Origin of the sequence: Allomesorhizobium camelthorni, from assembly GCF_011045125.1 — a bacterium.
Taxonomy (GTDB): Bacteria; Pseudomonadota; Alphaproteobacteria; order Rhizobiales; family Rhizobiaceae; genus Allomesorhizobium; species Allomesorhizobium camelthorni.
Window position 1 is genome coordinate 1 of sequence record NZ_JAAKZF010000037.1, and the last position, 57207, is coordinate 57207.

Below are 57207 nucleotides of genomic sequence, written 5' to 3' on the forward strand. Positions count from 1 at the left end.
TTGTGGTCGTCTGGCACCGAACGCCGGATGACGCAAGTCGATCGCATTACAGACATCAGGCAGCTTTCGTGCGACTGCTCGGCCATCTGATCTGCCCTGTTACGATAGCGACATCAAGAAAAGGTCAGAGCCAGCCCGACGGCCAGGTCGAAGCTCAATTCTTCAAAAACTGCTGTCGAAACGGAGCCGCGCCCACGATGGTGGCCGCCCGGTTGGCGATCGGGGCGCTCCTTCTCATGCCGACAATCTGGGGGCGTTTACCATCCAAGGCAAAGCGTGATGCCGAGAAGGACCGGGCGATCCTCGTCGCGCCCCAGTGTCGGCATCACGGCCTCCTTTGCCGCCCGCTGCGTCATGCGGTCAGCATCTTCGTGATCCGCATGACCGCGACTGCGTTCCCCTCGTTCCGGGCCCCCTCCTGCGTGCCCTCGGCACAGGTCCACACGTGGTTCTTTTTGGCCTGGAACTCCTTGCCGTCCTGCACAACCGTCACTTCGCCCTCGAGAATGTGACAGACCATCGCATTCGGCATGCTGCCACTCGGCAGGTTCGACTGCGGCTGAAAGACGAGATCGACCAGCGAGACGGTCTTGTAGCTGGGGATGATCGCGTCCCCCTTGCCGAGCTCCACAGCCCGGACGCCCGGGGCCAACTCCTGGCCCTCGTTGGGTCCGTACGTCTCAGCCCGCGCCGGTTTCGAGCCGCCGAGCAGCGCGGCCACTATGGCGCTAAAGGCGGCGGCGCCACCGTAAACGAAGTGCCGACGATGCACGGACATGTCTTTGCTGTCGATAAACATGATGCCAACCTCCCTGGCTTAGCCTTGACCGCTCCTCAGCGATAATGGCGGACATCCGCACGCGCGGCCTCCTCCGATTGGAGGACATCCGGCACGCCACCGACATCGACAATGGCGAGGAGCATCTGCACTTCGCTCGGCGTCAGACGATAGTGCCGTACAAGCGCTTCCAACGGCGGGGGTTTATCAAGCGCCGCCCGTAAGACGGACACCGCCGTAATCGCAGCTAGGATACTCCTACCTCCCGCCGCACTCCAGAGGTGAGCGGCAGAATGTTGACGACATGGTGCTCGCTGCCGGCGAAGATGTCCCGCAAAGCCTGATCGTTCCTGCACCGCACCCACGTACCGATTGGGCCTGCCTACCGCTCTCCGACATAGCTTTCGCATCCGGTTTTTGGAAGCGCGCGGCGTTTCGATGCCCCGTTTCGAGCGACCTACGGACGAGCACCGTCTTCTTTCAGAAGGTAAGCGGCGTCCGCTTGTAGCGCGCATGCGTCATTCATTCGCCCGCTGGGAATGACGCATTCCCACCCTGAGCTGCCAGTCGCATTTCCCTAAACCGTCACCACCATCTTGCCGGCGTTGGCGAGTGGCGTGGTGACACCCGACAGCATGGTGCGGATGTGCGCCACGCGCTGATAGCGGCCGTTGATCGAGATGCGCGGCAAAGCGTGGAGATGGTCCGCATGCTCGGCGCGCAGCACGCCATGGCGTGTGGTCACCGCCGACGCGTAGCCGGCCTCGCGCGCCAGCATCACTTCGCGTGCGCCGACCGCTCCCGCATAGCCATAGGGATAGGCCATATGGCGCGGCTTCTGCCCGATCTCGGATTCGAGGATCCGCGCTGCGTCGGTCATTTCGCGCCTCGCGGTTTCCTCGTCGAGCCGCATCAGATTGTAATGGTTCACCGTATGCGCCCCGATCGTCACCAGCGGGTGTGCGGCGATCCGGCGGATCTCGTCCCAGTCCATCAGCGTCTTGCGCCGCGGCGCGTCCGGGTCGACGCCGCTCGCGCGGGCGAGAACATGCAGCACCTGGCGCTGGTCCTGCTCGCGGATGTCGCTGGTCAGGTGCTCGTGCAGCCGCGCATTGGCCGCGAATCTTTTGGCCGATGTGGAGCAGGCGATGATTTCCCGGCCACGTTTCGTCTCCAGCGAGATCGGCTCGCCCTGGCTGACGATCTCGTCGACCACATCCCACCAGAGATCGGCGTCACCGCTGATCAGCGCCGGCGCCACATAGATCGTCAGCGGCGCGCGATGCGTCTCCAGCACCGGCAGCGCTTCGGTGAAATTGTCGCGGTAGGCGTCGTCTGCGGTGATGGTGGCGAACTGGCCGGTATTGCCGCCCTTGCGCAGGCGCTCGATCGCTTCGTCCAGCGTCACGAATTCGTAGCCGCGCGCCTTCATATCGGCCAGCACGGCGTCGAGGAAATCGGGCGCTATGTTCAAATGCCGGTTGACGCCGAGCGGTTTTTCCGGATTGGCGGTAACGCGGTGCAGCATCAGGATCGCGCCGACGCCGCCGACGAGCGACCTAGCCAGGGGCGCTAATCCCGTAAACCTGGCCACGTTGAGGGCCAGTTTGCGGATCGCTTCGCCCCCGTCGATCATTCCTTCACCTTTTGCGGCTACTCTCGTCCCATCAATGGAACGCTGTGACGCGAAGCCCCACGGCGCAATGCTTACGCCCGAAGGATTGAAGGATGGTTGACGCGGCCCGGTCAATTGGCGCCAAGAGGGTCACGGCCGAATCAAGCCGCGAAACGGCCGCCCCGGCCTTTTCCATCACGGTAGCCAGCGCCGCCCCGGAAATCCTTGGACAATACTCGGAGCTTTGCGGGACGGGCGTTTTCGCACCCGCGCAGAGCCCGGAATGGGTTGCAACCTGGACGGCGAAAGCCGAGACAGATCATGTCATTGCGGTGTTTTTTTCCAGCGGACGCCCGGTGTTTGCGCTGGCGCTCGAAATCGTTCGTGCGGGGCCGGTGCGGATCGCCCGCTTCATGGGCGGCTCGCACGCCAACGGCAATTTCGCCGCCGCCGACCCCTCCTGGCTGGCGACAGCCGGCGCAGCCGAGATGCAGGCGCTGACGGCCGAGATCGGCCGGGCACGGCCGGACATCGACATCGTCGCGCTGGAGCGCCTGCTTCCGGACTTCGAGGACCTACCCAATCCGCTGCTGGCGCTGCCTCACTACTCCAGCCCCAACCTGTCGCTCGCCGTCTGCCTCGATGGCGGCTTCGAGGCGCTGCTCGACCGGGCGAGCGGCAAGCGCAAACGAAAGAAGCACCGTTCTCAGACGCGCAAATTCGAGGCGGCGGGCGGCTTCACGCGCATCGAGGCGACCTCCCCTGCCGAGGTCACGCGCATGCTCGATGCCTTTTTCGTCATGAAGGAGGATCGCTTTCGCCGCGCCGGCATCGCCAATGTCTTCGGCGACGCCAAGGTGCAGGCGTTCTTCCGCGCGCTGTTCACCGACGCGCTCGCAGCCTCGCCGCCGCCCTTCGTGCTGCACGGGCTGGAGGTCGACGGCAAGCTGCGCGCGGTCACCGGCTCCAGCCGCTCCGGAAAGCGCCTGATCTGCGAATTCGGTGCGATCGCCGAGGACGAGTTGGCGCATGCCAGCCCCGGCGATTTCCTGTTCTTCGACAATATCCGCGAGGCCTGCGCTCAGGGTTTTTCGGTTTATGATTTCAGCGTCGGCGACGAGCCCTACAAGCGGCTCTGGTGCGATATCGAGACCCGCCACATGGACGCGGTCGTACCGCTGACCCTGAAAGGCCGCGCCTTCGCGGCCTCGATGCGGCTCAAGGCGCACCTGAAGGCCTTCGTCAAGACGAGCCCGCTGATCTGGAAGCTGACCAAGGCTCTGCGCAAGAAGGCCGCGGGACAGCCGGCAGCCTCCGCGGAAGACTAGGCGGCGCTGCGCCCCGGCAGCGGCGACATCGGGCTCTCGCTTCCCTCGGGCGTGACCAGCGTCGGGCTGCCGTAGCCGCCGGCCTCGAGATCGTCGCGGGCGGCCAGCACCTCATCGGTCGACGACAGGACGGAGACCAGTATCTCGGTGCCCTCCGCCACCAGCCGCCCGATGCTGGCGGCATCGGCGGGGCCGCATTCGACGATCACGACATCATAGGCGGAGGTCAGCGATTCCAGGATGATCGGCAGCCGGTCGGCAGCGCGCATGGCGTGCACCGGATCGGCGGTGCCGACGGGAATGACGTGGCAGTCCGAATAGTGGTCAGCGTGGATCACCTCGGTGAATTGCGCCTCGGAGGCAAGCAGATTGGTGATGCCGGGAAAGCGGCCGCTGTCGAGCATCGGCCGCGACGCAGCTCCCGACGCCGTCAGGTCGAGCAGCAGCACCCGCAGGCCGGCATCAGCGACTTCACGCGCCACCAGCACGGCGGTTGCCGCCGCCTCGTCGCCCTCCGGCGAAATGAACAGCGCCCGCGTCGCGCCGCCCGCGATCAGTTTTTCGGCCGCACCCGCTATGTCGATCTCGCCGAGGCCCGGCAGGATGGTTTGCGGCTGCGGCTCAGGTGCCGGCGCCAACTTCGGCTCAGGCTCCGGCTCGAAATCGCGGACGGTGGGCAGCGGCTCGATTGGCTCGGCAACGGCCACTGCCGGTTCGGTCACCACCGGCATCACCACCTGCTCGACCGGAGCGACGCGCGCGGTGGAAGCCGGGCGCATGGCGCGTCCGGAAAACAGCTCCTGCAGCAGAGTGATCACCGCCATGATCATCAGCGAGGCGACGAAGCTCGCGATCACGATCGGCAGAATCTTTGGAAAATACGGCTCCGACGGCACGATGGCGCGCGAAAACACCCGTGCGTCGGCCGGCAGGTAATTTCCGTCGCGGCGCGACGACGCCTCGCGATAGCGGGTCAAATAGGATTCCAGCAATTCGCGCTGCGCAGCGGCTTCCCGCTCCAGCGCCCTGAGTTCCACCTCTTCCTCGCCGGCGCGCGAGGATTCGGCCTTCAGCGTGTTCAGGTCGGCTATAAGCTGCTGCTCGCGCGCCTGCGCGGTTTTGGCCTCGGCCGAAAGCCCCTTCAGCACGTTTTCCGCCCCCTGGCGGATCTGCCGGTCGAGATCGGCAAGCTGCGACCGCAGCGCCCTGATGCGCGGATGATTGTCGAGCAGCGTGGTGGAGAGATCGGCGATATCCGCCTGCAGCTGCACCTGCCGTTCGCGCAGCCGCTGGATCAGGCTGGAGGACAGCACCTCCGGAAACGCGTCCAGCGAGCCGCCGCTGTCGAGCGCGGCCCTGACAGCCTGCTCCGTCGCTTCGGCCGCACCACGGCTGGCGCGCACACGCGACAGTTCGGTCGAAAGCTCGGAAAGCTGCTGCGTGGCGAGGACCGAATTGTTCTGGCCCACAAGGAGATCCGACTGTGAGCGGAATTCGGCGACGCGCGCTTCGGCCTCCTTAACGCGCCTGCTCAGATCGGCGATTTCAGGCTCGAGCCAATCGGTAGCGGCCGAATTGGACTGCAGCTTGGCGTCGCGGCTGACCGCCAGATAGGCGTCGGCGATGGCGTTTGGCACGGCGGCCGCAAGCTTCGGATCCTCGGACGAGAATTCGATGACGATGACTCGCGAATTCTCGACGCGGTAGACCACGAGCTTTTCGCGCATCGCCTTGAGCACGCGCTCCTCGGGCGGCACTTCGGCCGGGTCGCTCTTCAGCCCGGCAATGACCATGAGCCGGCCGACCAGCGACATCTTCAGGGCCGGGTCGAATTCCGGCAGGCTGGCAAGGTCGAGTTCCTTCGCCACCTGCTTCAATATGTCGTTGGATGTGATCACCTCGACCTGGCTGGTGACGCCCTCCTCGTCGAGAACCGGGCGCTCGTTTTCGCCGCTGCCTTGGGGCCGGGTGAACACGGATTCGCGCGTCTCGATCAGGATGCGCGTCTCGGCGTTGTAATGCGGCGTTGCCGTCCATGCGAGAACGAAGGCGAGCGCGGTGATAGCGAGCGCCGCGGTCAGTATGCGCAGCCAGTTCCGCGCCAGGCTGGAAAACAGCCGGCCCAGATCGACATCGACATCGCTGGCGGTGGATTGGACGCCTGACATGCATTCCTACTCCGGGACGTAACAGAAGGCACCGTAAACAACTATGGTAACTCAGGGGTTAAGATGCGGGGACGCGAGCGCCTTCGCCTGGAGGCTGGTCCGACCGATATTCGCGGAACCGAGAAAGTACGCCGCAATTCCCGCCTGCAATGCGCCCCGTACAGGCAGCCTTTACCGGCCATTAACCCTAACAGGATGATAACCGCTTCCAGCAAAGGTTACCGGCGTCCGTCTCCGGGGAAGATTCGTCAAAGGTACGTGTAAGGCCATGAAAAGACCCCTGCCCGTCTTCCACGCGCTTGCCGCTGCACTGCTGGTTGCCGGGTGTTCGAGCTATCGGCCGGCGCCTGCCGCATTTCACGAAGTGCTGGATCAGCCCTATATTCTGGGCGCGGGAGATCGCGTCCGCGTCACCGTTTTCGAGCAGGAAGGCCTGACCAACACCTACGCCGTCGACCAGTCCGGCTACATCGCCTTCCCACTGGTCGGGTCCGTGCCGGCGCGCGGCCATACCGCCCAGCAGGTCGAGGCCGCCCTTGCCGCCAAGCTGCGCGAAGGCTTTTTGCGCGATCCAGATGTCTCGGTGGAGGTCGACCGCTACCGTCCGATCTTCGTCATGGGCGAAGTGGGTGCGGCCGGACAGTATTCCTATGTTCCCGGCCTGACGGCCCATCAGGCAGTGGCAATCGCCGGCGGCTTCACCCCGCGCGCCAACCAGGCCAATGTCGATATTACCCGCACCATCAACGGCAAGGTGATGACCGGCCGGGTGCTCACGTCGGACCCACTTCTTCCCGGCGACACCGTCTTTGTCCGCGAGCGCCTCTTCTGATGCAGCCCGCGGACCGGCCGTGACTGAAAAATTGCGCATCGTCCATTGTTTCCGCTCGCCGGTCGGCGGCATCTTCAGGCATGTGCGCGATCTGGCGCAGGCGCAGGTGGCGGCGGGCCACGCGGTCGGCATCGTCTGCGATTCGACCACCGGCGGCGACTTCGAGGAGCGCCTGTTCGCCGAAATGAAGGAGATGCTGGCGCTCGGCATATCGCGCACGCCGATGCAGCGTCATGTCGGTCCGGGCGATATCGCTTCGGCCTGGCGCACCTACCAGATCATCAAGGAATTGAAGCCGGACGTGCTGCACGGCCACGGCGCCAAGGGCGGCGTCTATGCACGGATGTTCGGCTCACTGTTGCGGGTATCAAGGTCTCGCGTAGCCCGCCTTTATTCGCCGCATGGCGGCAGTTTGCACTATGACGAAGGCACGCTGACGGGAAAGCTGTTCTTCGGTCTGGAACGCCTGATGGAGCGCTTCAGCGACCATCTGCTGTTCGTCTCCGATTATGAGCGGCGCACCTTCATCCGAAAGATCGGGCCGCCGCACGTTGCCAACAGCCTGGTCTATAACGGCCTCACCGCACCGGAATTCGACCCGGTCGTGGCCGAGGCCGACGCCGCGGATCTCCTCTATATCGGCATGATGCGCGACCTGAAGGGTCCCGACCTGTTCCTCGCCGCACTGCCGGAAGTCGAAAAGCGGCTTGGCCGCGAAGTCGGCGCGGTGATGGTCGGCGATGGCGAGGATCTGTCCCGCTACAAGGCCGAGGTCGGCCGGCTGGGCTTCGCTAGCCGGGTGAAGTTCCTGGATCCGATGCCGGCGCGCCGCGCCTTCGCGCTCGGCAGGCTGATCGTCGTTCCCTCCCGCGCCGAGGCTATGCCTTATATCGTACTAGAAGCCCTGGCCGCCGGCTTGCCGATGGTGGCGACCGCCGTCGGCGGCATTCCGGAGATTTTCGGACAAGACTCGCCGGCGTTGATCTACCCCGACGCTGGAGAACTCGCTGAAAAAATGGCCGAGGCGCTGGCCGACCCTACATCCTATCGGACTCTGATGCCGGCCCCCGCCGAACTACGGGCGCGGTTCGGCGCGGACGTGATGGCGGCGGCAATCGAGAAGGCCTATTTCGCCACGCTAAGATCGTGAACTTACCATTCGGTCGGATTTTTTATTCGTCTTGCAAGGAATTCCCATGCCGCCAAACCTCTTTGTGGAATTCCGGGCCGCAAAATCGAAAGACGCCGGAATTATTCGTGACGTTGTGCGCTCTGCATACGCAAAATGGATTCCCATTATTGGTCGCGAACCTCGACCAATGAACGCCGACTACGAGCTCGCCGTTCAGGAACACCAGATCGACTTGATGTATATCGGTTCGAGAATGGTCGGGTTGATCGAGACGATCCTACACGATGATCATCTCTGGATCGAAAATATCGCCGTTGGGCCGAACAATCAAGGCAAGGGGCTGGGCCGGGAGCTGTTGGCGCATGCCGAGCGCAAAGCCATTGGGGCCGGACGCGCCGAGGTTCGCTTGCTGACAAATGCTGCTTTCGAGGCCAATGTCGCTCTCTATGAGAAGACTGGATATCTCATTGTCGAACGGGAGCCCTTCTTGGGTGGGACAACCGTCTATATGAGCAAAAAGCTCAACCGGTAACCCGCAGGAAACAAGCCGGCTTTTCATAACCCAAGTACCCTTACGACTCCGGAACCAAGAGTCAGCTCTTACCCACTGGGCTGCCGATTCCCCAAAACCGATCCAAAGCGACCACCGATCTAAAAGGTTTCTTAGCTGCTCTTTGTTAAGGCTGCAGCAACTACGGATCATGGCCCAATGAACGAGATCGACCCGGCAAATCGTTTTTCGCTGGATGCGGTGAGGAAGCTCGAGAGTGCGGGCGCAGAACCCGCCGGTCGGCTGAACAAGGTCGCGCTCCAGGTCGCCTCGCAGTATCGCCGCGACACCATGTCTCCGGTGATGGTCAGCGGCGTGCTGCGGCTCGTCGAGTTCGCGCTGCTGTTCGCCTCCGGCTTCGTGCTGTTCGCCTACCGCGTCGGCCTCAACACCCACCTGTTCTGGCAGTATGCTGCGATCATAGCAGCCGTGTCGCTGGCCGCCGTCATCCTGCTCGAACTGAGCGACTGCTACCAGGTCCAGGCGCTGATGCGGCCGGTGCGCAATCTAGGCCGCATATTGCTTGTCTGGTCAGGCGCTTTCGCGCTGCTGGCATTGGCTGGTTTCTTCATGAAGGTTTCGGAGGATTTTTCGCGCCTCCTGTTCGGCGGCTGGTTCGTCATCGGCTTTGCGCTGATCTTCGGGCTGCGGCTGGTGCTGTCGAACATGATCCGCCGCTGGGCGCGCAATGGCGCGATGGAGCGGCGCGCCGTTATCGTCGGCGGCGGCAAGAGCGCCGAAGCGCTGATCCGCTCGGTCGAGCAGCAGCCTTACAACGACATCCGCATCTGCGGCATCTTCGACGACCGCGACGACAAGCGCTCGCCGCCGATCGTCGCGGGATATCCGAAGCTCGGCAACATCGCCGAGCTTATCGAATTCGCCCGCATCGCGCGCATCGACATGCTGATCGTGGCGCTGCCGATCACTGCCGAGACGCGGGTTCTGGCGTTGCTCAAGAAGCTCTGGGTGCTGCCGGTCGACATCCGCCTGTCGGCGCATTCCAACCAGCTACAGTTCCGCCCCCGCTCCTATTCCTACATCGGCTCGGTACCGATGCTGGACATTTTCGACAAGCCGATCAACGACTGGGATTCGGTCGCCAAGCGCGCCTTCGACATCGTGCTCAGCCTGATCGGCATCGCCCTTTTCTCGCCGGTGATGCTGATCACGGCGATCGCGATAAAGCTCGACAGCGAGGGCCCGGTCATCTTCCGGCAGAAGCGGCACGGCTTCAACAATGAGGTCATCGAGGTCTACAAGTTCCGATCGATGTTTACCGAGTTGTCGGACCCGAGCGCCAGGCAGGCGGTCACCAAGAACGATCCGCGCGTCACCCGCGTCGGCCGCATCATCCGCAAAACCTCGATCGACGAGTTGCCGCAATTCTTCAACGCGCTGTTCGGGTCGCTGTCGCTCGTCGGCCCGCGTCCGCATGCGATTGCGGCACAGTCGCACAACCTCCTCTACAACGAAGTAGTCGACGGCTATTTCGCGCGCCACCGGGTGAAACCCGGCGTGACCGGCTGGGCGCAGATCAATGGCTGGCGCGGCGAGATGGATACCGACGAGAAGATCCGCAAGCGCACCGAATACGACCTCTATTACATCGAGAACTGGTCGCTCTGGCTCGATCTGAAGATCCTGCTCCTGACGCCGGTCCGGCTGCTGAACACGGAAAACGCCTATTGAGCGCGATCACGCATGAGCTGCCGCGCGAGGCGGTCAACGCCAAGCTTGTCGCGCTGATCTCGGCCGGCGCGATCTCGCTCGGCGTACTTCTCTCCGGCTTCGTCATCCGCGAGCCGGCTCCCTACGAACTCTACATGGCCGGGCTGATAGCGGTGTGGGCGCTGTTCGGCCTGAGGATTTCCCGCACCGTCGCGCCGCTTCTGGTGCTGCTCATCGCCTTCAACATAGGCGGCATGATCGCCATGACGCAGATGTCGGCACTGAAGGACGCACCGCTCTACATCGCCGTCTCGCTGTTCCTGGCGCTCACCGCGGTGTTCTTCGCCGCCGCCGTCGAACGGCAGCCCGGCCTCTACCGCGTGATCTTTCTCGCCTGGGTCACAGCCGCCATCTGCACCGCCGCACTCGGCATACTGGGTTATTTCCATGCCTTTCCGGGTGCCGAGATGTTCACTAAATTCGAGCGCGCCGCCGGCGCCTTCCAGGACCCGAACGTGTTCGGACCGTTCCTGACGCTGCCCGGCATTTACCTGCTCTACCGCCTTCTGACCGGCAGCCCCGCGCGGATGATCCTCTACGCCGTGCCACTGCTGATCATCGTCGGCGGCATCTTCCTGTCCTTCTCGCGCGGCGGATGGGGTCTGTTCGGCGCCTCGGCCGTGCTGCTGACGGCGATGCTGTTCCTGCAGAGTTCGAGCGGCTCGTTCCGGCTGCGCATCGTCGCCATGAGCATCGCCGCAGCCGTGCTGCTGGCCCTCGCCTTGCTGGTCGCGCTGCAGATCCCGGCCATCTCGGAATTGTTCACCGCCCGCGCCCAACTCGTCCAGGATTATGACAGCGCGCGCCTTGGCCGCTTTGCGCGCTTCGGCATCGGGTTCCTGATGGCGATGGAACACCCATTCGGCATCGGCCCGCTCGTATTCGGCCAGATGCTCGGCGAAGACACGCACAACATCTGGCTGAAGGCGCTGCTCGACTATGGCTGGCTGGGCTTTGCTTCCTACGCGATACTGATCGGCTGGACGCTTGCCGGCGGCTTCCGCATCCTGTTCCGCAACCGGCCGTGGCAACCCTATGTGCTCTGCGCCTATGTCGTGTTCGTCGGCCATATCGCGCTCGGCACGGTGATCGACACCGACCACTGGCGGCATTTCTACCTGCTTCTGGGCCTGATCTGGGGCGGCATGGGACTGGAATACCACCACCAGCGCGGCGCTGCACGGCAATCATAAATTTCATCGTCACGATGGCAAAGACCATGGGTTTCAGGCTGACGGCGTCGTATGGGTGCGAGGCAATCGAGTTCCAGCAGTTCCGATTTTCCTCGATCTGAGCCACTTTGGCCTTGCACTACAAACCTTGAGAATATAGGGGTTTTCGCGGTCCGGAGTGTAGCGCAGCCCGGTAGCGCACTTGACTGGGGGTCAAGGGGTCGTCGGTTCGAATCCGGCCACTCCGACCAAAATTTCCCCGACAATCCCCAGTTCCATCAATTCCAAAAACAGCTTGCAGCCCGATGGTAGGGAGCTGTTTTTCTGTCTATGGAAACGACTTCTTAACCATATCGCGCGCACCTTGCGGGTGCGCGGCTTGTTTCTCGTCGGCGCGTCTCAGGCAACACCCTGCACCCTAACCGGCCATCGTCGATGGCATGTCGCGGCGACGTGTAGGGCGGAGACGAAATCGGCACGACAGCGCGGGATCTTGGGTTATTCTCACATCCCGTGTGTCCACGTCGCGTCGCGACTCGGCCCAATTTCAGCGCTGCTTACTGCGGCCCGGACCTCAAAGCCCCAGCCGCTCCACCTCTTCGCGGCGCAAATGCAGGTCATAGTCGAGCAGAAACTCGTCGAGTTGCGGCGGCGCGACCGTCGTGCCGGAGAGCATCGCATGCACCTGCCCACGATGGTGAATTTCGTGCAGGAACAGATGCGCCAAAAGATCGTCGATGCGCTCCGGAATCATGCCGTTCTCACGCCGGTCGGTGACGACGCGGCGTTCGAGATCGTCTTGTGAAAGGCGGTCGCAGAAGGCGATCAGCCTCCAGTCGGCGGCGGCATGCGCCTCGGCGAGCTTTGCCGGGTCGTGATAGCCGGCGAAATCGTCGTAGGCGGCGGCGCCTACGCCACTTTCTTCCAGGAAACCCAGGTAAAGCAGGTCGACCGCCAGTATGTGGTTGAGCGTCTCCTTGATCGACGGAAAGAAGCTCGTCCGCGCAACTTCGAATTCGCCCGGCTGCAACGCGAGAACGGCGCGATAAATCCGGTCGTTGGACCAGCGATTGTTCCGCGCCATACGGCGATTGTGGGTAAGGATATCCATCCTACGGCCTGAGCAAACCAATCCAATCCGCCAACGAAACAGTAAAGCATAGAGCTGCGATGGCCAGGAATCGATTGATCATGCGCCACCGTAGCGCCTGCGTTTCAGGATCTTGCGCGACACTCCAGTTCATGGCGACATTGAGAAGCTTTGCCCTGCGCGCCACGCTGCTAAAGTTCCGAAGTTTTTCTGATCTATCCTCAACCTGCCGGCAAAGCCGAATCCCTGACATCAAAAGTCCAAACGTAGCGACGCTACAAAGGATCAACAAAAGATAGATCGCGCTTCCCGGCATCTGTTAGTCCCTGCAACTCATCAGCACCGATCGCCGAAAAAATCAGCGCTCCCCTTCGTATCTCTGCACCGTCTGCTCGATCGCGCCGAAGATCGAATGGCCGGCTTTATCCTTCATTTCGATGCGCACGGTGTCGCCGAAGCGCATGAAGGGCGTTGTCGCCGTCCCTCCGGCGATGATTTCCAGCGTGCGTAATTCTGCGATGCAGGAATAGCCGGCGCCGCCCTCCGAAACCGGTTTTCCGGGACCGCCTCCGAGCTTGTTGGAAACCGTGCCCGAGCCGATGATCGTGCCCGCGCCGAGCGCCCTGGTCTTGGCCGCATGCGCAGTGAGCTGCGGGAAATCGAATGTCATGTCGACGCCGGCATTGGCGCGGCCGAACGGCTTGCCGTTGAGATCGACGCAGAGCGGCAGGCTCACCTTGCCGCCGTCCCAGGCATCGCCCAGTTCGTCCGGCGTCACCGCGACCGGCGAGAAGGCCGAGGCCGGCTTGGACTGGTAGAAACCGAAACCTTTGGCCAGTTCGGCCGGGATCAGCCCGCGCAGCGACACGTCGTTGACCAGCATGACCAGCCGGATCGCCTCGCGCGCTTCGTCGACGCCCGCGCCCATCGCGACGTCGTCGACGATCACCGCGACCTCGCCTTCCATGTCGACGCCCCAGGCTTCGTCGGCCGCGACGATCGGATCGCGGGGGCTGAGAAACGCATCCGAGCCGCCCTGGTAGATCAACGGATCGGTCCAGAAACTTTCGGGCATTTCCGCGCCGCGCGCCTTGCGAACCAGTTCGACATGATTGACGTAAGCCGAGCCGTCGGCCCACTGATAGGCGCGCGGCAGCGGCGAATGGGCGTCATGCTCATGGAAGCGCGATGCGGGAACCGCGCCGGCCTCCAGCGATTCGGCCATGGCTGCCAGATGCGGCGAAATCCGTTTCCAGTCGTCGAGGGCAGCCTGCAGTGTTGGCGCGAGGAAGGACGCGTCGGTAAACCGCGTCAGGTCGCGCGAGACGACGACGAGTTTCCCGTCGCGGGTCCCGTCCTTCAGTGTCGCCAGCTTCATTCAGTCACCCTCACCTTTCCAGGAACACCTTGAACCCGCCATAGATCAGCCGCTTCATGTAGGGCGGCATGTTCTGCATGCCCGGCTGCAAACGCGGGTCGGCCATCACCTTCTTCATAACCTCATCACGGTGCTCGCGCGACTTGTAGGTAACGAAGGAGAACACGATTGTTTCGCCTTCTTCCTTCTCTACCGCAAGCGGAAACGACGTGACCTCGCCGTTCGGCACGTCATCGGCCTCTGCCTCGACGTAAGACAGAGCGCCGTGCTCCATCCACACCTTGGCGCCGAGTTCGGCCTGCTTCTTGTATTCCTCCCACTCGGCCTTCGGCACGGGCAGCACGAATCCATCGACGTAGCTCATGATTTGTCTCCTTCGAGGTTGCGACGATCAAAGGACGTATGAGACTTATTGGTTCCGACAACAGATCGCGGCAAATTTGCGATGGCTGCTCGCGTCAGTTCCAGTCACCCTCGATCGTCCCGTTGAAGCGTTTCTTCAGTCCGGCCCAGCAGTCGATATAGTCCTTCTGCAGCGTCTCCAGTTCGGCGGCGTAGCGGGTGATCATCTGCGGAAAGCGCGTCTCGAACATGAAGGCCATGGTGTTTTCGAGTTTCACCGGCTTCAGCTCTACCGTCGAAGCCTTCTGGAAGCCGCTTGCATCCGGCCCGTGCGCCAGCATCAGATTGTGTAGGCTGATGCCCCCGGGGACAAAACCTTCCTCCTTGGCGTCGTACTGGCCGTGGATCAGGCCCATGAACTCGCTCATGATGTTGCGGTGATACCAGGGCGGCCGGAAGGTGTTTTCGGCGACCAGCCAGCGCGGCGGAAAGATCACGAAGTCGATATTGGCCGTTCCCTCCTCGCCGCTCGGCGCGGTCAGCACGGTGAAGATCGACGGATCGGGATGATCGAACAGGATCGCGCCGACCGGCGAATAGGTAGCAAGATCATATTTGTATGGCGCATAGTTGCCATGCCACGCCACCACGTCTAGCGGCGAGTGATCGAGTTCCGTGACATGGAACTTGCCGCACCATTTGACGATCAGCCGGCACGGCGTCTCCTTCTCCTCGAACCACGCCGCCGGTGTCTTGAAGTCGCGCGGATTGGCGAGGCAGTTGGCGCCGATCGGGCCGCGGTCGGGCAGCGTGAACTTCGCGCCGTAGTTCTCGCAGATATAGCCGCGCACGGGCCCGTCGATCAGCTCGGCCTTGAACACCAGCCCACGCGGCAGCACGCAAATCTCACCCGGCCGGATTTCTATCACGCCCATCTCGGTGACGAAGCGGACGCCGCCAACCTGCGGCACGACCAGCAATTCGCCGTCGGCATTGAAGAAATGGTCGTCCACCATGTCGGTATTGGCGGTATAGACATGCGCCGCCATCCCGGCCTGGCCGAGCGCGTCGCCGGCCGTCGTCATCGTTCGGACGCCGGATATGAAATCCGTAGGGATAGTCGGCATCGCCACCGGCCCCCAGCGATACTGGCCGAGCGCCAGTTCATGGTCGGGGAGGTTCGGCGCGGCCTTCCAGCCGGAAAAATCCGTCCGCTTGAAGCGGCCGGTATGTTTTACGCTCGGCCGGATGCGGTAGAGCCACGACCTTTCATTTGTTCCGCGCGGCGCGGTGAATGGAGAGCCGGAAAGCTGCTCGGCATAGAGGCCGTAGGCGGGACGCTGCGGCGAATTGCGGCCCTGCGGCAGCGAACCGGGGAGCGTCTCGGTTTCGAAATCATTGCCGAAGCCCGGCATGTAGGAATAGCTCATGGCAAGCCTCCATCGATTGACAGCAGATCGTTACGTTTGTAACCATCCAGAATGTAACTATCAATCCTTTCGAGGCTCGCCGCGCTCGCACCTCAGGATGAAGCTTCGAGCCTCGATGCGCTCGTATCTCTGGGAAGAGGAGAGTCGCGCCAACATCCCTCATCTTGAGGCGCGAGCGCAGCGAGCCTCGAAGGACGCACGACAACCCGCCCGGCCGGAACAGCCATGGAACACGAAATCCTCGCTCTCGAATCCTTCCTGCCTTACCGGCTCAACCGGCTGGCCGACGCCGTCAGCCGGGAATTTTCAAGGATCTATCGCGATCGCTACGGCCTGACCCGGCCGGAATGGCGGCTGCTCGCCACGCTCGGCCAGTATGGCACGATGACCGCGACTGCGGTCGGCGCGCATTCCGCCATGCACAAGACGAAGGTCTCGCGCGCCGTGGCCGCGCTGGAAAAACGCAGATGGCTGACACGGTCGGCCGATGCGGCCGATCGGCGCATCGAACATCTCACACTGACCAAAGCCGGCGAGAAGATCTATCACGAGATGGTGCCGCTGGCGAAGACGTTCGAGCTACAGCTATCCAGGGCGATGAGCGCCGCGCGCTTCGCGGAGTTCGACTACGGTCTCGAGCAGCTGGAGAACCTCGTGCTCGGCGACCGTCGAAAGAAAACATGACAGGGCGCTCCGCGGCCCCTCACCAGTCCATCACCACCTTGCCCGAGCTGCCGCTCCGCATGGCGTCGAAGCCGGCCTGATAGTCGTCAATGCCGATGCGGTGCGTGATCAGCCCGGTGACATCGAGCGGACCCTGCACCAGAGCGATCATCTTGTACCAGGTCTCGAACATCTCGCGGCCATAGATGCCCTTCAGCGTCAGCATCTTGAAGATGACCTTGTTCCAGTCGATCTCGAAACCGGTCGGCGCGATGCCCAAAATGGCGATCTTGCCGCCATTGTTCATCGTGTCGATCATGTCGCGGAAGGCCGCCGCCGAGCCGGACATTTCGAGGCCGACGTCGAAACCCTCGGTCATGCCCTCCTCGCGCATAACGTCGCGCAGCTTTTCCTTGGAAGCGTCGACGACATGATGGACGCCGAGCTTCCTGGCCAGCTCCAGGCGCGCCGGGTTGATATCGGTGATCACCACCTTGCGCGCGCCGACGCATTGCGCCACCAGCGCCCCCATGATGCCGATCGGCCCGGCGCCGGTCACCAGCACATCCTCGCCGACCAGGTCGAAGGACAACGCGGTGTGGACGGCGTTGCCGAGCGGGTCGAAGATCGCCGCCACCTCGTCGGGAATGTCGTCGGGGATCGGCACGACATTGTGCTGCGGAATGGCAAGATATTCGGCGAATGCGCCCGGCCGGTTGACGCCGACCCCCAGCGTGTTGCGGCAGAGATGCCCCCTGCCCGCGCGGCAGTTGCGGCAATGGCCGCAGACGATATGCCCTTCGCCCGAGACGCGCTGGCCGATGCGGTATTCCGTCACCGCCTTGCCGAAATCGGCAACCTCGCCCACGAATTCGTGGCCGGTGACCATCGGCACCGGCACCGTCTTCTGCGCCCACTGGTCCCAATTGTAGATGTGGACATCGGTGCCGCAGATCGCCGTCTTCTTCACCTTGATCAGCACGTCGTTGGGGCCGATTTCCGGCACCGGCACCTGTTCCATCCAGATTCCGGGCTCGGCCTTGGCTTTGACGAGGGCGCGCATCATGTTCGACATCAGCGGGCTCCCGATCCGTCGCGCCGGGTTCGGCAACGACCCCCCTCTGGCCTGCCGGCCATCTCCCCCTCAAGGGGGGAGATTGGCAGCTTTAGGCTCAGCGCCTTTTCCGCGACGTTGACGATTGGTGAAAACGATGGCGACAGCCGATCTCCCCCCTTGAGGGGGAGATGGCCGGCAGGCCAGAGGGGGGTCGGTGCAGAAATAAGGTCCAACATCAAACTACTCCCAACTCCCGTCCCACCACTCCAAACGCCTCCACCGCGCGGTCGATATCTGCTTCCGAATGCGCCGCCGACATCTGCGTGCGGATGCGCGCCTGCCCCTTCGGCACCACGGGGAACGAGAAGCCTATTACATAAATGCCGTGGCCAAGCAGCCGCCCAGCCATCTCCTGCGCGAGAGCGGCATCGCCCAGCATCACCGGAATGATCGGGTGGTCGGCCCCGGCGAGTTGGAACCCGAGCTTCGTCATGCCCGACCGGAACCGCGCTGCGTTGGCGTAGAGCTTTTTCCTCAGCCCGTCGCCGGCCGCCACCATGTCGAACACCTTCAGCGACGCGCCGGCAATCGCCGGCATCAGCGTGTTGGAGAAAAGATAGGGCCGTGAGCGCTGGCGCAACCAGTCAACGACCTCGCGCTTGGCCGACGTATAGCCACCCGACGCGCCGCCCAGCGCCTTGCCGAGCGTGCCGGTGATGATGTCGATGCGGCCCTCCACGCCGCAATGCTCGGCCGAACCGCGGCCGTTCTTGCCGACGAAACCGACTGCATGGCTGTCGTCGACCATCACCATCGCATCGTATTTTTCAGCCAGGTCGCACACCCCCTGGAGATTGGCGATGATGCCGTCCATGGAAAAAACGCCGTCGGTGGCGATCAGCTTGAAGCGGCTGCCTTCGGCCTTTTTCAGCTCCTCCTCAAGCGCCGCCATGTCGTTGTTGGCATAGCGGAACCGCTTCGCCTTGGAGAGCCTGACGCCGTCGATGATCGAGGCATGGTTCAGCGCGTCGGAAATGACCGCGTCCTCTTCGGAAAGCACCGTCTCGAATAGACCGCCATTGGCGTCGAAACACGAGCCGTAGAGGATCGTGTCCTCCATGCCGAGAAAGCCGGAAATCTTCGCTTCCAGCTGCTTGTGCTCTTCCTGCGTGCCGCAGATGAAGCGCACCGAGGCCATGCCGTAGCCGTAGCGATCGAGGGCGGACTTCGCGGCCTCGCGCAGTTCCTCGCTGTCGGCGAGGCCGAGATAATTGTTGGCGCAGAAATTCAGGAGAGCCTTGCCGCCGACCTCGATCGCCGCCGATTGCGGCGAAGTGATCACCCGCTCGGATTTGTAGAGCCCGGCCGATTTCAGCCCTTCGAGTTCGGAAGACAGATGGGAAAGAAACGCATCGCTCATACGGAAGATCGCCTCGTTGGAAAGTTCGGCCGACGTTCGCGCCGCACACACCAAAAAGCTATCGGAAATACGACTGGCGGCAAATCCGTGTTCGGATGCCCAATCGCAGGCACGGTCGCTGGAGATCGGCCGCCTGGCGGACGCCGAGATCGTCTGCCTCGACCGATGCCTCGCGCCCTGCGAAACGCCGAAATACGCGCCTGTACGCTCCGGTCCCCATCTGATGAGCAAGTTCCAAGCGACGACGAAATAGCCGTCTTGTGGTCGCCAGAGCCTCCTTCTCCCCGTGAACGGGAGAAGGGAGGAAAAACCTCAGAAAAACGCCTGAAGCCCCGTCTGTGCGCGGCCGAGGATCAGCGCGTGCACGTCGTGCGTGCCCTCATAGGTGTTGACCGTTTCGAGGTTCTGCGCGTGGCGCATCACATGGTAGCCGATCTGGATGCCGTTGCCGCCATGCATGTCGCGGGCCTGGCGGGCAATGTCGAGCGCCTTGCCGCAATTGTTGCGTTTGACGATCGAGATCATCTCCGGGGCCATCTTGCCCTCGTCCATCAGGCGGCCGACGCGCAACGAACCCTGCAGGCCGAGCGCGATCTCGGTCTGCATATCGGCGAGCTTCTTCTGGTAAAGCTGCGTCTGGGCAAGCGGCCTGCCGAACTGTTTTCTGTCCAGCCCATACTGCCGCGCCCGGTGCCAGCAATCCTCGGCCGCGCCCATTGCGCCCCATGAGATGCCGTAGCGGGCACGGTTGAGACAGCCGAACGGCCCCTTCAGGCCCGATACGTTGGGCAAAAGCGCGTCTTCGCCGACCTCGACGTCTTCCATGACGACCTCGCCGGTGATCGACGCGCGCAAGCTCAGCTTCCCGCCGATCTTCGGCGCCGAAAGCCCCTTCATGCCCTTTTCAAGGACAAAGCCGCGGATCTGGTTGTCGTGCGCCGCGGATTTGGCCCAGACGACGAAAACGTCTGCGATCGGCGCATTGGAGATCCACATTTTCGAGCCGGAAATCCGGTAGCCGTTCGCCGTCTTCTCGGCCCGCGTCTTCATGCCGCCCGGATCGGAGCCCGCATCCGGCTCGGTCAGGCCGAAGCAGCCGATCCATTCGCCCGAGGCCAGCTTCGGCAGATATTTCTGGCGCTGCTCTTCCGAGCCGTAGGCATGGATCGGGTACATGACCAGCGACGACTGCACGCTCATCATGGAGCGGTAGCCGGAATCGACGCGCTCAACCTCGCGCGCGACCAGCCCATAAGTCACATAGCCGGCGCCGATGCCGCCATATTCCTCCGGAATGGTGATGCCGAGCAGACCGGCCTCGCCCATCTCGCGAAAGATCGACGGATCCGTCACTTCGTTGAGGTAGGCTTCCTCGATACGGGGCGCGAGCTTGTCAGCGGTGAAGCTTGCGGCCGCGTCGCGGATCATCCGCTCTTCTTCGCTCAGCTGATCCTCGAGAAGGAAGGGGTCGTTCCAGACGAAGGACGCGGCCTTGGCCGTCCTGCTTTCAAAATTCATGATCATTTCCGAAATTTTTCGTGGGGTTCGGCGGACAGTTTAAAGGGTAATGTCCGGCAGTGAAATGCCTATTATCGAGGCACGCCGCCGGCAAATCCCAAATCGTTCCTAATCCCGCAACGCATCGCTAACCAGAATACAGGTTTGCGGCGCACGCCGGGAATAGGTCGGTTTGACTTGCCGACATGTTAACCCTTTGCCCGACATGGTCCGATGACGTATCGAGCATTGGGTTCAGGGGCTATTTTCATATGTCGCAGCAGCCGGCAAACACCAGCGCTCGAAAGCTTATCCTGCTCTTCAAGGGCGCCTACTGGATCGCGCTTCTGATCATCGCGGCCATGGCGATGGCCTCCTTCATCCTCCTGCAGCAGATGATGGCCGCGCAGCAGCACGATCAGACGCTGCTGGCTCTCACCGGCACCCAAAAGGCGCTTTCGCAGCGCGTGGTGTTCCTGGCCAACGCCGCCGATACCGCGCCGCGCAATGAGCAGCCGGCGCTGGTCCGCCTCCTCAAGGAAGCGACCAACGAGTTCGAGAAGAATTACGACCTGCTGCTCGAGCGCACCAGCGCCGATCCGATGTCGCCCGCCCGCCACGACCCGCAGACAGTGGAAGGCGTGTTGTTCGCCAAGCCGCACCACCTCGATTTCTTCTCGAATGGTCTGGCCGCGAATGGCTGGCGCTTTATCGCCGCACTCGAATCTCAGCTCGGCATCGGCACTTCCGGCGTCAGCTACATGGCAGGCCGGGAGCGGGCGCAGCTCGATGAGACCGTCGCGCGCGCCACGCTCGACGGCTACGCAGCGCTTGGCGAGCGCATCGCCTCCCATGCCGACCAGCGCCTGGAAAGCATGCTCGACCTGCACCGCACGTTGTTTTACGCCACCATCGGCATCATCGTCCTGGTCGCGCTGTTCATCTTTAGGCCAATGTCGAACGTGGTGCTGCGGCGGACCCACGAACTGGTCGACGCGCGCAACTCCATGGCCTTCATCGCCATCCATGACGGCCTGACCGGCCTTTACAACCGCACATTCCTGACCGACCATTTCGACACGCTGATCACGGGCGCGCACCGGCGCCAGGAGCGCCTCGCCGTCGTCCAGATCGACCTAGACCGCTTCAAGCAGATCAACGACACGCTCGGCCACGCCGCCGGCGACTATGTGCTTGTGGTGACCGCCCAGCGCATGCGCGATTCCTGCCGCGCTTCCGACCTTTGCGTCCGGCTCGGTGGCGACGAATTCGTCATGATCCTCAACGGCGCCGGCGCCACCGAGGACATCAACATGGTCGCCAAGCGCATCCTGGAATGCATCAACGAGCCGATCAGCTTCCAGGGCGCGACGATCCACCCCGGCGCCAGCGCTGGCATCGCCGTCTATCCGGTCGACGCCGACAATGCAGCCGACCTCACCGTGCATGCCGACCTCGCGCTCTACTCGGCCAAGAAGCTCGGCGGCGGCGCGTTCTCCTTCTTCTCGGAGGAGCTGCGGCGCGAACTGGAGCACCGCAAGCAGCTGGAGGCCGACCTCAAGGCGGCGATCGCGCTGGAATCGTTCAGCATCTACTACCAGCCGCAGGTTTCCATCTCGAACGGCGCCATTACCGGCGTCGAGGCGCTGGTGCGCTGGAAGCATCCCGAACGTGGCATGGTATCGCCGGGCGAATTCATACCGGTCGCGGAAAAATCCGGCCTGATGGCCGAGATAGGCCGCATCATCGTGCGAAAGGCGATCAGCGAGGCCGCCGAATGGCATCGCGCAGGCATCGGCTTCGGCCGCATCGCGATCAACGTCTCGGGCTCGGAACTGCGCGAGAACGATTTCGACAGCTTCCTGTTCGAGACTCTGGAAAGAGCCGGTCTGCCGCCCGAAAAACTGTCGCTGGAAATCGTCGAGTCCGTCATCCTCGACGACGAAAAGACCGGCATCGCGGCCAAACTGCGCCACATCCGCTCGGCCGGCGTGCATCTGGAACTCGACGATTTCGGCACCGGCTATGCCTCGCTCAGCCACGTCAATCCCAACGAGATCGACCGCCTGAAGATCGACCGCCGCTTCGTCCAGAACATCAATTCGAACGGCGACAACACCAAGATCGTGCGCGCCATCACCGAGCTTGCCCGCGGCCTCGGCATTTCCATCATTGCCGAGGGCGCCGAAACCGAAGCCGAGCTCGATTCCCTCGTTTCGATCGGCTGCGACCAGGTCCAGGGCTACCACATCGCCTTCCCGATGCCCGACGAGAAGGCGCGCGAATGGCTGATGTCGCGCGCGCCCAAGAAGCCGGTGCTGACGGTGCTGCAGGGGAGCCGGGCGTAGGAGCGGACTCGGCAATTGGAGACAGCGCTCGATGGGAAAGATCGGACCTTAAGCAGACCCTTGATGTAAGCCGAATTCTCACCAACTAGGAGGGATTGTCGGAAATCTGCTAGGCAGGGTTGTGCCAGGGTTGAGACGACATATTCTGGTCCGAGGCAGCGCATGCAACTTCGCCATCTCAATACATTTGCTGCGGTTGCTGACACTCTCAACTTCACGCGCGCGGCTGAACGCGTCCATCTTTCCCAGTCAAGTGTAACCGAACAGATTCAGACGCTGGAGGCCGATCTCGGCATACGGCTCTTCGATCGTTCGCGCAGGAGGCTCTCGCTCACTCCAGCGGGGCAGCGCCTGCTTGGCTATGCCACAGAACTGCTCAAACTTGCCGACGAAGCGCATTCCGCGGTTGCTGAGGCTTCCGATACCATTTCCGGGAGCCTCGTCATCGGTGGCCTTGAAACGCTTTGCGCAACTCGGCTGCCGGAGTTGATTGCAGAATTCCACCGCCGATACTCTGCCGTGGAGTTGACCCTGAAGACCGCAGACAGCGGCGGTCTGCGCAGCGGGATAAGGAGTGGCGATCTGGACGTAGGCTTCTTCTTCGGTGAGGCGCCGGCAGCAACAGATGTTCAGAGCGTATCTGTGGCCGAGGAGCAGTTGTTGATCATCCTGCCGCCGGACCATCGATTGGCTGGACGCAAAGAGGTCGGGCCTGAAGATCTTGCCGACGATGCCTTTCTGGTCACGCAACCCGGTTGCGTCTATCGAAAGATGTTCGACGAGGCTTTTGCCGGAACTCCGCCAGAACGCCCGAAACCCGTAGGAGAGTTCGCAAGCATCGGTTCGATACGGGGACTTGTCGAGGCGGGCCTCGGCTGCGCGCTGGTTCCCCGATCAGCCCTCGCCGTGCACCCCGGCCATCTCGTCGCCATTCCATGGTCCGGCAGGAGCCGGACAACCCCTGTCACAATGATGTGGCGACGCCGGCGCGTGCATGCTCCGGCGATAGCGGCGTTCCTCGCAACCGCCAGAGAATGCCTTGGCGGTCAGACCAGGCGTTGACCGCCATCGACATGGACCACCGTGCCGGAGATGAAACCATTGCGCATGATCGATTCAATAGCCTGTGCGATGTCGCCTGCCTGACCGATTCTTCCGACCGGCAGCCGCTTTGCCATGGCTTCCAGTGCCGCGTTTTTCCCTTCCCCAGCGACCGAATCCCAGATCGGCGTGTCTACCCATCCCGGTGAGACGGCATTCACGCGTATTGGCGCGAGCTCGACGGCAAGCGCATAGACGAGAGACTCGATCGCTCCGTTGATTGCGGCCACGACCGACCCTTTCGGTGCCGGCCGATATGCTGCAATGCCCGACGTAAAGGTGATCGATCCACCAGGAGCCAGGCGGGGAGCGCCATGCTTGGCCAGCAGAAGCGGTGCAATCACTTTCGAGTCAACGACGCGACGCGCAGTCGAAATGTTCATGTCAGGCAGCGGCACGTAGACGCCACCCACGTCAGCGGCGGTCGAGACAATGTGATGCAGGTCGCCGACCGATCGAAACAGTCGCTCCACGTCATCTTCGCGGGTGGCATCCGCCCCGACCGTTTGCAGCCATGACACCTTGCCTAGCTTTTCACGGGCCTGTGAGAGTCGTTCCGATGATCGGCCGACAATCGTGACCGCAACCCCCGCTGTGAGCAATCTTTCGGCAAGCGCAAGTCCCATACCGGAACTGCCGCCGACAATAAGAACGTGCTCGCGAGTTTTTGCTTCTGCCAAAGCCAGTCTCCTTCAACCTGTTTGCGGGCGCTAGAAACTGCGCCCCGAATGGCTGGAGGTTTACTCGGCCAGGAGCCGCGAACGGAAACGGGAAGATACGATTGTGCAGATCGGAGAATCCGATGATCGACATCGCAGCGAGCGCAATATTCTGTGCGAGCGCCACGAACGCAACGACAGGCTAAGTGTCGCCATCCCATTGAGGCTGTGTGAAGACTCCGGCCGTTCTGTGGAAAGATCGCCGGCTGCGACCTAGTCGCTCCCGCAGCCCAACAGGTCAGCCCGGCATCGTCACATCCGCGTCCTCAATAGCGTAGCGGGCGTAGCGGAAGTCGCGGATGTTCAGGATCTCCTCGCCGGACCATTGCAGCAGGATAAAATAGCTCGGTGCGCCGGAAGGGTCGCTCTCGTCGAACACCAGCACGGCGGGACGCCTCTCGACGAAACCCGGAGCGAGACGCCAGCCGGCGACCCGCGCGTAATTGCCGAAATAGTTCGCCACCTCGCGCCGGCCGTTCATGCGGCTCCGGTTGACCAGTTCGAGCCGCACCTCGCCGGCCAAAAGGTCGCGCAGCGCATCGAAGTCGCGCGCGTTGAAGCGATCGACATAAAGCGCAAGACGCCTGCGCTCGTGCTCCTCCAGCACCGGCGGCGCTATATCTTCGGGCTCGCCGGCAAGTTCGCGCAGCCGCATGCGTCCGCGATGCAGGGAAGCCTTGACCGAAGGCATGGTCAGGCCGGTGACGCCGCCGATCTCCTGCAGCGAATAGCCGAGAACGTCCATCAGGATGACGGCGCTGCGCTGCGCCACCGGCAGGCGCATAAAGGTGCGCAGGCTTGCGGCGGCCGCTTGGCGAGCATCCACAGCGGATACGGGATCGGCGATCATTTCCGTTTCCTCGTCTGATTGGACGGCATTTTGCCGGGCGCGGCGGCGCAGGAAATCGAGCGCGGCATTGTGGGCGATGCGAAACAGCCAGCCCTCCGGCCGGGCGATAGGCCCTGCCCTGGGCAAGGCCTCCATGGCCCGTAGCAGCGCCTCCTGCAAAATGTCCTCGCCGTCGACGACGGAGCCGGTCATGCGGGCGCAGTAGCGATGCAGCTTAGGGCGCAACTCGCGAAACAGCCGGGCGAAGGCCTCGCTTGCGTCCGGCTGATCGGCATGCGGCGCGTTGGCCGGGCTGTCGTTCACGCGCCGAGCATCCGGTAGTCGCCCACTATGGTCGCCTCGTTCGCCTGCGGCTGCTCCATCACACGCTCTTTGAGATCGGCCTGGAATTTTCGGAAGGCATCCAGCTTGGGGATAGGACTATCGCCGCCGTCGTTCTCCACCAGGTGGACGAAAGAACCGTCGGCGAGCTTCAGGGCGATGTAACGGACGCCTTCCGGCGCTTGCGCGTGAAGCTCCTTGAACACATTCTGGATCAGGCGCTCGTTCTCCCCGGTGCTTTCGGGCTTAGTCCGGTATCGTATCAGAGTTCGTTTCATGGCAGCTACTCCATTGGTGTGTCCTGCCATAAGACGTCCGGGACATGCGAAAGGATTCGCCCGGGATCGAAAAATTTGAGCCAAGCGAGACGGCCATGCTACGCTGTCACTGGGCGACAGATTTGAAACGGCCATCACAGCCGAGATTCGCCGCCAAGCCGTGGACCCTCAACGATGTTGAGACTGCGCACCGTCAGATCGTCGACTTCCAGTGATCGAATTCGCGCCTTGCGAATTGACAGCCGGCCGATCGCGATTGCGGTGAAGGCGAGAGCGCCGACGGCGACCGCGCCTGCGGCCATTGCCTGGAGCGTCGCCGATCTCGATCGCGCAATCTGCGATGGACGGATGCGGGTAAGCATGTTCAAGGCTCCCGGTGGTTTCGGAATTTGGCCAACGCGCGCCGGGGCAGGATGTTCCTGACGGGAAGTTGCTGCTGCGGCTGCGTCGATCTTCGTCTTGCTAAATCCGCATGGCGAATCTGATCCCGTCATAGACCGCGGCATGAATGTTCCGCGCCGCGACCGCATCGCCGATGCGCAGCAGCGTGAAACCGGCATCCGGCCTCTTCTGTGGGAAAATGTCGCCGCCCCCGACCAGCCTCTCGTAATCCACCGCGCCGCCATTCCTCGAAAGCGGTTTTAGCGCCAGATAGAGATCGTCCAGAGGCAGCGTGCCGTGCTCGACCACCACCTGGTCGACGCGGCGCTCGCCACGCCAGCCTTTGGCGAAATCCGAAGAAAGCGTCGCAACCAGTTGATTTCCCTCGCGGCGAACGGAATGCAGGCGCGTGTTGATGGTGATCGTGACGCCCCTCTCGTGGAAGGCGCGCATATAAGGCACATGGTTCATGCCGCCCATTTCGGGTGCGAAAAACCGCTCCGGCGAGACCAGTTCGAGCTTCGCGCCGGCATTGGCGATCAGTTCAGCCGCCGTCATGCCCTGGTGGCCGCCATTGTCGTCGTAGAGGAGCACGTTTTCGGCCGGCTTCACGCTGCCGGCGATGATGTCCCAGCTCGACGTCACCAGATCGTCGCCTGCTTCCAGCGGCGGGTTCTGCGGCAGGCCGCCGGTGGCGACGATCACCACATCCGGCGCAAGCGCCAGCACATCATCCTTCTCGGCCCATGTGTCGTAGCGGATTTCAACGCCGAGCCTCTCGAGTTCTGAAAGCCGCCAGTCGACGATGCCGACCAGTTCCTTGCGGCGCGGGCTTTGCGCCGCGAGCCGGACCTGCCCGCCGGCCTGCCCCGACGCCTCCAGCACGGTCACCGAATGGCCGCGCTCGGCTGCCACTCTGGCCGCCTCAAGCCCCGCCGCCCCCGCGCCGACAACCACCACTTTCTTCAGCGGACCGTCCGCCCGGCGGATGACATGCGGGATCGTCGCCTCGCGCCCGGTCGCGGCGTTGTGGATGCACAGTGCCTCGCCGCCCTCATAGATGCGGTCGAGGCAGTAGGTCGCGCCAACGCACGGACGGATTTCGTGCTCGCGACCCTCCATGACCTTTCTGACGATGTGCGGGTCGGCCAGATGCGCGCGGGTCATGCCGACCATGTCCAGTTTTCCGCTCGCGATGGCGTGCCGCGCCGTCGCGATATCCGCAATGCGGGCAGCGTGAAATGTCGGAAACTTCGTCGCCGCCCTCACCTCGCCGGCAAAATCGAGATGTGGCGACGAGCGCATGCCGGTGATCGGAATGACGTTGGTCAGTGCCGCGTCCGTCTCGATCGAGCCGCGGATGATGTTCAGGAAATCGAACTTTCCCGATGCCGCAAGCCGCCGGGCGATCTCGACGCCCTCGTCCTTCGACAGGCCCTTTTCGAAATCTTCATCCGCCACCATGCGGATGCCAACGATGAACTTTTCGCCGACCGCCTCGCGCACCGCATCGATCACCCGCCAGGTGAAGCGCAGCCGGTTCTCCAGCGAGCCGCCATATTCGTCGTCGCGAAAATTCGTCGCCGGCGACCAGAACCCGTCCATCAGATGGCCGTAAGCCTCGAACTCCATGCCGTCGAGACCGGCCGCCTGCATCCGCTGCGCAGCGCTCGCATAGTCGGCGACGATGCGGTCCAGATCCCAATCCTCGGCAATCTTCGGAAACGAGCGGTGCGCCGGTTCGCGCACCGGCGAGGCCGAGAGCACCGGCAGCCAGTCGGCCCTGTTCCAGCCGGTGCGGCGGCCAAGATGCGTCAGCTGGATCATCACCTTGCAGTCGTGCTCGTGACAGGAATCGGCCAATTCGCTCAGCCACGGCACGATCTCGTCGCGATAGGCCTGGAGATTGCCGAAGGCGGCCGGACTGTCGCGCGAGACGATCGCCGAGCCCGCCGTCATGGTCAGCGCCATGCCGCCCTTCGCCTTTTCGGCATGATAGAGCCGGTAGCGCTCCTTGGGCATGCCGTCCTCGGAATAGGCCGGCTCGTGCGCGGTCGACATGACGCGGTTCTTCAGCGTCAGGTGTTTGAGCTGGTAAGGCTGAAGAAGCGGGTCGTTGCTCATCATGGTCTTTCGTTCCGACACAATATGTCTATAAGCGCCCGCTAAAGCATCGTCCCGCAGACTTTTCGGACAAGGTCATGCGGCCAATCAACACGCTCATTCCGATTTGCGTCGGAATGAGAGGAGCAGAAGATGACCGAAACCGACAACCTTACCCAACTCGGGGCGCGCGTGGAAACGCCCGCCTCGCCCGAAGCCGCCATACTGGAGACCGTGCCTTACACGCGCGGTGAAGGACCGCCCGCGATCGTGCGCTTCACCTGTCCGGAATTCACCTCGCTCTGCCCGGTGACCGGCCAGCCCGATTTCGCGCACATCGTCATCGACTATGCGCCCGACGCGGCGCTGGTGGAATCCAAATCGCTGAAGCTGTTCATGGTCTCGTTCCGCAATCATGGCGCGTTCCATGAGGATTGCACCGTCATGATCGGCCGCCGCGTCATCGAGGCGACGAAGCCGCTTTGGCTGCGCATCGCCGGCTACTGGTATCCGCGCGGCGGCATACCGATCGACGTGTTCTGGCAGACCGGCGCGCCGCCGGAAGGCGCGTGGCTGCCGGATACCGGCGTCGCGCCGTATCGCGGGCGGGGTTGAGCGAGCAGGCGCCCGCCCAACCGCGCCGCTCAGTTGCGGCTGCCATCATGCCGTCTGGAGCCAAACCTTCTGCAGATCCATCTGGAACGTCGGGTGGATGCCGTGGTCCTTCACCGCCTCGGACATGTGGCAATAAAGCGATTGCCAGTACGGCTGAATAATGACGCCGGAGTCCTGCAGTATCTGCTCGATGTCCTTCATGATCTCGCGGCGTTTTTCGGGGTCGACAATCGCCAGCGCCTCATTGAGCTTGGCGTCGAATTCGGGATTGGAATAGCCGCTCTCGTTCCAGGCCTCTCCGGTCCTGTAGCCGAGCGCCAGAACCTGCACCCCGAGCGGGCGCATGTACCAGATGGTCATTGAATAGGGATACTTCGTCCAGTCGTTCCAGAACGTAGAGCCCGGCAGAACCGTGCGCTTCACCTTGATTCCGGCTTCGCGCAGTTGCGCCGCGATGGCGTCGCCCGTGTTCTTCTGCCAGTCGTCCTCTACCGTTATCAGGTCGTGCTCGAAGTCGATCTGTCCGGCTTCCTCCAGAAGCTTTTTTGCACCTTCCAGGTCCCGCTGCTTCTTCGGCAGTTCGGCGTATTCGGGATGGATCGGGGCCACATGGTGGTTCTCGCCGACCGTGCCGCGATCGCCATAGCCGAGTTGCAGCACCACATTGTTGTCGACCGCCATCTGAAGGGCATTGCGCACCCGCTGGTCGTCATAGGGCTTGTTGGTGACATTGGTGCGCGCAACCAGCGTCGTCGCCGTCGCCACTTCCGATTTCACCAGGCCCATGCCGTCGAGTATGTCCACATAGTCGGCCGGCGTCTCGAAATTGGCCTGGATTTCTCCGGATTCGAAGGCATTGAGCATCGCCGCCGGATCGGTGCCGTAGTCGATGAACTCGACCCCGTCGAGCAGCGCCTCCCCGCCCCACCAGCTTCCGTTTTCCCGGCGTTTGACCACGGCTTTAGAGCCTACGTCGTAAGAAACGAGTTCGAACGCCCCCGTACCTATCGGCTTGGCGACCGGATCGGCGCCGTCCGCCTCGAAACTCCGGTGCACGACGAGCGCCGGATAGTCCGTCAGATTGGGAATGATGGAAATGTCCGGGTTGTTGAGCACCAGCTTCACCGTATGGTCGTCGACGCGTGTGATCGCGCCTTCCCGGGCGCGGCCGGTCGCCTCGTCGATCAGGGAGCCCACCCGTGCGGCCATGGAATTGCCCGTGGCCGCCTTGTCGCACCAGCGGTTGAGGTTGAAGATCACGTCATCAGCGTTGAACGCGTCGCCATTGTTCCAGGTCACGTCCTTCCTGACGTGCAGCACATATTCGGTGGCCTCGTCGTTCACATCCCAGCTTTCGAGCAGCACCGGTTCGAAGGTGAAACTGCGCGTATAGGCGACCAGCGGCTCCAGGAAGGTCCGGGTGATGTTCGCCATCTCCACCCAGTCATAGGTGCGCGGGTCCTTCTGCGCCTTCACGGCCATCGCCACCTTCAGCACGCCGCCCTTCTTGGCTTCCTGGGCCACCGCCTGCGTGGGAGCGGCCAGCCCGATCATGCCATAGGCGAATGCGGTCGATGCGCCCATCGCGCTCGCCATCGCCAGAAACTCGCGCCGGTCCATGCGGCCGGCCCGTGTCGCCTCGGCCATCCGCTCAACGACCGCGGGGACGCGGTCTTCATTGCTCCTGAAGAATGTCATTGGTTCCTCCCTGATGTTTCTTCTTGCTCGTTCGCCTCAGTACCAGGCGTCATCCATCTGGCCTTTTTTGCGGGCCATGAAATCCTTCAGCGCCTCGTCGATGCCCTCGTCCAGCGGCGGGGCTTCGTATTCGGCGAGCGCCTTCTTCCAACGCTTGTTGGCGCGGATGGCTGCGTCCTCGCTTCCCGCCGCTTCCCATTTCTCGTAAGGCTCGTTGTCGGCGATTTCCGAATCCCAGAAGGCCGTCTCGTAATTCTGCATCGTGTGGGCGCAGCCGAAGAAGTGGCTGCCTGGCCCCACCTCTTTGAAGGCGTCCAGCGCCAATTGGTTTTCGTCGATCCTGACACCGTCGAGATAAGTGTGCAGCGCGCCGCAGAAATCGGCGTCCATGACGAATTTCTCGTAGGACATGGAGAGCAGCCCATCGAGGAAGCCGGCGGAGTGGAGAATGAAATTCGCCCCGCAATGCACGGCCGCAAGCATCGACATGGTGGCCTCGTTCATCGCGTGCGCGTCGGGCAGCTTCGAGGTCGTGAAATTGCCGGAGCAGCGGAGCGGCAAGTTCAGCCGCCGAGCGAGTTGCCCGATGACCATCGAGCCGATTGCCGGTTCCGGCGTGCCGAAGGTCGGCGAGCCCGAGCGCAGCGACATGGACGACAAAAAATTGCCGAAGATCACCGGCGCGCCTGGGCGTTCTAGCTGCGTCAGCGCGCAGCCGGCCATGGTTTCGGCCAGCGACTGGGCGATCGCGCCGGCGTTGGTGACCGGCCCCATGGCGCCGCCGAGGATGAACGGCACGATCACCGCCGCCTGGCTGGCACGGGCGTATGCGCGCAGTACGGTTGTCATCGTCGCGTCCCAGACCAGTGGCGAATTGACGTTGACATTGCCGAGGATGACGCAGTTCTCGTCGGCGAATTTTTCGCCGAAGACGATGCGGGCCATCTCGATCGAATCTTCCGCTCTGGCTTCGGAAGTCACCGAACCCATGAAGCCGCGGTCGGAATATTTTACATGGGAGTAAACCATGTCGAGATGGCGCTTGTTCACCGGCACGTCGACCGGTTCGCAGATCGTGCCGCCCGAATGATGCAGCCAGGGCGACGACTGCGCCAGTTTCACGAAGTTGCGGAAATCCTCGATCGTGCCGTAGCGGCGGCCCTTTTCCAAATCCATGACGAAGGGCGAGCCATAGGCCGGCGAGAAGACGACATTCTTGCCGCCGATCTGCACGGAGTTCGCCGGATTGCGCGCATGCTGCGTGAACTCGGCCGGCGCGGTTTTCAGAATCTCGCGCAGCATGCCGGGCTCGAATTTCACCAACGCGCCGTCGATCCTGGCCCCTGCCCGCTTCCAGTGGTCGAGTGCGGCCGCATCGTCGCGGAACTCGATGCCGATCTCGGCCAGGATGCGGTCGGCCGTCGCCTCGATCCTGAGAAGATTTTCCTCGGAAAGAATGTCGTAGGTCGGGATGTTGCGGACGATATAGGGCCGGCCATGACCCTGGCTGCCATGCGAGCGCAATTCGCGCCGCGCGATCCTGCCGCCACCGCGCTCGCGGCGGGGCGGCGCCGGTTTCTCGATCATCTCGCCCGTCATTTCCGCCATTCCGCCTCCAGCAAATTCCGACCCTGTTTTCATGAAACTAGCCCCACGTTCCATGCTTGTGACGCTGGAAAATCCTGATGGCTTCTATAAGCTGGGTTTATGCAAAGCCTTCGCCATCTCCTCCCCTCCGCGGGCTCCCTCATCGTCTTCGAGGCCGCCGGCAGGCTCGGCAGCTTCACCGCCGCCGGGCGAGAGCTCGGCATGTCGCAGGCCGCGGTTTCCTACGCTGTGCGGGGATTGGAACGGCAGCTCGGCGTGGCCCTGTTCCTGCGCAAGCATCGCCAGGTGCGGCTGACGGAGGCCGGCGAGCGCTTCTTCGCCGACGTCACGCTCGGCCTCTCGCATATCCGCAAGTCGGCCGAGGAGTTGCGCGCCTTCGCAGGCGGAGGACATGTGACGCTCTCGGCCTCCACCGCCTTTGCCTCGTTCTGGATGATGCCGCGGCTGCAGCAGTTCCGCGACGACCTGCCCGGCATCGATCTCCGCATCCAAACCTCGGACCGGGACATCGACCTCATCGCCGAAGGCATCCCGCTCGGCATACGCGGCGGGGCGGCGGCGGATTTTCCGTTCTACGATTGCCTGCCGCTGGCGACGGAAGAGATCTATGCCGTGGCGGGCGCATCCTATGCCGGCCGCAACGGCGCGCCGAAATCGGTCGCCGAGCTGACGCGCCATCGCCTCATCCATCTCGAAGAGCCGTTCCGGGAGGCCGCGACATGGAACGAATGGTTCCAATCGGCCGGCATCAACGGCGCGGTGGCCAATCGCGGACTGCTCATCAATGACTATGTCCCCGTCATCCAGGCGGTGATGGGAGGCCAGGGCATCGCGCTCGGCTGGCGGCACTTGACGGACAGGCTGGTCGAGAGCGGTCTGCTGGTTCAGGTCACCGACCATGTGATGCGGACCGGCAAGGCTTTCCACGTCGTCTGGCCGAAGCACCGCGAGCTTTCGGCCAGCGCGAGAAAGGTGCGCGATTGGCTCGCCGCGCAGGAGTGAAGCAGAGTCGGGCGGAATAAAAACTCTCGACCGAATCTCAGACTGGTATGAAGACCATCGCCAGACAGCCTCCTTGATCGCTAACCCACGTGCGATCTGCATTGTCAGTTACGCTGTTCGAACTCTTTAGACTGCCAAGTTTTTTTCGGGCAGATCCACCCTCACCTTTTATAAAACGCGCGTCCTTCCCAGACTGAAGCACGATAAATGCATATGGTTCGTCTGGAACACCCCGAAAGGCAGGTTCGCTGATCGAAGTGTCGTGACAGAGCACTACTTTATGCAGATTCAATGTTGACGTCTCCATCGCAATTACGCGAGGTTTCCCGATGATCGCTCTGCGTTGACGAGCGATCTGGGTACGAACTGTGGCGGGGTTATGGCCAATTAGCTTCGACACTGCTTCGGCTGCGGAGACATCTTTATTTTCAATCAGAAGATTCCGTACGGCTTCGGTTGTACCTTTCACTGATTTCCTCCTGGCTCTCTCGACGACTGATGCTCCATACAGATACCCACATATTTTGCAAAATCAAGCGTAATTGCAAATAATTGTGCAATGTGCTTTCTCTCTCCCCTTGCAGTATGCTTTCTCTCCCTTTGACTCTCCGAATCCGGTTACACTCTGCGCCATGCCGATACGCCAGCTTTCAGAAACGATGATCAACCAGATCGCCGCCGGCGAGGTCATCGAGCGTCCGGCAAGCGTCGTCAAAGAACTGGTCGAGAACGCCATCGACGCGGACGCGGCGCGCGTCGAGATCGTCACTGCCGGCGGCGGGCTCAATCTGGTGCGCGTCAGCGATGACGGCGCCGGCATTCCGGAAGACGAGCTGGAACTGGCGGTGGCGCGCCACTGCACGTCGAAGCTCTCCACCGACATCCACGACATACGCTCGCTCGGCTTTCGCGGCGAAGCGCTGCCCTCGATCGGCTCGGTGGCGCGGCTGACGATCCGCTCGCGCACGGCTGATGGCGACGGCGGCGCCGAGATCGCCGTCGAAGGCGGCCACCTCGCTGCTGTGCGGCCGGCGGCGGCCAATCGCGGCACGACAGTCGAGGTCCGCGACCTGTTCTTCGCGACGCCGGCGCGGCTCAAATTCATGAAAGGCGAGCGCGCCGAATCCACCGCCACGGCCGACATCGTCAGGCGCATCGCCATCGCCTTTCCTGCGGTGCGCTTCACGCTTTCGGGGCCGGATCGCTCGACGCTGGAGTTTCCGGCGAGCGACGCCGGCGCCGGGGGCCGGCTCACCCGAATAGCGCAGGTGATGGGCGCGGAATTCCCCGACAATTCGATCGCCATCGACGCGGTGCGCGAAGGCGTGCGGCTTACGGGCCACGTCTCGATCCCATCCTACAACCGGGCCAACGCGCTGCAGCAATACGCCTATGTCAACGGCCGCCCGGTGCGCGACAAGCTCATCGCCTCGGCAATCCGCGGCGCTTTCGCCGACGTGCTGCCGCGCGACCGGCATGCGGTTACCGTGCTGTTCCTGACGCTGGATCCTGCGACCGTCGACGTCAACGTCCACCCCGCCAAGGCCGATGTGCGTTTTCGCGACCCCGGGCTGGTGCGCGGCTGATCGTCGGCGCGATCCGCGAAGCGCTCGCCAATGCCGGCATGCGCGCCGCGACTTCAGGGGCCGCGGCTATGATGGGCGCTTTCCGCCCGGGGCCTGCGACCTACGGCCATCCCGGCCCGGCCATTGGCCACCGCTCCTTCAATCCGGGCTTTCGCGCCTCGACCTCGGCCGCGTCCGGTTTCGACGCGCTGCGCTCGCCGCACCGCCCGCTCGACGGCTTCGCCGAGCCGGCGCAGGCGGCGTTCGAGGCCGGTCCGCTTGCCAGCGCGGATTCTCGCGGCGGCCACGGTGAAGTGGCGGAGGAGCTGCTTCAGGCGCAACTGGGCGCCGCGCGGGCGCAGGTGCATGAGAACTACATCGTCGCGCAGACGCATGATTCGCTGATCATCGTCGACCAGCATGCGGCGCATGAACGCCTGGTCTACGAGGCGCTAAAGCAGGCGCTGCATTCGCGGCCGGTTCCCGCGCAGATGCTTCTGTTGCCGGAGATCGTCGACCTGCCCGAGGACGACGCCTCGCGCATCGCCGCACATTCCGACATGCTGAAGAAATTCGGGCTCGGCGTCGAGCGCTTCGGACCGGGCGCGGTCGCAGTGCGCGAGACGCCGTCCATGCTTGGCGAAACCAATGTGCAGCAGCTTGTCCGAGATCTGGCCGACGAGATCGCCGACAACGACACCACCGACACGCTGAAGGACCGGATCGATCGCATCGCCGCGACCATGGCCTGCCACGGCTCGGTTCGTTCCGGCCGGCGGCTGAAGCCGGAGGAGATGAACGCGCTGTTGCGCCAGATGGAAGCGACGCCGGGTTCGGGCACCTGCAATCATGGCCGCCCGACCTATATCGAACTGAAGCTCGCCGACATCGAGCGGCTGTTCGGGCGGCGGTGAAACGTCCCGCCCCGCTCTGGCTGCAACGCGCCGGCGCGCTACATCCTCCCTCCTGTCATGAAGGAGGAAGCCATGATTTCGGGCGCGCATGTGATCATCTACAGCAATGACGCGGATGCCGACCGGGCATTCTTCCGGGATACTCTGCAGTTTCCCGGCGTCGATGCCGGCGGCGGCTGGCTGATATTCGCCTTGCCGCCGGCCGAAGTCGCGATCCATCCGGCGGCGGAGAGCGACAGCCACGAACTCTATTTGATGTGCGACGACATCGAAGTCACCGTCCGTGACCTGAATTCGAGCGATGTCGAATGCTCCCCGGTGACCGATGAAGGATGGGGTCTGCTGACGCACGTCTCGCTTCCCGGCGGCGGAAAGCTCGGGCTCTACGAGCCGAGGCACCCGGTGCCGGACAGGATCGGAGCGTCCTGATTACCGCTTCGCGCGCTGCCGGAATTCCGGAGACCACAAATGTCGACGGCGCGGGCGTCTCGCCTTGACCTCGTCCTGGATTTGTGGCGGAAGAAACGGGTGACAGCGCCAGAGTATATCCGATGATGAACCGCTTCGAAGGCCCCGGCGCCAGGGAAGCCCGCATTCGCTACCTCGACGGAGATTTCCAGGTCACCAGCCCTGGATCCTTCGTCCGCTGCGCTGTGACCGGCGAGCAGATCCCGCTCGACGAGCTCAAATACTGGAGCGTTGCGCGGCAGGAGCCCTATCTCAACGCCGCAGCCTCGCTGCAGCGCGAGATCGAGGCCGATCCAGGCTTGCGCAAACGCTAGCCCGACTGCTCAGCCGCCGTTGCGCCTCTCGCGCCATGCGGCCAGCGTCTCGTCGATGATTCGCGTTGGCGCATGGTCGAGGTCGAACACCGTTTCGATCTCCAGAACGTCCAGATGCTTCAGGAAATCCGCCGAAGCGCCGCCATTGCGCAGCCTTGCTGCGTCCTTTGCGGTCGTCACCAGCCGCAACTGCCCGGCGCGCGCGGTTGCGGCGAGTTCCTGCAGCTCGTCTTCGCTGTAGAAATGATGGTCGGGAAATGCGCGTGTCAGCGCGACGACGCCGCCCGCATCGGCCACCGTATCGAAGAACTTTTCGGGATGGCCGATGCCGGCGAAGGCGAGGAACCGCTTGCCGGAGAACCGGCCGCCATCCTTCGGCCTTGTCGCCGCCTCGAAAACCGGCTTTCCGGCGCGGGCGGCCTTGCGCACCGCCTCGTCGCCGCCGCTGCCCGTTCCCATTTTCAGGAGGGCGTCGGCAAAACGCAACTGGTCCAGCAGCGGCGCGCGCATCGGGCCGCCTGGAATGACATGGCCGTTGCCGAGGCCGTAGCGCGCGTCGACCACCAGCAGCGCGTAGTCGATGTGGATGCGCGCGCTCTGGAAGCCGTCATCCATGATCAGGAAATCGCAGCCCTCTTCGACGAGCAGCCTCGCGCCGGCCGCCCGGTTCGGCGTCACCGCCACCGGCGCGTGTTCGGCCAAAAGCAGCGGCTCGTCGCCGACATGCTTGGCGCTGTCATGCTTCGGGTCGACGATGTGCGGCTCGGCGAAGCTGCCGCCATGGCCGCGCGACAGGATGCCGGGCTTCAGCCGCATGCGCTTCGCCTGCCTGGCCAGCGCGATGGCGACCGGCGTCTTGCCGGTGCCGCCGACGGTGAAATTGCCGATGCAGAGCACCGGCAACCCGACCTTCTCCCGTCTCGCGGCCGCCATCCTGCGGCTCGCAACGAAGCCGTAGAGTGCCGAGACCGGCGACAGCGCATAAGCGCGCCAGTCCGGTTTCTGCCACCAGAAGGGAGGCGCTTCGCTCGCCATCCTACCGGGACCCTTCGAGCCGCGCCTTGACCACCAGCGGCTGAATGAACGGCTCGAGCGCCCGGAGCGTTATGGCGAGCGCGCCGCGCATCTGGTCGACGGTCGCCGCGCCCGCCGCCATCATCTCGTGGCGAGCTACCTCGTTGACGAGCAGGAAGTTGACTGCGCCGGCCAGCATGTCGCGGTCGCGCACCAGCTTCGCCCCGCCGCTGTCGATCAGGCGCTGATAGGCCTCGCGAAAATTCTGGACGTTGCGGCCGGCCAGCACGGCGGTGTCGAGCATCGCCGGCTCCAGCGGGTTCTGCCCGCCCTCCGATGTCAGCGAGCGGCCGACAAAGGCGATCTCGGTCAGGCGCAGATAGAGCCCCATCTCGCCGATCGTGTCGCCGAGCAGTATATCTGTATCCGCCGTGACTTTCGCGCCGGCGCTGCGCCGCGCCACGTTTAGGCCCCTCGCGGTGAACTGCGCGGCGATCGCGTCCGTGCGCTCGGGATGGCGCGGTACGATGATCGTGATGAGACCCCGATGGCGGCCGCGCAGCATAGCATGGACCTCGGCCGCCACCGCCTCCTCGCCGTCATGGGTGGAGACCGCGGCCCAAGTTGGGCGCCTGCCGATCTGCCTTTGCAGCGAGGCCAGCGCCTTCTCCTCGGCGGGTGGCGGCACCGTGTCGACCTTCAGATTGCCCGACACGGTGACCGGCCTTGCGCCGAGCGCCTGGAAGCGCTCACCGTCGGCCTCCGACTGGGCGACCACATGCGCCAGATTCTCGAACAGCGCCTCGGCCAAATAGGCGCGCTTCTTCCAGGATTTGAAGGAACGGTCGGAAAGCCGGCCGTTGACCAGCACCTGCGGCACCCGCCGCGAGCCGAGTTCCAGTATGGTCATCGGCCAGATTTCGGATTCGGCGATGATGGCGAGGTCGGGCTGCCAGTGATCGAGGAAACGGCTTACCGCCGGCTTCAGATCGAGCGGCACATATTGATGGATGACGCCCTTTCCCAGGCGCTCTTCCGCCACATGCGCGGAGGTCACCGTGCCGGTCGTCAGCACCACATTCACGCCATAGCCCACAATATGCTGCACCAGCGGGACGACGGCGATGGTCTCGCCGACGCTCGCGGCATGCACCCAGATCACCGGCCCGCTCGGCCGCTCCCTGCCCGCCAGGCCGTAGCGTTCGCGGCGGCGGGTGCGATCTTCCTTGCCCTTGGAGGCGCGCCAGGCGACATAGGTGCCGATCAACGGATAGACGGCGCCGCCCGCCAGGCGGTAGCTCGACAGCAATGCGCGCGCCCAGCGTTCGCTCATCTGGCGCCGTCCGCGATGCGGTAGGCGTCTTCCGTCGCGGCATTGAGCGAGGCGGTCACCTCCTGGCGCTTCAGTTCCATCTCGGCTTCATCCGCCTTGGCTGAAACGTGGACCAGCTCGCCGAGCGCCACGGCGCAGCGCCCGAACGGCATGTTGACGGTCGTTTTGTCCCAGCTCTTCTGCAGCACCTTTCGGCGGCTGGTGGTTATCGCCACCGGAACGATCGGCCGGCCTGTCAGCCGCGCCAGCGTCACGATGCCGAGCCCGGCCTGACGGGGCGTTCCATGCGGAATGTCTGCGATCATGCAGACATTCATGCCTGCATCGAGCGCCTTTTTCAGGGCGATGAGAGCGCGCGCGCCGCCCTTGTCGAGATGGCGCTTGTCGGTCCGGCCGCCCGAACCGCGCACTGCCTGCAGGCCGAATTTCTCGACCACAAGCGCGTTGAGCTCGGCGTCGGCGCTGCGCGAGACCATCGCCACCAGCCCTCGCCCGCGCGGATAGACCGCCGGCGCAAGCAGGTGCTGACCGTGCCACATCGCGACGATGGCCGGCGACATCTCGGCGTTCGCCTTCTCCAGGTCGGCGGAGCCCTTGGCCAGCGGATTGGTGAACCTGACGAGCCGCAGCCACTGTACCAGCAGGCTGGCGATGGCGCCCTTGACGAAGCGCGACTGCGCCAGCGGCTTGCGCGCCTTGCGCCAGAAGCGCTTCAGCGCGCCCACGTCGCGCTTTTTCTTGGCCTTGGCCCGGATGGCCGTCGGCGCGCCTGGTCCGGGGGTCATCAGCTTGAACCGGACGCCTTGGCCTCTGGCTGCAGCAGGCGGTGCAGATGGACCACGAAGTAGCGCATATGGGCGTTGTCGACGCTGGCCTGCGCCTTGGCTTTCCAGGCCGTCTTCGCCGACGCGTAGTCGGGATAGATGCCGACTATGTCGAGCGCGTCGAGATCGCGGAACTCGGTCGAGCCCAGCGACTTCAGTTCGCCTCCGAACACCAGATGCAAAAGCTGCTTTTTTCCGTCTTCCTCGGCCATCGTCTTTTCTGAATCCATGTTTGGCAAACCGCCATTTGTCTAAAGCAGTTCGGTTCGGTTTGAAACCATTTCCGGCTGCTTACGCTTCCTCGGCGATCACGCGGCCCATCACGTCCAGCAACCTGCCGCTGCCGGCAACGAGCTTGCCATGCGTGGTGACCGCGCCGCCATAGACCGGAGGCTTGCCGTTGTAGGTCAGCACCTTGCCGCCGGCCTCGCGCAATATCAGGTCGGCGGCGGCAAGATCCCAGTCCTGCGCATTCGGCTTGACGAAGGTCGCATCGAGCTTGCCGTCCGCGATCATCGCGATCCGATATGCCAGCGACGGTATGTAGGCGATCGGCCGGCATCGGTCGCGCCAGTTCTGCGGCATCGAATTGATCATCTGCTTGGGGCCGGCGATTTCAGGCGCGTCGCCGATCTCGCGCACCTTCACCGGCGCACCATTCTTCATAGCGCCGGCGCCGGACGCCGCCCAGAAGGTCTCCTCGCGCCCCGGGCATTCGAGCACGCCCGCGATCGGCGCGCCCTCCTCGACCACCGCGATGCTGACGCACCATTCGGTCCTGCCGTCGAGAAAGCCGCGCGTGCCGTCGATCGGATCGACCACGAAGAGACGCCGCGAGCCCAACCTTTCCGCCGAGTCGAGCGTCTCCTCCGACAGCCAGCCATAATCGGGCCGCGCCGCCAGCAACATCTCGCGCAAATAGCGGTCGACCGCGAAATCGGCCTCGCTGACCGGCGATTGGCCAGTCTTCATCCACACTTCCGGGCTTTGCCTGAAGTAGCGCAGCGCGATCTTGCCGGCCTCGCGCGCCGCCTCGCGCAGCAGCGGCAGATCGCTGGTCGCCTCGGCCGCATCCACTCGATCAGCTGCCTGCAAGGGTCATCCCTTCGATCAGCAGCGTCGGCGCGGCGGTGGCGAAGTTGCGGTCGAGATCGCTAGCCGGGACCATATTCAGGAACATGTCCTTGAGGTTCGAGGCGATGGTCACCTCCGAAATCGGATAGGCGAGTTCGCCATTCTCGATCCAGAAACCCGACGCGCCGCGGCTGTATTCGCCGGTGATCATGTTGACGCCCTGCCCGAACACTTCGGTGACGTAAAAGCCTGTCTTCAGCGAAGCGATCAGTTCCTCAGGCGTTCTTTCTCCGGGCTCGATCGACAGATTGGTCGACGAAGGCGACACCGACGAGCCGCTGCGCGAGCCGCGGCCATTGGTCTTCAGCCCCAGCTCCTTTGCCGCCGAGGTCGACAGGAACCAGTGCTTGAGCACGCCTCTTTCGACCATCGTCAGCTTCTGTCCCTCGACGCCTTCGCCGTCGAACGGCCGCGAGGCCTGGCCCCGCACGCGGAGCGGTTCGTCAATCACGGTGATGGCGGCCGCCGCTACCTGCTTACCCATCATGTCGCGCAGGAAGCTGGTCTTGCGCGCGACCGACGCGCCATTGATTGCGCCGGCGAGATGGCTGGCGATACCGCGCGCCACGCGCGGATCGAAGACCACGTTCACCGGCCCGGTCTTGGCCTTCCGGGCATTCAGCCTGCGCACCGCGCGTTCGGCCGCCTGCCGTCCGACCCATTGCGGCGAATCGAGGTCGACGAAATGCTGGCGCGAGGAAAACTCGTAGTCGCGCTCCATGCTCGTGCCCTCGCCAGCGATCACGCTGGCCGAGCGCGAGAAGCGCGAGCCGACATAGTGGCCGAGGAAGCCGTGTGACGTCGCCAGCACCAGGCCGCCAAGCCCGGCGCTCGCGCTGCTGCCGCTGGAATTGGTGACGCCGGGCACGGCCAGCGCGGCTTCCTCGGCGGCGAGCGCATCCTCCTTCAGCTTTTCAGCGGAGACGGCGGTCGGGTCGAAGAGATCGAGATCGCGGATTTTCGAAGCAAGCAGCGAAGCGTCGGCCAGGCCCTGATACGGATCTTCGGGCGAAACCTTGGCCATCGCCACGGCCCGTTCGGCGAGCGTCTTCGGATCGGAAGCGGCGGTCGCCGAAACGCTGGCGACCCGCTGGCCGACGAAGACCCGCAGCGAAACATCGTCGCTTTCGGATGCTTCGGTTCCCTCGACCTTGCCGAGACGCACCGACACGCTGGTCGAGCGGCCACGCACCGCGACTGCATCCGCAGCATCGGCGCCGGCCGCCTTGGCGGCCTCCACAAGGGCCGCGACCCGGTCGGTCAGTTTCGCGGCATCGGGCGCTTCATTCATTGGATCAGTCCTGTTCGGTTCGCATGGGCGGTGCATGCGCTGCCTGCACCATCTATTGCCCCGCCCCCGCTCGTGCAATGGCGCAAGAGGCCACAGGCCCGCCGCCGGCCATCCGGCCCCTTGGCCGGCACAGGCCCGAAGCGGCTACAATTGCTCGACCTTTTCGCGCACGGCGACCGCCTTCTCCACCGCGTGCTTCAGTTCGTCCTTGATTGCAGCGGTCTCGTGCATCACCGCGTCGATCTTCAGGAAATTGAGCGCGCGGAAACGCGAAACCGGCGGCCGCAGGAATATATCGGGCTGGCTTTGCAGCAGCTTGGCGGCGATGATCGACTGCATCATCAATTGCGACGCGCCGAACATCAGGTCGATCGAATTGGGTTTTTTGCGGCCGTTTTCGTCCGGCGCGCCGACGACATCGATGGCGATCACGATATCGGCTTCGCCGGTGACGAGGTCGAACGGGACGGGGTTATAAATTCCGCCATCAATCAGCAGCCGTCCGTTGCGGCGGACCGGGCGGAACACTGCCGGGATCGCCGCCGACGCGGCAAGCGCCGAATGCAGGTCGCCTTCGCTGAAAACCTCCAGGCTATGGCCGAAGAAGTCGGTGGCGGTGACCTTCAGCGGAATCTGCAGTTCGGCGAAGGTGTCGGGGATCGCGTCGGGCAGGAACGCCTTGATAATGCGTTCGATGTTGAACTGGCTGACGCGTATTCCGCTTTCCATGACCTCGGCGAAGCTGCCCGGCCGGGCGCGCCACATGCGGCTCGCCACCTCGGTGCGCCGGCAGAGCACCGAGCGGGAAAAGTCGTGGATTTCCTTGCCGGTCATCCCGGCGGCCATCCCCGCGCCCATGATCGCGCCGATCGACGAGCCGGATATGGCGACCGGCCTGATGCCGAGTTCGTCCAGCGCCTCGATGACATGAATGTGAGCGAGGCCGCGCGCCCCGCCGCCGCCGAAGGCTATCGCGAAGGTCGGCATCATCCCCTATTCCCGCCCGCCACTGCCGGCCCGACGATGAGCACGGCTGGTTCGGCCAGGAGCAGCTTCCGAGCAGCCGCCTTTGCGTCTTCCAGCGTAACCGAATTGATCAGGTCCGCGCGCCGATCGATATAGTCGATGCCGAGATCCTCTATCTGCAACTCCACCAGCGTAGCGGCGATTGCAGCTGATGAATCCAGATTGTTGATGGCATAGGAGCCGATCAGATACTTTTTCGCCGCTTCAAGTTCGGCCTCGGTAGGCCCCTCCTCGGCCATCTGGCGAACGATATCGCGAATGACGGCAAGCGTTTCGTCGGCCTTGTCGGCGCGGGTCGAGGTGCCGATCACCAGCGCTGTGGCGTGCTCGTGATTGACGATCGAAGAGCTGATTCCATAGGTGAGGCCGCGCCTCTCGCGCACCTCGTCGAACAAGCGCGACGAAAACGATCCGCCGCCGAGCACGTGGTTCATCAGCACGGCGCCGTAGAATTCCGGCTCCTCACGTTCGATGCCGGGATAGGCAAGCTGCAGCGAAGCCTGCGGCAGTGCATATTCGACACGGATCTCCTGGTCGAGCCTGGGCTCCACATAGTCGACAGCCCGCAGCGCCGGCTTTTCCGGCAGGCCGGAAAACAGCCTGTCCAGTTCGTTGGCGAGCGTCTTGGCGTCGATTGCGCCCACCACCGCCACATGCAGATTGCCGCGGGCGAAATTTGCCTTGTGGAAGGCCCGAAGATCCTCGGCACCGATCGCTGCCAGCGACGCCTCCGTGCCCTCGTCGCGCCGCGCATAGGGATGGTCGCCGTAGAGTGCGGCAGCCCATTGATACTGCGCCGCCGTTTCGGGATCGCGCTGGCTGGAAACAATGCCCGAAACGACCTGCCCGCGAATGCGGTCGATCGGCGCCGCATCGAAACGCGGCTTCTCGATCGCGAGTTGCAGGAGCGCAAACGCCTCGTCCTTGCGCTCAGCCAGCATTCGCATCGACCCGTAAACATGGTCGCGGCCCGCGTTGAATCGCATCTCGGCGCCGGCATTATCGAGCTGGATCTGGAAGGCCTCGCTGTCGAGATCGCCCGCACCCTCGTCGAAAAGCCCGGTCATCAGGTTTGCGAGCCCCTCCTTGCCCGGCGGGTCCTGCGTGCTGCCGCCTTCGAAGGCGAAGCGGATGGCAATGATCGGGACCGAATAGTCCTCGACCAGCCACGCGGTGACGCCGCTTTTCGACGTCACTTCCTGGATGCGGACCTCGGCCCTGGCCAACACAGCCGGAAGCACAAGGAACAACACGGACAAGAAGAAGGTCGCGGCAAGCGCGCTCGCCCGCAGCCGCAGATCCGCAATGAATGTCATGCCGTTCATATGGAACTCAATTCCGCGCTGTTTCTTCGGGAAGCAGATATCCGGTCACGGCCACATCCGGCTTCAGGTATTTCGCCGCGACCGCCTGGACCTGGTCGGCGGTCACGGCCCTTATCCGGTCTGGCCATTCCTGCACGTCCTCGACCGTTCCGCCCGTTGCGAGCGTCTGTCCGTATATGTTGGCCATGCTCGACTGGTTGTCTCGCGCAAAGACTATGCTGCGCACAAAACGGTCCTTGGCGGCGTCGAGTTCCGCATCGGTGACCCCGCTGGTGATGATACGGGCGATCTCCACCTCGATCGCGGCTTCGACCTTTTCCAGACCTTCCGCGCCATGCGGCGCACCGTAAACGGTAAAGCTCGATGAATCGAGCATCGTTCCGCTGAAATAGGCGCCAGTACCGGCGGCGATCCGGTTCTTCACCACCAGTTCCTGATAGAGCCGGCTGCGCGTGCCGCCGCCCAGTATCTCTGACAAAAGGTCCAGCGCCTCGGCTTCGCCGGGCTCGGCGCTGGTGTAGGACGGCGTCACCCAGTTTCTGGATACGCTCGGGATCGACACACGCTCGTCGGTCAGGGTCACGGTGCGCTTCGTGTTCTGCTCGGGTTCCTGGGGACGCACCCGCGGCGGCAGGTCGGGTCCGCGCGGCACCTCGCCGTATGTCTTTTCGGCCAGCGTGCGCACCGTCGCCGGCTCGACATCGCCGGCCACCACCAGGATCGCGTTGTTGGGCGCATAGTAGCGGTCGTAGAAGGCCACCGCATCGTCGCGGTTCAGCTTTTCCATTTCGTGCATCCAGCCGATGACCGGGATGCGGTAGGGGTGGTTCTGGTAGAGCGTCGCCTGGACTTCCTCGCTGAGCAGCGCTTCCGGATTGCCGTCGACGCGCGAGCGCCGCTCCTCAAGGATCACGTCCCGCTCGGGGCCGATCACCTGATCGGTCAGGATCAGGTTGCGCATGCGGTCGGCCTCGAACGACATCATAGTCTTGAGCGCTTCGGGCGAAACCTGCTGATAGTAGGCGGTATAGTCGTATGAGGTGAAGGCGTTCTCGCTGCCGCCGATCTCGGCGATCTTTCGCCCAAACTCGCCGGCCTTGTGCGTCGAGGTCCCCTTGAACATCAGATGCTCGAAGAAATGCGCGATGCCGGATTTTCCGGGCGGCTCGTCGGCGCTGCCGATCTTGTACCAGACCATATGGGTGACGATCGGCGCACGGTGGTCCGGGATCACCACCACTTCCATCCCGTTGCTGAGCAGGAAGTTCTCCACCTGCTGCTCTTGCTGCTGTTGGGGCTGGCTCGCCGTTTCGCCCCAGGCGGCTGCAGGCGCAAACGCCGCCGTCAGCAGCAACAGGCAGCCGGCGATAGCGCGCCGTCCGGATTGTGGCAGGGATTGAGCATGAAAGTTCATCGGCGGCTCCTGCGCATCAATAGCTGGGACGGGTATATGCAGTGCGGCAACCCCACGGAAAGTTAATTGTTGGTCATGTGGGTGCTGACAGGGCCGGATTCACGCGTATTCGATGAAGCGTATGGTGGTTTCGCCATAGTCGCGCTCGTCGATGATCGAAAAGCCCTCGCCTGGGTCGAATGAAGCGGCGGCCGCTTCCTCCACCACGCAAAGCGCGCCGGGCGAGAGCCAGCCGCCGGCCCGCGCGGAGCACAGCGCCCGCTCGCCGAGCGCCCTGCCATAGGGCGGATCGGCAAAGACCAGCCCGAAAGGCTGCACGGTCCCGGCCTCGCCGAGGCCTGTCGCGTCGCGCCGGAATATCTTTGTGCGCCCGGTGAGCCCGAACGCCTCGACATTGTCGCGGATCAGGCCGCGGCCTTCGGCCGAATCCTCGATGAACATGCAAAATGAAGCGCCGCGCGACATCGCTTCCAGCCCGAGCGCGCCGGTTCCGGCGAACAGGTCGAGGACGCGCGCGCCCTCCAGCCGGTCGAGGAAACGGTGCGCCAGAACGTTGAACACCGCCTCCCGCGTGCGGTCGGTGGTCGGGCGGATGGCATTGGTGCGCGGCGTGGCAAGCGGCCTGCCGCGAAACTCACCGCCGACGATCCGCATCGGGCTTTCCCTTGCGCGGCTCGGATGGCCGGTCGCCGCGTGGCGGCCTGTCGCTGCCGCCCTTGGCATCATCGCCGCGGGGCTTGCGGAAGCCGGGTTTGCCGCCGCCCGGCTTGCCGTAGCTTGCCTTGCTCGCCTTGCGGGCCTCGTGCTCGGCCTTTTCGGCCGCCGCCCGGCCCTTGCCGATCGGCCGCGCGCCTGGCGCCATCCAGACATTGGCCTTGCGGCCGCCCGGCGGTTCGATCGGACGCGCCTCGCGCTCGCCAGACTTCTTGCCGCGCGGCTTGTCGCCGAATCCCGGTTTCGGTCCGCGCTCCGGCCGCTCGCCGCGATCCGGCCTCGCGGGACGGTCCGGCTTCGTCTGCAGCCGCCCGAGCATGTCCTCGCGATGGCGTTCATTGTCGCGCCTGCGGTTCTTGATCAGCCCGCCCTCGCCGATCCGCTCCGGCCGCCGCGGCGACGGCCTGCGATCTGGAGCCGCCTCGACCGGTTTGGCATATTCCCGCCGTACCGGCTTGTTCGAGAACGGTTTTACGATGTCGGCGTCGAAATTCGCGCCCGACTCCTCGACCAGGCGTTCGCCGAGCTGGTCGCGCAGCATGCGTCCGCTGATCTCCTGGACGTGGCCTTCCGGCAGCTCGCCGAGCTGGAACGGCCCATAGGAGATGCGGATCAGCCGCGTCACGTCGAGGCCGAGCGCGCCGAGAATGTTCTTCACCTCGCGGTTCTTGCCCTCGCGCAAGCCTATGGTCAGCCACGCATTCGTTCCCTGCTCGCGGTCGAGCGCGGCTTCGATCGACCCGTAGAACACGCCGTCGACCGCCATGCCGTCCTTCAGGCCGGCAAGCTGCTTTTCGTCGACCTTGCCGTGCACCCGCGCGCGGTAGCGCCGTAGCCAGCCCGTCGCCGGCAGTTCCAGCACGCGCGACAGCCCGCCATCATTGGTCAGAAGCAGCAGACCCTCTGTGTTGATGTCGAGCCGGCCGATCGTCATCAGCCTCGGCAGATTGTCGGGCAGCAGGTCGAAAACGGTCTTGCGCCCTTCCGGGTCGCGATTGGTGGTCACCACGCCCGCCGGCTTGTGGAACAGGAAGAGCCGCGTGCGCTCGATCGGCGGGATGGCAGTTCCATCAAGCTCGATCGTGTCGTCCGGCATCACGTTGAAGGCCGGAGACGCCAGCACCTTGCCGTTGACCCTGACGCGGCCGGCGGCGATCAGTTCCTCGGCGTCGCGGCGCGAGGCGATGCCGACGCGAGCGAGCCGCTTGGCGATGCGCTCGCCCGGCGCTTCCTCGGCCGTTTCGCGGGGCCTTGCAAACGGCTTGCGGTCGCCGCTTGGCTTGAAGCCTTCGGGCCTCGGACGTCTGTCGGCGGCGCCATCGCGCGCATTTTGCGCGCGGTCGAAGCGGCGGGCGGGCCGCTCGCCGCCGGCTTCCTCGCCGCGCTCGGCGCGCCTGACAAACGGCTTGCCTTCCGGCCTTGGCCGAAATGTTCTCTCGCCGCCTTCCGTCCGCTCGCCGCCTTCGCGCGCGCCGCGCTCGAACCGGCCGGGCCGGGCTTCCGCGCCGCCCTCGCGCTTCTGATACGGCTTGCCTTCCGGACGCGGGCCCTTGCGGAACGGCGCGCCGCTGCGCTCCGGCCGCGCATCGCCAGCCGCGCGTGGGCGCTCGTCGCGCCTGAATTCGCGCTTCGGGCGCTCGTCGCCGGCCGCCTCGTCGCGACGCTTGGCGAACGGCTTCTTGGCCGCTCCGTCGCGCTTCTCGAACGGCTTGCCGCCTTCGAAACGCGGCTTGCCGGCAAAGCCGGGCTTGCCGCCCTTCTTCGGGCCGCCGCGGGGGCCGGCCGGTTTCGGGCCGCTCTTGCGGGTAAATTTCTTGTCGTCGTCGGCCATGTGGCGTTTGCCTTTCCGGGGCGGTAGATAACAGGAACGTCGTGGGGTTGCGAGGAGAATTCGGGATGGGCCAAGCGTGAAGCGTCCGGATTTCATGAGCCTGGCGCTGGCTGAAGCAGAGGCCGCGGCCGCGCGCGGCGAAGTGCCGGTCGGCGCGGTCATCGCCGGCAACGGCGAAGTCGTCGCCAGCGCCGGAAACCGCACCCGCGAACTCAGCGACCCGACCGCTCACGCCGAAATGCTGGTCATCCGCGAGGCTTCGAAAAAGCTCTCGGGCGAACGCCTCGGCGGCATGGACCTCTACGTGACGCTCGAGCCCTGCGCCATGTGCGCCGGCGCAATCTCGTTCGCCCGCATCAGGCGGCTCTATTTCGGCGCAGCCGACGAAAAAGGCGGCGCGGTGGTCAGCGGCGTGCGCTTTTTTTCTTCGCCCACCTGCCATCACGCGCCCGAAATCTATCCGGGCATTGCCGAGCGGGAAGCCTCGGCGATCCTACGCGATTTCTTCAGATTGCGGCGCGACGGCTAGTTCAGCGCGCCAGGCAGCAACTAGACCCCAGGGATCAGGTCGCGCCAGGACCAGTCGCCGCTCTTGCGAGCCGCGGCCTTGAGCCGGCGTTCCTTCTTGACCTCGTCCTCGCCGATATCGTCCACCGGCGCGGTAGCGGAAGGCTCGCGATAGACCAGCGGCGGTTCGCTCAGATATTTGCGCGACGTCTCGCTGCCCTGGCGCGTTTCGGCCAGCCGCTTGTTGAACGCCTCGCGCTGCTGCTCCTTGTTAACGGCCGACAATATGCCTGAATCCTCGGCCTTTGCCGAGCGGCCGGGCGGGGTCGACGATGCAGGCCCATCCGCCACGTCGTTGACGATCTCGGGCCTGAAGCCCGGCTTGTCGCGGTTCTCGGTCGCGTGGGCGATAATCCTCGCCCGCTTCTGCTCCGGCGATTCCGGCCAGTTCGGATTCTCGGCGGTGGCGGATTGCTGCGGGGCCGGCAGATTGGCGACAGCGTCGGGAGACGGCTTCACCAGTTCAGGACGCGGCTTGTATTGGATCTTCGGGCGCTCCTTGGGGCCGATCGAAAGAATACCGGTCACGTCGCCGACAAGCTGCTCGTTGGCGGTCTTGTCTGTACCGTAGGTCGGAGAGCTCATGCATCCCGAAAGCGCGAGCCCCGAGACGACGAGCGGCGCAAGCAGCGTCAGCCGATTTCTCTCGATCATGCCAGAAAACTTCACTGAACCCCCGCCTCGCGATTGTTGGCGACCCAAAAGCCGAGCCCTGCCGGCTTTGTCCATCCGACGAAAATCCGGCGACAATTTGTCGGCCTGAGTTTCGCGCTTGTACCTCAACCGTTTGTTAACGGCAACGCACGGGCGGCAATGCGCCGCCCGCCGTTGCGTTTTTGCACCGTTAAAGGCAGCCCAGCGCCTGCAATTCCCTGAGCACGGCCGCGTCGCGCGCCGATACGTCGGGAAATTCCGGGTCGCTGCCGACATCGTCGGTATAGCGCCAGGAGCGCGCGCACTTGGTGCCCGTCGCCCTCTCAAAGTCGGCCCAAATTGACCCCTCGCCGGCCCCAGTCATATCAATGGTAGCACTTCGGAGGTCATCATTGCGCGCCGGCGCGTTTTTCACCCCATACTCAATGGTTGCCCCAGAAGTAATGAATATCTCCGCCGGATCGAGTCCATCGAAAAGTCCATTGTAACGGGATTGAAGATACACATGCGGTGAAGCTTCGAGCGAGCTACCGATCAGCTTACGCTCACGTGATCTTTCGAGGACCGCCGTCACATGAGAGCGCACCTGCTTGATCTTGCGCCACTTTTCAGCCAGCGCCTCGTTCTTCCATTCGGCCGGCGTCTGGCGGAACTGTTCGAGATGCACCGATTCCGCACCCGGATAGCGCTCCAGCCATGCCTCTTCCATGGTGAAGGGTAGCATTGGAGCGAGCCATGTCGTCAGCCGCTCGAACAGATGGCGCACCACCTGCACCGCTGATTTGCGCTTCAGGCTCGACGGGGCATCGCAGTACAGCGCGTCCTTGCGGATGTCGAAATAGAAGGCCGACAGCTCGACCACCATGAAATCGATCAGCGCCCGCGTGATGCGCTTGAACTCGAACGCGTCGTAGCCGGCGCGCACGATCTCATCGATTTCCGCCAGCCGGTGCAGCATCAATTGTTCCAGTTCCGGCATCTCTTTCACTGGCATGACATCGCCCTCGTCATGGGCGAGCGTTCCCAGCATCCAGCGGATGGTGTTGCGGAGCTTGCGGTAGGCGTCGATGTTGGTCTGCAGCACGTTCTTGCCGAGCCGCTGATCTTCCCAATAATCGGTCGTCATCACCCACAGGCGCAGAATGTCGGCGCCCGACTGCTTCATCACATCCTGCGGCACCACCGTATTGCCGAGCGACTTCGACATCTTGCGTCCGTCCTCGTCCATGGTGAAGCCATGGGTAACGACGGTGTCGTAGGGCGCGCGGCCGCGCGTGCCGCAGCTTTCGAGCAGCGACGAGTGGAACCAGCCGCGATGCTGGTCGGAGCCTTCGAGATAGACGTCGGCCGGCCATTTCAGGTCGGGCCGATCCTCGAGGGTAAATGTGTGCGACGAGCCCGAATCGAACCAGACGTCGAGGATGTCCTTGACCATCGTCCAGGGCTCGTTGGCGCGGCTGCCAAGAAAGCGCTCTCGCGCGCCTTCCGCGAACCAGGCGTCGGCGCCCTCCTTCTCGAACGCCTCGACGATGCGGGCGTTGATCGCCTCGTCCTTCAGCACATTGCCGTCGGCATCGGCGAAGATCGCGATCGGCACGCCCCAGGCGCGCTGGCGCGAAAGCACCCAGTCCGGCCGCTCCTCAATCATGGCGCGCAGCCGCGTCTGCCCCGCGGCCGGCACGAAGCGCGTGGAGTCTATGGCTGCAAGGGCGCGGGAGCGGAGCGTGTCGGCAGCGCCGGAATCCCCCTCCCCCTTGAGGGGAGGGGTTAGGGGTGGGGGTACTGAAGCGCTGTGTACGTCGCCTTTACTACCCCCACCCGCTGCGCCTTCGCTTCGCTCGGCGTCGCGACCTCCCCTCAAGGGGGAGGTAGGGGCCGCATCCATCCCAAACCCGCCCAGCTCCTTGTCCATATGCACGAACCACTGCGGCGTATTGCGGAAGATGATCGGCTTCTTCGACCGCCACGAATGCGGATACTGGTGCTTCAGCCGTCCCCGCGCGAACAGCGCGTTGCGCTTGATCAATTCGTCGATCACCGCCTTGTTGGCGTCGCCCTTCTTGCCATTGTCGTCAATGACACGGGCGGCCCCGCCCTCGCGGTCCGGGCCGAAGCCAGGCGCGTCTTTCGTGTAGTAGCCGGCGTCGTCAACCGGGAACGGCAGCCGCGTGTCGATGCCGCGCTTTTCCAGCTCAGCGATGGCGTCCATCCAGGCGTCAAAATCTTCGCGGCCATGGCTCGGCGAGGTGTGCACGAAGCCGGTACCGGCATCGTCGGTGACATGGTCACCGGCGAGCATGGGAACGGGGAACTCATAGCCGCCGCCAAGGCCTTCAAAGGGATGGGAAAGCGTAAGATTTCCAAGCTCATCGGCCGAAACGCTGCGAAGGCGATTCAACTTGACCTTGGCCTTTGCTTCGGACTCTTCGGCCAGCGCATCGGCAAAGATCAGCTTCTCACCCGGCTGCGGGCCAAAGTCGTTCTCCGCTGCCGTGACTTCATAGAGCCCGTAGCTTACGCGCGGCGAAAAATTGACGGCGCGGTTGCCGGGGATTGTCCAGGGCGTCGTCGTCCAGATGACGACGAACGCGCCGTCGAGATCAGGTGCCACGTAGCGATCGGGCGTTGGAACACTCGTGATTGGACCAGTACGTTCTACCTTGTAGAATTCCATAGGCGGGCGAGCCACTGGAAACTTCACCCAAATCGTGTCGCTCTCGTAATCCTGGTACTCGACCTCGGCCTCGGCCAGCGCGGTCCTCTCCACCACACTCCACATCACCGGCTTGGACCCACGATAGAGCTGCCCGCTCATGGCGAATTTCAACAGCTCGCCGGCGATGCGCGCCTCGGCATGGTAGGCCATGGTCAGATACGGATTATCGAAATCGCCGACGACGCCGAGCCGCTGGAATTCCTCGCTCTGGACCTTGATCCACTTTTCCGCATAGGCGCGGCATTCCTTGCGGAACTCGATCATCGCCGCCGGCTCGGAAAGGTCAGGCTTCGCCTTGCCCTTGGAGCGATAGTTCTCCTCCTCGATCTTCCATTCGATCGGCAGGCCGTGGCAATCCCAGCCCGGCACGTAGTTGGAATCGTAGCCACGCATCTGGAACGAGCGGGTGATCACATCCTTCAGGATCTTGTTCAGCGCGTGGCCGATATGGATGTTGCCGTTGGCGTAGGGCGGGCCGTCATGCAGAACATATTTCTCGCGGCCGGCCGCATCTTCGCGCAGACGCTTGTACATGCCCATATCCTGCCAGCGCTTGACCAGCAGCGGCTCCTTTTCGGGCAGGCCGGCGCGCATCGGAAACTCCGTCTGCGGCAGATAGAGCGTTTTCGAGTAATCGATCTTTTCGGACGTATCGGTCATCATCTAGCCATGAGTTTGCCCGGCCGCTGAGGCCTTGGGCGTTCAACTATCACGATCTGGGAAAAGCGCGAGGGTGCGCCACCAAAAAACTCCCGGAGCCTCCGGCAGCCGAGCGAAGCTCAGGCTGCCCGGAAGACCGGGCCGGTAATTCGTATGGCGGCAGCTATGGAGCGCGCGAAAAATGTCATGGCGGCGCTTTTAGCGGAGACGCGGCTGGGAATAAAGGGCTTCCGCGCCCTTTTGCGTTCTGTGCCATTTGCGCCTATATTGATGGGCAATTGGCAAGGAGCACTTCAATGGCCAAGGCAAGTCAGGTTCGAAAGCCCAAGGGTGAATCTCCCACTTCCGGAGCATGGGAGCAGATCAGCACGCCGCATGGCGGGTTCCGGGAAGGCGAGGTCGCCCCGGGAAGATTTCAGCTTCCCCCCAACAGCATCGACAATTTGAAAGCGCTCGGTTTCACCAACGACGAAATCTACAGGATCGTTGCGCCGCGTCGGACGCTGGCGCGCCGGAAAGAACTCAATCAGCGTCTGACCACGTCTGAATCCGATCGCGTGCTGCGGCTTGAAAGAATTTCAGCGATGGCTGATCGTGTTTTTGCCGATCATGAAAAAGCCCAGCGTTGGTTGCGCAAGCGAAGCAGAGTACTCAACGAGGCCCCCATTGAGCTCCTACAATCCGAGACCGGAGCTACTCTCGTTGAAGAAGAGCTCCATCGTATCGACTACGGAATGTTCTCCTAGATGCGCCTATGGCGGATTTCCAGCTTCGCTGATCTATCGGGCCGAGGTGGTATAGTCAGTGCTGGCCGTTGGAACGTTAAAGACACGCCTGTCGTCTATTGTGCAGATCATCCCGCCACAGCGCTGCTGGAGATTCTCGTACACATTGATGCCGACGATCTGCCGCCGACTTACCAGCTTTTGGAAATCCAAGCGCCTGACACCGTGAGCATCAGCGTCCCTGACTTGCCATCGAACTGGCGGGACAATCTGGCCGCTACCAGACAGATCGGCACGAATTTCATCTCTGCCGGCAAGCAGGCGGTGATGGAAATTCCATGCGTCATAGTTCCGTTCACAAAGAACTATCTGCTCAATCCAGCATTGCTGGGCCGAGATGGGATCGGCATTGTCGGCACGACTGCCCATCCGATAGATGCACGGCTTCTTCGGTAGCGGATCGCAACCTGCTCACCCAAACGCCACCTTGGCGTCCAGGTCGCTGAGCGGCCTGACGCTGGCCAGCAGCGCCCTCGCCTCTTCCTCGTCGCGCTTCATCTGCGCTACCAGCGCACCCAGCCCGTCGAATTTTACTTCGCCGCGCAGATAACCGAACAGCGACACCTGGCAGGTCTCGCCGTAAAAATCGCCGGAATGGTCGAACACGAACGTCTCGAGCAGCGGCGCGCCGTCCTCGTCAACCGTCGGGCGGCGACCAAAGCTGGCGACGCCGTCATGCAGAGAGCCGTCGGCGCGGCGCAGCCGCACCGCATAGATGCCGTGCTTCAGTTCGGCCTCCGCTGGCAGGACCATGTTGGCGGTCGGGAAGCCTAGCGTGCGGCCGAGTTGTTTCCCCTGGGTCACTTCGGCTTCGACGGTAAAGCGGTAGCCGAGCAGGCCCGCCGCTTGCGCCACGTCGCCCTCGGCAAGCAGCTCGCGTATGCGGCTGGACGAAACAATCTCGGCGCCTTCGTCGCGAAACGCGTCGACCAGCGTCACCCCGAAACCGTGGCGCTCGCCCGCCGCCATCAGATAGGCCGGACCGCCCTGCCGGTTCTTGCCGAAATGGAAGTCGAACCCGGTCACAGAGTGGCTGATGCCGAGGTTTTCCTCGAGCACTTTCGTCACGAACGTCTCGGCGTCCTGACTGGCGAAATCGCGCGTGAACGCCTGCTCCACGACAGCGTCGAAGCCCAGATCCGCCAGTAGCCGCGCCTTCATCGGCGGCGGCGTCAGGATGAACAGCGGCACGTCGGGTCGGAACACTTTTCGCGGGTGCGGCTCGAAGGTCAGCACCAGAGCCGGCGCGCCACGACGGCGCGCTTCGTCGAGCGCGCGCTGCAGCACGGCCTGATGGCCGCGATGCACGCCGTCGAAATTGCCGATCGCCACCACGCCGCCGCGCAGGGAAGCTGGCAGCCTTTCATCGCCGGGAATGCGCCTGAAGCTCATCGCAGACGCCTAACGCAGCCGCGGAATGACGGCGACAGGCGTCGCGCCATGCTTTTCAAGGAAGACCGCAAGGCGCTCCTGGTCGGGCGCAAGCGGATGACCATAGTCGCTGGCGTGGATGCCGCCCGAAACGTAGAGCGCGCCGATGCCCTGGTCGGCCGCGCCCTTGATGTCGGTCAGCATGCCGTCTCCGATCGCCAGCACCTCGGAGCGCGCGATCTCGCGGCCGAGCACCTCGCCCGCCGCCTTCAGCGCCGCCTCGTAGATCGGCCGGTGCGGCTTGCCCGAAACCAGCGTGCGGCCGCCGAGCTGCGCATAGTCGCGCGCCAGCGCGCCGGCGCACCAGATCAGACGCTCGCCGCGCTCCACCACAATATCGGGATTGGCGCAGATGAAGGGCAGGTCGCGCGACCGGAAGCGCTGCAGCATTTCCGAATACTCCTCCGGCGTCTCCGTCTCGTCGTCGAAGAGGCCGGTGCAGACCACGGCCTGCGCCTCGAATTCCTCGACCAGCTCGACGTCGATGCCGTCATAGATAGCGAGTTCCCGCTCCGGCCCGAGATGGAACAGCTTTCGCGGCGCCTCGCGGATCAGGTCGCGCGTCACATCCCCGGAGGTGACCACGCGGTCCCAGGCGTCGTCCGGCACGCCGAGCGTTCTGAGCTGCGCCTCCACCCCTTCATGCGGGCGCGGCGAATTGGTGATCAGCACCACCGCGACGCCCTTGTCGCGCGCCCGCTTCAGTGCCGCGCTTGCGTCGGGAAACGCATCGACGCCATTGTGGACGACGCCCCAGACATCGCAGAGCAGCGCGGCATATCTGCCGGCTACTGCATCCAGCGATGCGATGTTTTCGGGCGAAGCCGCCATGATTTTCCTCGTCCGTTCGCTCATCGATTGCCGGCCGGACACCCGGCCGGGCCGATGCGCAATTAACCGAACCTCTTCACCCTGTCACGAGCTTTCGGCTGACAGCTGCCGCGCGCCATGCGAAATTAGGCGCGCATCGGGCTCGCCCGACGCCAGGGGTTTTGAGATGAAGCGCCAGGGCGCGCTTGCGGGGAAAGTTCCAGAGTATGCCGCGCGGACTGTCAGTCGTCGCCTCGGCCGCATTGCTGTGCGGCCTGTGCTATTATTTTCTTCAGGGGATGGTCGGCAGCGGCCGTGCGTTGGAAGAGATCGTGCTCGCCACTTGCGCAGCGGCCCTCACCCTTGCTGTAGTCGCGGCGGCCTTCAGCCTGATGGCGTTGGTGCGGGCCAATGCGTCGGACCAGGAGATCCGCCGCCTGGCGCTTTCGGTCGAGGTGGCGCTGCGCGATTTTTCGGCGCGCAGCGACGGCGACGCCGTCACCATTGGCGAGATCGACGCTTCCCTGTCGCGCCGGCTCGATGCGCTCTCGGCAAGCCTCGCCGCGCGCCATCCGAGGCCCCCGGCGCGAAGCGCAACGGTTGTGCCGCATCCCGCCGTTCGTCTCCAGCCGGTCGAGACCGGCCCCGAGGCCGCCGGCAACGCCGCCCTTCGCGCCGCCATCCAGCGAGCTCTGGCGGCCGATCGGATCGAACTCGACCTGCAGCCGATCGTCTCGATCTCGCAAGGCATGGCGGTCGGCCACGACGCGGTCGGGCTGGTGGAGCCGGCCGGCGGCGAACCGGTCAGGCTTGGCCGCGCCGATTTCGACCTGCCCGACATTTCGGCGGCTTCGTGCGAGCGGCTGATGGTGTTTGCGGCCGCCGCCGCCATCGAGCGCCGATCCGGCCATGCCGGCGAAGCGACGCCACTGCATGTCGCCATTTCCGGCGCCCTGCTCGACCATGGCTCCGAATTCGCCGCCGTGCTGACCCTGCTCGGCCAACACCCTGCTTTGTCGCGCTCCATCATTCTCTCAGTGCCGGCCGCCGCTATCGCCGACGGCCAGCATGGTCAGGCGCTGGCGCTGCTTGCCGAGACCGGCGCGCGCCTCGCCGCCGAAGGCTGGTCGGGTTCGCCGGAGGAACTGGAGGCGATGCATCGCCATGGCGTTTCCATGCTGAAGCTGCCGGCGGCGCAATTGCTCGATCC

Annotated in this window: 50 protein-coding genes, 1 tRNA gene and 1 pseudogene (1 of these 52 only partly in view); 19 read left to right on the plus strand and 33 right to left on the minus strand. The window is 63.8% G+C overall.

All coding sequences use genetic code 11. From position 1 onward, the window contains the following. Positions 1-352 precede the first annotated feature (352 nt). On the minus strand, positions 353-799 hold the full coding sequence (locus G6N73_RS21760; RefSeq protein WP_165031418.1) for a cupin domain-containing protein: 447 nt from the start codon (positions 797-799) through the stop codon (positions 353-355). Between the two features lie 556 nt (positions 800-1355). Beyond that, the gene (locus G6N73_RS21765; RefSeq protein ID WP_165031420.1) at positions 1356-2414 is read right to left on the minus strand and encodes a polysaccharide deacetylase family protein; all 1059 of its coding nucleotides are present in this window, start codon (positions 2412-2414) and stop codon (positions 1356-1358) included. A 92-nt stretch (positions 2415-2506) separates the two neighbouring features. Between G6N73_RS21765 and G6N73_RS21770 the strand changes: the two genes are divergently transcribed. After that, a complete protein-coding gene (locus tag G6N73_RS21770) occupies positions 2507-3721 on the plus strand; it encodes a GNAT family N-acetyltransferase (RefSeq protein WP_165031422.1) in 1215 nt (404 codons plus the stop codon). On the opposite strand, the gene G6N73_RS21775 is transcribed toward G6N73_RS21770, so the two are convergent. Then, a complete protein-coding gene (locus G6N73_RS21775) occupies positions 3718-5889 on the minus strand; it encodes a GumC family protein (RefSeq protein WP_165031424.1) in 2172 nt (723 codons plus the stop codon). The genes G6N73_RS21770 and G6N73_RS21775 overlap by 4 nt on opposite strands. A 268-nt stretch (positions 5890-6157) precedes the next feature. Here G6N73_RS21775 and G6N73_RS21780 point away from each other — a divergent pair, with 268 nt between their 5' ends. From G6N73_RS21780 to G6N73_RS21805, 6 genes are all read left to right on the plus strand, one after another. Further along, positions 6158-6721, plus strand: a complete 564-nt coding sequence (locus tag G6N73_RS21780) for a polysaccharide biosynthesis/export family protein (RefSeq protein WP_165031426.1) — start codon at positions 6158-6160, stop codon at positions 6719-6721. 19 nt (positions 6722-6740) lie between these two features. After that, entirely contained in the window at positions 6741-7871 is a 1131-nt protein-coding gene (locus tag G6N73_RS21785) for a glycosyltransferase (RefSeq protein ID WP_165031428.1), read from the plus strand. Between the two features lie 46 nt (positions 7872-7917). Beyond that, a complete protein-coding gene (locus G6N73_RS21790) occupies positions 7918-8385 on the plus strand; it encodes a GNAT family N-acetyltransferase (RefSeq protein WP_165031430.1) in 468 nt (155 codons plus the stop codon). Between the two features lie 177 nt (positions 8386-8562). After that, positions 8563-10095, plus strand: a complete 1533-nt coding sequence (locus G6N73_RS21795; RefSeq protein ID WP_165031432.1) for an undecaprenyl-phosphate glucose phosphotransferase — start codon at positions 8563-8565, stop codon at positions 10093-10095. Then, positions 10092-11327 (plus strand): O-antigen ligase family protein, encoded by a 1236-nt coding sequence (locus G6N73_RS21800; RefSeq protein WP_165031434.1) that lies wholly within the window; start codon positions 10092-10094, stop codon positions 11325-11327. Before G6N73_RS21795 ends, G6N73_RS21800 begins: the two co-directional genes overlap by 4 nt. A 153-nt stretch (positions 11328-11480) precedes the next feature. After that, a tRNA-Pro gene (locus tag G6N73_RS21805) sits at positions 11481-11557 on the plus strand. A gap of 323 nt (positions 11558-11880) precedes the next feature. Here G6N73_RS21805 and G6N73_RS21810 read toward each other — a convergent pair. From G6N73_RS21810 to hmgA, 4 genes are all read right to left on the minus strand, one after another. Beyond that, a complete protein-coding gene (locus G6N73_RS21810) occupies positions 11881-12417 on the minus strand; it encodes a DinB family protein (protein ID WP_165031436.1) in 537 nt (178 codons plus the stop codon). Between the two features lie 337 nt (positions 12418-12754). Further along, entirely contained in the window at positions 12755-13774 is a 1020-nt protein-coding gene (locus tag G6N73_RS21815) for a fumarylacetoacetate hydrolase family protein (RefSeq protein ID WP_165031438.1), read from the minus strand. Positions 13775-13784: 10 nt separating this feature from the next. After that, on the minus strand, positions 13785-14138 hold the full coding sequence (locus G6N73_RS21820) for a DUF1428 domain-containing protein (protein WP_165031440.1): 354 nt from the start codon (positions 14136-14138) through the stop codon (positions 13785-13787). A gap of 94 nt (positions 14139-14232) precedes the next feature. Beyond that, the gene (gene hmgA / locus G6N73_RS21825) at positions 14233-15546 is read right to left on the minus strand and encodes a homogentisate 1,2-dioxygenase (protein ID WP_165031442.1); all 1314 of its coding nucleotides are present in this window, start codon (positions 15544-15546) and stop codon (positions 14233-14235) included. A gap of 225 nt (positions 15547-15771) precedes the next feature. Between hmgA and G6N73_RS21830 the strand changes: the two genes are divergently transcribed. Then, positions 15772-16230: a MarR family winged helix-turn-helix transcriptional regulator gene (locus G6N73_RS21830; protein ID WP_246252397.1), complete on the plus strand. Its 459-nt coding sequence runs from the start codon at positions 15772-15774 to the stop codon at positions 16228-16230. A 19-nt stretch (positions 16231-16249) separates the two neighbouring features. Here the strand turns inward: G6N73_RS21830 and tdh are convergent, their stop codons facing one another. The 3 genes from tdh to G6N73_RS21845 form a co-directional block, all read right to left on the minus strand. Beyond that, positions 16250-17284, minus strand: coding sequence for an L-threonine 3-dehydrogenase (gene tdh, locus G6N73_RS21835; protein ID WP_165031444.1), 1035 nt, complete (start codon positions 17282-17284; stop codon positions 16250-16252). A gap of 217 nt (positions 17285-17501) precedes the next feature. After that, a complete protein-coding gene (locus G6N73_RS21840; RefSeq protein WP_165031446.1) occupies positions 17502-18686 on the minus strand; it encodes a glycine C-acetyltransferase in 1185 nt (394 codons plus the stop codon). A 312-nt stretch (positions 18687-18998) separates the two neighbouring features. Continuing rightward, a complete protein-coding gene (locus G6N73_RS21845; protein ID WP_165031448.1) occupies positions 18999-20204 on the minus strand; it encodes an acyl-CoA dehydrogenase in 1206 nt (401 codons plus the stop codon). A 251-nt stretch (positions 20205-20455) separates the two neighbouring features. Between G6N73_RS21845 and G6N73_RS21850 the strand changes: the two genes are divergently transcribed. Both G6N73_RS21850 and G6N73_RS21855 read left to right on the plus strand, forming a co-directional pair. After that, entirely contained in the window at positions 20456-22531 is a 2076-nt protein-coding gene (locus tag G6N73_RS21850; RefSeq protein ID WP_165031450.1) for a putative bifunctional diguanylate cyclase/phosphodiesterase, read from the plus strand. Positions 22532-22693: 162 nt separating this feature from the next. After that, positions 22694-23593 (plus strand): LysR family transcriptional regulator, encoded by a 900-nt coding sequence (locus G6N73_RS21855; protein WP_165031452.1) that lies wholly within the window; start codon positions 22694-22696, stop codon positions 23591-23593. Here the strand turns inward: G6N73_RS21855 and G6N73_RS21860 are convergent. From G6N73_RS21860 to G6N73_RS21880, 5 genes are all read right to left on the minus strand, one after another. Continuing rightward, entirely contained in the window at positions 23578-24312 is a 735-nt protein-coding gene (locus G6N73_RS21860; protein ID WP_165031454.1) for an SDR family oxidoreductase, read from the minus strand. The genes G6N73_RS21855 and G6N73_RS21860 overlap by 16 nt on opposite strands. Before the next feature lie 277 nt (positions 24313-24589). Next, entirely contained in the window at positions 24590-25504 is a 915-nt protein-coding gene (locus G6N73_RS21865) for a sigma-70 family RNA polymerase sigma factor (protein WP_165031456.1), read from the minus strand. After that, on the minus strand, positions 25501-25800 hold the full coding sequence (locus tag G6N73_RS21870; RefSeq protein ID WP_165031458.1) for a hypothetical protein: 300 nt from the start codon (positions 25798-25800) through the stop codon (positions 25501-25503). Before G6N73_RS21870 ends, G6N73_RS21865 begins: the two co-directional genes overlap by 4 nt. Positions 25801-25934: 134 nt before the next feature. After that, the gene (locus G6N73_RS21875; RefSeq protein WP_165031460.1) at positions 25935-26162 is read right to left on the minus strand and encodes a hypothetical protein; all 228 of its coding nucleotides are present in this window, start codon (positions 26160-26162) and stop codon (positions 25935-25937) included. A 100-nt stretch (positions 26163-26262) separates the two neighbouring features. Next, complete coding sequence (locus G6N73_RS21880; protein ID WP_165031461.1) at positions 26263-28308, minus strand: FAD-dependent oxidoreductase; 2046 nt, start codon at positions 28306-28308, stop codon at positions 26263-26265. Positions 28309-28437: 129 nt separating this feature from the next. Between G6N73_RS21880 and queF the strand changes: the two genes are divergently transcribed. Continuing rightward, entirely contained in the window at positions 28438-28899 is a 462-nt protein-coding gene (gene queF, locus G6N73_RS21885; protein ID WP_165031464.1) for a preQ(1) synthase, read from the plus strand. A gap of 45 nt (positions 28900-28944) precedes the next feature. Here the strand turns inward: queF and G6N73_RS21890 are convergent, their stop codons facing one another. Further along, on the minus strand, positions 28945-30597 hold the full coding sequence (locus G6N73_RS21890) for an ABC transporter substrate-binding protein (protein ID WP_165031466.1): 1653 nt from the start codon (positions 30595-30597) through the stop codon (positions 28945-28947). A 36-nt stretch (positions 30598-30633) separates the two neighbouring features. After that, positions 30634-32205: a trimethylamine methyltransferase family protein gene (locus G6N73_RS21895; RefSeq protein WP_425484124.1), complete on the minus strand. Its 1572-nt coding sequence runs from the start codon at positions 32203-32205 to the stop codon at positions 30634-30636. A gap of 99 nt (positions 32206-32304) precedes the next feature. On the opposite strand from G6N73_RS21895, the gene G6N73_RS21900 reads away from it, so the two are divergent. Then, the gene (locus G6N73_RS21900; protein ID WP_165031468.1) at positions 32305-33207 is read left to right on the plus strand and encodes a LysR substrate-binding domain-containing protein; all 903 of its coding nucleotides are present in this window, start codon (positions 32305-32307) and stop codon (positions 33205-33207) included. 37 nt (positions 33208-33244) lie between these two features. Here G6N73_RS21900 and G6N73_RS21905 read toward each other — a convergent pair whose 3' ends face one another. Beyond that, positions 33245-33676, minus strand: a complete 432-nt coding sequence (locus G6N73_RS21905; protein ID WP_165031470.1) for a hypothetical protein — start codon at positions 33674-33676, stop codon at positions 33245-33247. A gap of 163 nt (positions 33677-33839) precedes the next feature. On the opposite strand from G6N73_RS21905, the pseudogene mutL reads away from it, so the two are divergent. The 3 genes and pseudogenes from mutL to G6N73_RS21920 all read left to right on the plus strand — a co-directional run bounded on the left by mutL (position 33840) and on the right by G6N73_RS21920 (position 36468). Beyond that, positions 33840-35686: pseudogene (gene mutL / locus G6N73_RS21910) on the plus strand (DNA mismatch repair endonuclease MutL). A gap of 72 nt (positions 35687-35758) precedes the next feature. Beyond that, positions 35759-36115 carry a VOC family protein gene (locus tag G6N73_RS21915; protein WP_165031472.1) on the plus strand — a complete coding sequence of 119 codons (357 nt, stop codon included), beginning with the start codon at positions 35759-35761 and terminating at the stop codon, positions 36113-36115. A gap of 122 nt (positions 36116-36237) precedes the next feature. Continuing rightward, the gene (locus G6N73_RS21920) at positions 36238-36468 is read left to right on the plus strand and encodes a DUF2093 domain-containing protein (protein ID WP_040586873.1); all 231 of its coding nucleotides are present in this window, start codon (positions 36238-36240) and stop codon (positions 36466-36468) included. A gap of 9 nt (positions 36469-36477) precedes the next feature. Here G6N73_RS21920 and lpxK read toward each other — a convergent pair whose 3' ends face one another. From lpxK to G6N73_RS21975, 11 genes are all read right to left on the minus strand, one after another. After that, on the minus strand, positions 36478-37503 hold the full coding sequence (gene lpxK, locus G6N73_RS21925; RefSeq protein WP_165031474.1) for a tetraacyldisaccharide 4'-kinase: 1026 nt from the start codon (positions 37501-37503) through the stop codon (positions 36478-36480). A 1-nt stretch (position 37504) separates the two neighbouring features. Next, on the minus strand, positions 37505-38815 hold the full coding sequence (gene waaA, locus G6N73_RS21930; protein WP_165031476.1) for a lipid IV(A) 3-deoxy-D-manno-octulosonic acid transferase: 1311 nt from the start codon (positions 38813-38815) through the stop codon (positions 37505-37507). Further along, positions 38812-39600: a lysophospholipid acyltransferase family protein gene (locus G6N73_RS21935; RefSeq protein ID WP_165031478.1), complete on the minus strand. Its 789-nt coding sequence runs from the start codon at positions 39598-39600 to the stop codon at positions 38812-38814. Before G6N73_RS21935 ends, waaA begins: the two co-directional genes overlap by 4 nt. Next, a complete protein-coding gene (locus G6N73_RS21940) occupies positions 39600-39851 on the minus strand; it encodes a DUF4170 domain-containing protein (protein WP_165031517.1) in 252 nt (83 codons plus the stop codon). Before G6N73_RS21940 ends, G6N73_RS21935 begins: the two co-directional genes overlap by 1 nt. A 79-nt stretch (positions 39852-39930) precedes the next feature. Next, a complete protein-coding gene (locus G6N73_RS21945) occupies positions 39931-40734 on the minus strand; it encodes a 3'(2'),5'-bisphosphate nucleotidase CysQ (RefSeq protein ID WP_165031480.1) in 804 nt (267 codons plus the stop codon). Continuing rightward, positions 40721-42064 carry a TldD/PmbA family protein gene (locus G6N73_RS21950; RefSeq protein WP_165031482.1) on the minus strand — a complete coding sequence of 448 codons (1344 nt, stop codon included), beginning with the start codon at positions 42062-42064 and terminating at the stop codon, positions 40721-40723. The genes G6N73_RS21945 and G6N73_RS21950 overlap by 14 nt, the downstream gene beginning before the upstream one ends. 144 nt (positions 42065-42208) lie before the next feature. Then, positions 42209-43054 (minus strand): patatin-like phospholipase family protein, encoded by an 846-nt coding sequence (locus G6N73_RS21955; protein WP_165031484.1) that lies wholly within the window; start codon positions 43052-43054, stop codon positions 42209-42211. After that, positions 43051-44415 (minus strand): M16 family metallopeptidase, encoded by a 1365-nt coding sequence (locus tag G6N73_RS21960; protein ID WP_165031486.1) that lies wholly within the window; start codon positions 44413-44415, stop codon positions 43051-43053. The genes G6N73_RS21955 and G6N73_RS21960 overlap by 4 nt, the downstream gene beginning before the upstream one ends. Before the next feature lie 7 nt (positions 44416-44422). After that, positions 44423-45829 carry a M16 family metallopeptidase gene (locus G6N73_RS21965; RefSeq protein ID WP_165031488.1) on the minus strand — a complete coding sequence of 469 codons (1407 nt, stop codon included), beginning with the start codon at positions 45827-45829 and terminating at the stop codon, positions 44423-44425. Positions 45830-45928: 99 nt separating this feature from the next. Continuing rightward, entirely contained in the window at positions 45929-46483 is a 555-nt protein-coding gene (gene rsmD / locus G6N73_RS21970) for a 16S rRNA (guanine(966)-N(2))-methyltransferase RsmD (protein ID WP_165031490.1), read from the minus strand. Further along, the gene (locus tag G6N73_RS21975; protein WP_165031492.1) at positions 46464-48374 is read right to left on the minus strand and encodes a pseudouridine synthase; all 1911 of its coding nucleotides are present in this window, start codon (positions 48372-48374) and stop codon (positions 46464-46466) included. Before G6N73_RS21975 ends, rsmD begins: the two co-directional genes overlap by 20 nt. A 76-nt stretch (positions 48375-48450) precedes the next feature. Between G6N73_RS21975 and G6N73_RS21980 the strand changes: the two genes are divergently transcribed. Next, on the plus strand, positions 48451-48903 hold the full coding sequence (locus G6N73_RS21980) for a deaminase (RefSeq protein WP_165031494.1): 453 nt from the start codon (positions 48451-48453) through the stop codon (positions 48901-48903). Positions 48904-48923: 20 nt separating this feature from the next. Here the strand turns inward: G6N73_RS21980 and G6N73_RS21985 are convergent, their stop codons facing one another. Both G6N73_RS21985 and ileS read right to left on the minus strand, forming a co-directional pair. Further along, entirely contained in the window at positions 48924-49595 is a 672-nt protein-coding gene (locus G6N73_RS21985) for a hypothetical protein (protein WP_165031496.1), read from the minus strand. A gap of 190 nt (positions 49596-49785) precedes the next feature. After that, positions 49786-52971: an isoleucine--tRNA ligase gene (gene ileS, locus G6N73_RS21990; protein ID WP_165031498.1), complete on the minus strand. Its 3186-nt coding sequence runs from the start codon at positions 52969-52971 to the stop codon at positions 49786-49788. Between the two features lie 296 nt (positions 52972-53267). Between ileS and parS the strand changes: the two genes are divergently transcribed. Further along, positions 53268-53717 carry a type II RES/Xre toxin-antitoxin system antitoxin gene (gene parS, locus G6N73_RS21995; protein WP_165031500.1) on the plus strand — a complete coding sequence of 150 codons (450 nt, stop codon included), beginning with the start codon at positions 53268-53270 and terminating at the stop codon, positions 53715-53717. Further along, positions 53718-54152, plus strand: coding sequence for an RES family NAD+ phosphorylase (locus G6N73_RS22000; RefSeq protein ID WP_165031502.1), 435 nt, complete (start codon positions 53718-53720; stop codon positions 54150-54152). 15 nt (positions 54153-54167) lie between these two features. Here G6N73_RS22000 and G6N73_RS22005 read toward each other — a convergent pair whose 3' ends face one another. Together G6N73_RS22005 and G6N73_RS22010 are read right to left on the minus strand one after the other, a co-directional pair. Further along, the gene (locus tag G6N73_RS22005; protein WP_165031504.1) at positions 54168-55148 is read right to left on the minus strand and encodes a bifunctional riboflavin kinase/FAD synthetase; all 981 of its coding nucleotides are present in this window, start codon (positions 55146-55148) and stop codon (positions 54168-54170) included. A 9-nt stretch (positions 55149-55157) separates the two neighbouring features. Next, on the minus strand, positions 55158-56018 hold the full coding sequence (locus G6N73_RS22010) for a TIGR01459 family HAD-type hydrolase (RefSeq protein ID WP_165031506.1): 861 nt from the start codon (positions 56016-56018) through the stop codon (positions 55158-55160). Between the two features lie 206 nt (positions 56019-56224). Between G6N73_RS22010 and G6N73_RS22015 the strand changes: the two genes are divergently transcribed. Beyond that, on the plus strand, positions 56225-57207 hold the 5' portion of the coding sequence (locus tag G6N73_RS22015) for an EAL domain-containing protein (protein ID WP_165031508.1). The gene runs 211 nt beyond the window's last position; the window shows 983 of its 1194 coding nt (coding positions 1-983); its start codon is at positions 56225-56227; the stop codon falls past the right edge of the window.

Coding starts and splice junctions, on each gene's coding strand:
- G6N73_RS21760 (WP_165031418.1), bottom strand. CDS start 799: ATGTTTATCGACAGCAAAGACATGTCCGTGCATCGTCGGCACTTCGTT.
- G6N73_RS21765 (WP_165031420.1), bottom strand. CDS start 2,414: ATGATCGACGGGGGCGAAGCGATCCGCAAACTGGCCCTCAACGTGGCC.
- G6N73_RS21770 (WP_165031422.1), top strand. CDS start 2,507: ATGGTTGACGCGGCCCGGTCAATTGGCGCCAAGAGGGTCACGGCCGAA.
- G6N73_RS21775 (WP_165031424.1), bottom strand. CDS start 5,889: ATGTCAGGCGTCCAATCCACCGCCAGCGATGTCGATGTCGATCTGGGC.
- G6N73_RS21780 (WP_165031426.1), top strand. CDS start 6,158: ATGAAAAGACCCCTGCCCGTCTTCCACGCGCTTGCCGCTGCACTGCTG.
- G6N73_RS21790 (WP_165031430.1), top strand. CDS start 7,918: ATGCCGCCAAACCTCTTTGTGGAATTCCGGGCCGCAAAATCGAAAGAC.
- G6N73_RS21795 (WP_165031432.1), top strand. CDS start 8,563: ATGAACGAGATCGACCCGGCAAATCGTTTTTCGCTGGATGCGGTGAGG.
- G6N73_RS21810 (WP_165031436.1), bottom strand. CDS start 12,417: ATGGATATCCTTACCCACAATCGCCGTATGGCGCGGAACAATCGCTGG.
- G6N73_RS21815 (WP_165031438.1), bottom strand. CDS start 13,774: ATGAAGCTGGCGACACTGAAGGACGGGACCCGCGACGGGAAACTCGTC.
- G6N73_RS21820 (WP_165031440.1), bottom strand. CDS start 14,138: ATGAGCTACGTCGATGGATTCGTGCTGCCCGTGCCGAAGGCCGAGTGG.
- hmgA (WP_165031442.1), bottom strand. CDS start 15,546: ATGAGCTATTCCTACATGCCGGGCTTCGGCAATGATTTCGAAACCGAG.
- G6N73_RS21830 (WP_246252397.1), top strand. CDS start 15,772: ATGGAACACGAAATCCTCGCTCTCGAATCCTTCCTGCCTTACCGGCTC.
- tdh (WP_165031444.1), bottom strand. CDS start 17,284: ATGTCGAACATGATGCGCGCCCTCGTCAAAGCCAAGGCCGAGCCCGGA.
- G6N73_RS21840 (WP_165031446.1), bottom strand. CDS start 18,686: ATGAGCGATGCGTTTCTTTCCCATCTGTCTTCCGAACTCGAAGGGCTG.
- G6N73_RS21845 (WP_165031448.1), bottom strand. CDS start 20,204: ATGAATTTTGAAAGCAGGACGGCCAAGGCCGCGTCCTTCGTCTGGAAC.
- G6N73_RS21850 (WP_165031450.1), top strand. CDS start 20,456: ATGTCGCAGCAGCCGGCAAACACCAGCGCTCGAAAGCTTATCCTGCTC.
- G6N73_RS21855 (WP_165031452.1), top strand. CDS start 22,694: ATGCAACTTCGCCATCTCAATACATTTGCTGCGGTTGCTGACACTCTC.
- G6N73_RS21870 (WP_165031458.1), bottom strand. CDS start 25,800: ATGAAACGAACTCTGATACGATACCGGACTAAGCCCGAAAGCACCGGG.
- G6N73_RS21875 (WP_165031460.1), bottom strand. CDS start 26,162: ATGCTTACCCGCATCCGTCCATCGCAGATTGCGCGATCGAGATCGGCG.
- G6N73_RS21880 (WP_165031461.1), bottom strand. CDS start 28,308: ATGATGAGCAACGACCCGCTTCTTCAGCCTTACCAGCTCAAACACCTG.
- queF (WP_165031464.1), top strand. CDS start 28,438: ATGACCGAAACCGACAACCTTACCCAACTCGGGGCGCGCGTGGAAACG.
- G6N73_RS21890 (WP_165031466.1), bottom strand. CDS start 30,597: ATGACATTCTTCAGGAGCAATGAAGACCGCGTCCCCGCGGTCGTTGAG.
- G6N73_RS21895 (WP_425484124.1), bottom strand. CDS start 32,205: ATGGCGGAAATGACGGGCGAGATGATCGAGAAACCGGCGCCGCCCCGC.
- G6N73_RS21900 (WP_165031468.1), top strand. CDS start 32,305: ATGCAAAGCCTTCGCCATCTCCTCCCCTCCGCGGGCTCCCTCATCGTC.
- G6N73_RS21915 (WP_165031472.1), top strand. CDS start 35,759: ATGATTTCGGGCGCGCATGTGATCATCTACAGCAATGACGCGGATGCC.
- G6N73_RS21920 (WP_040586873.1), top strand. CDS start 36,238: ATGATGAACCGCTTCGAAGGCCCCGGCGCCAGGGAAGCCCGCATTCGC.
- lpxK (WP_165031474.1), bottom strand. CDS start 37,503: ATGGCGAGCGAAGCGCCTCCCTTCTGGTGGCAGAAACCGGACTGGCGC.
- waaA (WP_165031476.1), bottom strand. CDS start 38,815: ATGAGCGAACGCTGGGCGCGCGCATTGCTGTCGAGCTACCGCCTGGCG.
- G6N73_RS21935 (WP_165031478.1), bottom strand. CDS start 39,600: ATGACCCCCGGACCAGGCGCGCCGACGGCCATCCGGGCCAAGGCCAAG.
- G6N73_RS21940 (WP_165031517.1), bottom strand. CDS start 39,851: ATGGCCGAGGAAGACGGAAAAAAGCAGCTTTTGCATCTGGTGTTCGGA.
- G6N73_RS21950 (WP_165031482.1), bottom strand. CDS start 42,064: ATGAATGAAGCGCCCGATGCCGCGAAACTGACCGACCGGGTCGCGGCC.
- G6N73_RS21955 (WP_165031484.1), bottom strand. CDS start 43,054: ATGATGCCGACCTTCGCGATAGCCTTCGGCGGCGGCGGGGCGCGCGGC.
- G6N73_RS21960 (WP_165031486.1), bottom strand. CDS start 44,415: ATGAACGGCATGACATTCATTGCGGATCTGCGGCTGCGGGCGAGCGCG.
- G6N73_RS21965 (WP_165031488.1), bottom strand. CDS start 45,829: ATGAACTTTCATGCTCAATCCCTGCCACAATCCGGACGGCGCGCTATC.
- rsmD (WP_165031490.1), bottom strand. CDS start 46,483: ATGCGGATCGTCGGCGGTGAGTTTCGCGGCAGGCCGCTTGCCACGCCG.
- G6N73_RS21975 (WP_165031492.1), bottom strand. CDS start 48,374: ATGGCCGACGACGACAAGAAATTTACCCGCAAGAGCGGCCCGAAACCG.
- G6N73_RS21985 (WP_165031496.1), bottom strand. CDS start 49,595: ATGATCGAGAGAAATCGGCTGACGCTGCTTGCGCCGCTCGTCGTCTCG.
- ileS (WP_165031498.1), bottom strand. CDS start 52,971: ATGACCGATACGTCCGAAAAGATCGATTACTCGAAAACGCTCTATCTG.
- parS (WP_165031500.1), top strand. CDS start 53,268: ATGGCCAAGGCAAGTCAGGTTCGAAAGCCCAAGGGTGAATCTCCCACT.
- G6N73_RS22000 (WP_165031502.1), top strand. CDS start 53,718: ATGCGCCTATGGCGGATTTCCAGCTTCGCTGATCTATCGGGCCGAGGT.
- G6N73_RS22005 (WP_165031504.1), bottom strand. CDS start 55,148: ATGAGCTTCAGGCGCATTCCCGGCGATGAAAGGCTGCCAGCTTCCCTG.
- G6N73_RS22010 (WP_165031506.1), bottom strand. CDS start 56,018: ATGGCGGCTTCGCCCGAAAACATCGCATCGCTGGATGCAGTAGCCGGC.